This is a genomic window from Candidatus Marsarchaeota archaeon (assembly GCA_023485295.1).
GTDB lineage: Archaea > Micrarchaeota > Micrarchaeia > Micrarchaeales > Micrarchaeaceae > Micrarchaeum_A.
Genome location: JAMCZQ010000005.1, coordinates 1 through 57,278 on the forward strand (window position 1 = coordinate 1; position 57,278 = coordinate 57,278).

The window sequence follows — 57,278 nt, forward strand, 5'->3', positions numbered from 1 at the left end:
ACGCACGGCCATATGGGCCATATAGTTTTCAAGGACAAGCTGCAGCTCCTGGCTCCTGCCTACTGCGAACAGAGGTATCAAAACTTTGCCACCGTTGGATATAGTCGATTTTATTATGTCCATCAGGTTCTTTTCGGCATCATGCCTGTTGGCAGTTATGTCGTTCGGCCCGCCATACGTGCTTTCTATGAAAAGTGAGTCTATCCTTGGATATTTTGTAGCTGCGGGATCGAACAGCCTCGTAAAGCCGTATTTCATGTCGCCCGTATGCACTATGTTGTACATGCCTTCCCCTACATGCAGATGCACTGTAGAGCTACCAAGTATGTGCCCGGCATTGTGGTATGTAAGCTTTATCTCGTCAGTAATGTTCGTTACCTCGTTGTAATCCCTTGTTATCATGTGCGTGAGCATTTTTCTGATGTCCTTCTCGCCATAGAGCGGGGTTCCGCCACTGCGCTGCACAAGCTTCGCGTAGTCGTTCAGCAGCAGCGCTGCAAGGTCGCGCGTGGGCGGGGTGCAGTAGACTGGCCCATCGTAGCCGTATTTGAATAGATACGGCACAAAGCCTATATGGTCCATATGGCCGTGCGTTACTATAACTGCGTCTAGTTCGTTTATTGAAAAGTTTGCACTGTCAAGGTATGGAAACGCCTTGTTGCCTTCGGAATTCGCATTTGCATCAAGCCCTTTGACCCCTGGTTCAGGGCTTATGCCGCAGTCTATCATTATTTTGGAATGCGGGGTCTCAAGCAGCAGGCAACTCCTTCCGACCTCGCGGAAGCCTCCGAGCGCAGTAGCCTTGAACCATTCGCTTTTTGCTATTACCTTGTTTATGTTTTTGCCTATGCCGCTCAGGAACTTCTTCCTGAAATCGCTCTCGTTAAAAAGCAGCTGCCTGACGCCCTTGATCGTTTCGCTGTCCATTGTCGGCATGCGCAGCACTTTTGGCACCCAGCCCGTCTGCACTGCTATCTCCTTAAGGGTAGCTCCGCCCTTGCCTATAACCAGGCCTGGCTTCAGGGCTTCTATATAAACTTCGGCGAAATCAGGCACAAATTTTATGCTTGCGACAGAAGCCTCCTTCGGTATTATGCTTTCTACTACCTCTTTTGCCTTGTCTGGCTGCATCAGTGCACTGCTCTCGCTGCGCACTATCAGCTTTTTCTTTATTACAGAGGCTATATTGCGCACTACGTCCTCGTCCGAATAGACTGCCTTTATGCTTTTGACAGTTATCACTATGTCGGGGCCTTCGAATTCGGTCTTTACTAATCCTGCGCCTTTTGGCAAAAGAGAGTCTATCTTTTTTGAAAGCTCTTCAATCCTTTCCTTGTCATTGTCTTTTTCTGTTTTTTTGTCTTCCAAAGCATCACTTCTGAAAATGAGGTGGCATTGCTGGTTAAAGCATAATTGATTACTTTTGTGAAAGCACCTTCTCTAGGTCCTTTCCAGTATATTCTGTGTAGCCTGCGCCTTTTGTTATAGATGCAACTGTTATCGTGTTGCCTGTAGCTGAATCCCTTTTCATTGCAATGTTCAGGGCTTTTGCAGCCATCTTTATGCCTTCTTTAACGCTCATGTTCTGCTTGTACGCATCCTCCAGGTAGCCCAGTGCAGTAAGCGAGCCGCTGCCCGTAGAGGTGAACTTGCTCTCCTCAGAATAACCGCCTGCAGCGTCAAGATTGTATATATAATTCTTGTCTTCGTCAACCCCGCCAACTATGAGCTGTATGTAAAACGGCATCATTTTGTTCTCCTGGAGTATTATGGAGAGCAGTGTGGCCGCAGATTTAGGGGACATCGGCTTGTGCTCGTTCATCTTGTATATCTCGTTCTGAATCTTAAGTATGCGTATCAGCTCCTGTGCGTCTCCCACAAGGCCGGCTATCGTCATGCCAAGATTAGAGTCTATCGGCCATACCTTCCTGGCTTCAGTGCTGGCAATGAACGTATCCATTGTGGCTCTCGAATCCGCGCCTATGACAACGCCGTCGCTGCAAACAATGCCGACTGTAGTCGTGCCTTTCATATATCTCTTAAATTGCTTTTCATCCATATGTTCACCTTGCATGAGTAAGCGCAATTTATATTTTATTTACCAGGTCTTATACTGGTTGCTTCAGCGATAATCTACATATTGCTGCAGCGAATAACGCACAGCACAGAGCTTAGATGGCAAACTGGAATACCCACTACCATTACTTATCTAATAATGCAGGCCGGCTTTCTGCGCCGCGCCCATATAAGTACTGGCCATTTACTTATTCCAATGTTAATTATAAAAGGCTTACTGTAAATAAAATTTATGCCTCTATAACGCTTCCGTTGCCAACGAATTGCTGCTTTGCATCTGACAGCTCTGCATATCCGAATGTCCTGTGCAGCTTAGTTATCTTTACCTTATATATGTTTCCGATCCTTGTCTTAGCGTGATTTATAAAAATTACAAAGTTGCCTATGTGGCTTATGCCTTCGCCGCGTGCTCCCTTCGCTTCGACCCTTAGGTCAACCTCCATACCCTCTTCTATCTCGTTCGCCATGTCCATTCTACCACCCTATATCTTTGCTTGGCAGGAATATTTCACACGCATCTCTGCATGCCCCTACCAATCATCCATATACAATTTTACAATAGCATTTATAAGCTTATTCTGCAGTTTCTTTTACAGCGCTGTTTATTTGGGGAACGACGAACGCTAGACAAAGATTTATAAGCTATTTTGGCATGCGGCGCATGAGCCGATACAATGCCACGGCGGAAACAGCTGTGAGCAGCAGCATGATCACAAACGATATATTCCTGTACTTGTTTATGCTGGAAAGCTGGGACTGTGCGCTTGCATACGACAGGTTGAGCAGATTCTCAGCCAGGCCAGGGTCCTCGTTTGCAATCGACTTTGCCTTGCTCAAGTCTGAATACGCCTGCTTGAGGTTGGGGTAAAATATGAGGTAGCTGCTTTTGTTTACCTCGTTCAGAAGCGATTCGGTCTTGTTTATTGATGCATTTATGCTTGCCTGGCTCACCGTAGCAAGGTATGCATTGCTTTGGGGCTTTTGGTACATGGACAGCAGCGCTATGGAGGCGAATATGACGATCGCCATGGCCAGAAGCGCTGCACCATATCTGGGCGTGATTACGGTCATAGATTTACATCTATGTTCAGTTGCTCCTTGAGTTCCCTGTACCTGTTCCTTATCGTCACTTCAGTTACTCCTGCGACATCCGCTACCTCTTTTTGCGTACGCCTCTCGCCTGCCAGTGCGCCTGCTATGTATACCGCAGCAGCGCTCACGCCTGTCGGGCTCCTGCCCGACACAAGGCCTTTCTTCATTGCCTCGTGCAGCAGCTGGACGGCCTTTTCCTGAGCTTCGCCGCTGAGCTTCAATGCGTTCACGTACCTAGGCACGTAGCTTATTGGATCAGTCAGTGGTATCTTCAGGCCGAGCTCGTGCGATATCGCCCTGTAGGCCCTGCCTATCTCCTTCTTCGGAAGTCCAGATATGCTTGCAATCTCGTCAAGAGTCCTTGGCATGCCTGCCTTTCTGCAAGCAGCGTATATTACAGCCTGCACCACAGTCTCAATCGGCCTGCCGCGTATGAGGTTGTTCTGCACGCACTTCCTGTAAAGCAGCGCTGCGTTTTCCCTTATGTTTTCTGGAAGACCGAGATAGCTTGACACTCTATTGAGCTCCGGCAGCGCTATAAGGTAATTCCTTTCGCTGGAGCTTGCTATGCTTGCCCTTTTATGCCACTTCCTCATCCTGTACAGTTGGGCCTGGCGCTTTGAGGGTATGCGCACGCCTCTTATGTCCTTGTTGTAAAGATCAATCTCCGTGACTAGGCCTTTGTTGGGCCTTGTATATTTCATGGGCGCTCCTGTCCTTGCCCTTGAATTTCTCTGGTCTGAGTCGAACGCTCTCCATTCTGGGCCAGTGTCCGTTATATTTTCTTCTATAACCAGGCCGCAGTTGTTGCACACAAGCTCGCCGCGCTCGCTGTCGTATATCAAGTCTGTGCTTCCGCAGCTTGGGCATACCTTGTTAACTTCTGTCACTGCAGAAGTGAAACCCTGGGAAGGCTGCTGAGCCGATGCCGGGACAATTTCGTTCTTCGGCCTGCCGCGCTTCTTTTCTTCCTTGCCGGTATCAATGTTTACCTTATTATTCGTAACGGTCAGTTTGCGTATAGCTGGAGCCTTACTTCCGGAATTCTTTGACTTTTTGACATTTTTCTTTGTTGCCATCATATCATCCTTTTAAGCATGGACGTTTTCTGCGACGTCAGAGTAAATATTTTTTCCGCTTCATACAAATAAGCTTTTAAATCTTTCTAAAAACAGGCACTTATATAATGTAGCAATATATATTTAAATATTTCTGTTGCCGCATGGCAGCCCTGGATGGCAGGCTGCCTGCAAAGGCATTCCGATATTAGGCGCACAGCGTGCAAAACTATTTAAAACTTTAATAATGAAAGTGTATTAGGTGATCGGATGCGCGTTTCGGAAATATACAACCTCGACATATACAGCGACAATGGGCAATACCTTGGCGAAGTGAAGGATGCAATAGTGGACCTTGAAAAGGGAGAGGTCAGCCGTGTTCTTATGGAGGAATGGAAGAATGCAGGGGAAGAGGAAGTGAAAAGGATGATACAGCAAAAAAGCATACTCTTCAAGAACATAAAGAACATAAGCGACGTAGTGCTAGTCTCCTCATCGGGAAGCGCGCAGAAATCGCAGGTAGCCTCTTCAAGCACTGAGCTTTCTGATCTTGCTGGCAGGTAAAGGTCTTTTTTCCTTTCAGCCCTGTGATCTTTTTCTTTTCAGTTTTTGAATTGCTTTTATTTATTACTTCATGACTTGTAGCTAATGCAGCGGTCAGCAGGTGGCGTGCCTCCTTATCAGTTATGGCAGCTGCCTCAAGCATCTATACTGCACGACGATTTGCCCATTTTTGGCAGTTATTCGACAAAATTAGTCGGAACCACACAGTTTATTTTGTGATGATGCTACAAATCCCGCTTGTTTGCGAATTTTGCCACTATCTGCTTCACGAGATTGACAACTTTGTCTTCATTTTCCTCTTTCGTGGTGCCCGGCCTTACTGGATTGTATGAGTGGTCTGCATTGGGCACTACGTGTATGGTGTAGTTGGCAAATATTGGGGGCGCATCCTTTACGTTCCACAGCGGATCTGAGTCTCCGACTATAAACTCCACTGGCAGAGACAGCCCTTCAAGGTGGGTGTGTGGAAATTCATGCCTTATGTCGCTTGGTCTGTTCATTTCATGCATAGGGTAACCCATAGATATGACACCCTTCACGCCGAGATCCTTTCTGCCAGCAAAAAGCGTGCCTATGTAGCCGCCCTGGGATTTTCCTACTATCACGATATTTTTTGACCCCATATACCTTATGCATGCTTCAAGCTCCTGCTTGCTTCTATTGAAGTCCATTTTCTGCTCGTCCGTTCCTCCAAAAAAAGAAAAATTAAACCTTAAAACAGAGTATTCGCCGCTTAACGCATCGAACAGCTTCTGGATAAGGCTATAGTGCATATCGACATTGCTCCCATGAGCCAATATTATGTTGAGTTTAGAGCCTTTTCTTATAGCAGCATCGATTTCTATGCTTTTTCCACCGGCATTTATTCGGCCTTCCATTCAAATCACCAAGACAGCTAAACTATTTTTATGCATCATTATGGCATATGGCTGTCGCAGCATTCATTTCAGTACCTGCGGCAGTTTTATCCCGCGCTGGCCCTTGTAGAAGCCTGCATAAGCATTGCCGGTCTTGTTCTGCAGCTTGACGAATATGATGTGTGCGAACCTTTGCTTTGGCCTAAGCCTTATTGCATAGGGTGCATTGTTTATGACTTCTAGTGTTATGGTTCCCTTGAACCCTGCGTCTATGATTGTTGGCGGCATGGACAGGCCGTGCCTTGCCCATGTGCTTCTCAGCTCGACAAACCCGGCTACGTCATCCGGGACCTCCATGTATTCGGAAGTGGTTAGCAGAACCTGCTCCTTTGATGCTATCACCATCTCCTTGACGTTTTTCTTTATGTTGAAGCATTTTTTTATATCTTCATCGTTCGACATAGGGTCCATGACGAAACCGCTGCCCATGTCCTTGTGATACGCTATTTCGGCAGCCAGGCGCATGTCTATTCCGTTCTCGCGCACCATGTCGTTGTAAAAAGGCTTTATGATAAGCCTCTTCATTTTTATCATGCCGTTTATGTCATAGTCTGAAAGTATCAAGCCAACACCATGAAATCTTTTTTAAAAAGACATATATAATTATTCTTGTTTAAATAAATCGCTTGTTGCATAAGCTCGGGCTCCCATCGTCTAGCCCGGCCAAGGACGTGGGGCTTTCAACCCTAAAACACGGGTTCAAATCCCGTTGGGAGCACTTATTTATAATTTCCAGGAGTTAAATATAAGGAATGGAATACGCATACAGCAAGGATAGGATAAAATATATAGGCAAAAAGCTGACCGTGCTTGACAAGTTGGTGATTGACTTTTTATCGTACATTAATTCTGACTATGTCATAGTAAGCGGTTACATTGCTATACTTTTCGGCATGGATAGGCATACCGAAGATATAGATATTTTTATAAAACCTATGAACTTAAAGGATTTCTCCAGTTTATTCAATAAAATAGCTTATTCGAAAAAGTATTATTGCATAAACGCCAAGGACGCTAAGGACGCGTATGAAATCCTTAATGAAAAAAGCTCAATACGATTCGCAGAGAAGGATACCTTTGATCCGAATTTTGAAATAAAATTCCCCCAAAACGAGCTTAACTGGTACGCTTTAAACAACAGCATGGTTGTCGATATGGGAAAGAGCAGAATAAGGATAAGCCCGATAGAACTGCAGCTAGCATACAAACTTTACTTAGGAAGCGACAAGGATTATGAGGATGCAGCGCATTTATACACGATATTCAGGGAAAACATAAACAAGAAGGAATTAAAAAACTTCATAAAAAAGTTAGATATAAAAACAAGAGTAGTCAAAAGGGTATTAGGTAATGATATATGAAAAAGAGCAGTCTGCTTATAGAGTTGGCAAAAGAAAAAAAGCGCAATGCAGACGACAACCTCAAGTTCGTAAAGCTTCGTGCAGAATGGATAAAACGGAAAAGCAACAAGGACTGGAGCAAGCGCCAGAAATCCATAATCGACAGTTTATATAACTCTAACAGGAAGCTGAAGCTCAAAAAAGCAAAGGCGTAGCGCTCGCCCCAATACGGTAAAGCCAGCTCAAATCTTATTGGGAGCACTGACTTCTTTTGTGAAGATATAATGCTATCAAAGAGGCAAACGAAAAGGCAGTTGCGCATAATAGGGTCGACTGGCGGCACTTTGGAGGAATTCAGAAAGCTCGTAGCAAATTCGGGCTCCCTGAAAATAAAAATCTGGAAGACAGTAAGGCTTGAAGAGATCAAGGCAGCATTGGAAAGCCCCGAAGCGCCAGAGAGGGAGGGCCGCATACTTGTAAAAGTATAAGATTGGATAGATATAAACTCCATAAAACTGCGTGCTATCTTGCTGATTGTTGGGTTATTTACGCGCATTGTTTTTGCGCCTGTGCAAGCATTTTAGACTTTTGGCTACATATCATAATGCAATTCTGTGCATTTATCGGTGCGGGCTAATGAAAGTGTATATAGAGACTTATGGATGCACCCTAAACCAGGCGGATAGCGGAATAATTTCAAGCGCTATGTCAAGCAATGGGGTAGAGCTGTGCAATGAGGAAAGCGATGCGGATGTTGTGCTGCTCAATACATGCACTGTGAAAGGCGCAACGCAGAACAGGATCGTATACAGGCTTAAGGAGCTCGAAAGGTCAGGCAAGCGCATGATAGTGACTGGGTGCATGGCAGGGGCTAATTCTGACATCATAGAGCGCTATGCACCGAGCGCCAGCATAGCCACCATACACAATGTGGAAAGCATGCCTAGGATTGCTCATGAGGCGTTCAGCGGCAACCGCATCCTTGCGCTTGGCACAGGCCCTGACAGCAGGCTTGACTTCTATGCGCATGACGGCTCTGTGATAGCGAAGGTACCTCTCAGCGATGGCTGCCTTAGCTCGTGCTCTTTCTGCGAAACGAAATTTGCCAGGGGCAGCCTGCACAGCTTTGATGAAGACATGATTCTGCAAGCAGTGGCCTACAGTGTCAGGAATGGCGCAAGGGAGGTAGACCTTACTGCACAGGACACAGGAGCGTATGGCATAGACAGGGGCACGAACATAGCAAGGCTTGCAGAAAGGCTAGGCTCAATTGACGGCAGCTTCAAGGCAAGGATAGGCATGCTGAATCCTGAGCATCTGCACAGGTACATGGACGAGCTTATAGATGCGTTAAAATCGGAAAAGCTCTATAAATTCCTGCATCTTCCTCTGCAGTCAGGCAGTGACAGCGTGCTGAAGGCCATGCGAAGAGGCTATACCGTTGACGCGTTTATGGGATATGTAAAAGAACTGCGCAAAAAAATCAATGGCATAACAATAGAAACAGACATTATAGTTGGCTACCCTACAGAAACAGAGGACGATTTTGATATGACGGTAAGCGCGCTGAAGGACTTCAGGCCATACGTGACAAACATATCCAAATTTACCAAGCGCCCGCATGCATCCGCCTCACAGATGAAGCAGCTTGCTCCTGAAACAATAAACGAACGCAGCGCAGAATTGTCAAGGCTTGTCAGGAGCATGCAGGCCGAAGATAGGAATGCCTCAATAGGCGAGATTGCTGATGTATTGCTCACAGAGAAAGGGCCAAGCTCGCTGAACGGAAGGGACGGCAGCTACAGGCAGGTTGTAATGCAAAACGGCAATGCCGGCGCCAAGAATAAAATCGGCGATACCGTAGCAGTGCAGATATACGCTGCGACTTCAAACGCATTATACGGAAGAATAGAGGAATGATGCATTGTATAGCAATAAGATAAGCGATTATTTCAAAGCCAACGCGATAGGGCTAGGTGACATAGTGCGCATAGAGCGCGACGGCATAAGCGAGGAGGGCGAGCTCATGCCAAGCACGGAAGCCAACAGTAGCGATGTGGTGATAATAAAGTTGAAAAGCGGATACAACATAGGCGTAGAATTTGAAGGGTCAAAGATCTCGCTCGTGCGCAAGGGCAACAGCAGCATCAGTTTTCCAACTGCAGATGTGAAAGAAGAGAAAGGATTGCCGAAAGTGCGGCTTATATACACAGGCGGCACAATAGGCAGCAAGCTTGATTACAGGACCGGAGGCGTGTACATGCTGCTAAAGCCGGAGGAGCTGCTTTATGAAGTGCCTGAGCTTGCCGGCGTTGCAGATATAGAAGTGAAGCCGCTTTACAGCATTTCCAGCGAGGACATGTCGTATCATGAATGGAAAGGAATAGCAGAGGAGGTCGCCAAGGCCTATAACGAAAATGCGCACGGAGCCGTAGTAACGATAGGCACAGATACGATGCACTACGCGGCTGCCGCACTCTCGTTCATGCTAAAAGACATAGGAATGCCTGTGGTGCTCACAGGAGCGCAGAGAAGCAGCGACAGGGGCTCAAGCGATGCGTTCATGAACCTGTATTGCTCCGCAGTGCTTGCGGCTAAATCGGACATTGCAGGAGTAGGCATCTGCATGCACAAAAGTTCATCGGATGACGAATGCGGTTTCATGCTTGGCACAAGGGCCAGAAAGATGCATACTTCAAGGAGGGACGCGTTTAGGCCGGTAAACAGCAGTTATATGGCTGAGGTTGCTTCAGACGGCAGCATAAGGTACGGAAAAATGCAATACAAAAAAGTGCAGAAGGGAAGAAGGAGCTTCAAGCCAATGACAAATTTTGAGCCAAAGGTTGCGCTGCTCAAAGCTTACCCGAATTCAGACCCTGAAATAATAGACCATTATGTGGAGAAGAAGTACAAGGGCATAATAATAGAAGGCACCGGCTTAGGGCATACTCCCGTATCCACGCAGCATCAGGGCCTTTCTTGGCTGCCGAATATAAAGAATGCAATAGACAGCGGGCTCATAGTCGGCATGACTTCGCAGTGCCTGTATGGCAGGGTGAACCCAAACGTCTACAGGAACCTTAGGCTGCTGAGCGGTGCCGGCGTGCTCTACTGCGAAGACATGCTTCCTGAAGTGGCGTATGTTAAATTGGGTTGGCTGCTTGGAAATTACCCTGAAAATGATGCACGGCAAATGCTTACCAAGAACATAGCAGGCGAAATAAGCGACCGCAGCAGGTATGGAGAATTTTTATTATGATGGGCTGATATGATGGCAGATCTTGGCAGGTATAAGCGCTTGGGCTTCATGTGCGGGCTTGAGATACACCAGAGGCTTGCCACAGAAAGCAAGCTGTTCTGCTCATGCAGCGCCAGCCTCAGCGAAGGTGTGCCTGAAGGAACGGTTACAAGAAGGCAGCGCGCAGTGGCCGGAGAGCTTGGCGTTGTGGACAGGTCTGCAAAATTCGAGGAGAAAAGAAGCAGGCTCTTTGAATACGAGCTGCACGAGGGCCATGCCTGCCTTGTAGACATAGACGAAGAGCCGCCACACAGCCTGAACGAAGAAGCGCTAGGGATTGTATTGGCCCTGGCAAAATCACTGCATATGAATGTTGGCGCGGAGCTCGAGCCCATGCGCAAGGAAGTCGTGGACGGAAGCAACCCGAGCGCATTCCAAAGGAGCATTCTTATAGGATTGAACGGCAGCATGGAAGTTGGCGGGCACGAGATACTTATACCTTCGATGTTCCTAGAAGAAGAATCAGCAGGCATAATATCTTCAAGCAGCGAATCGATAAGGTATGACACCTCAAGGATAGGCATACCTTTGGTCGAGATAGACACATTCCCATATATAAGCAGCCCTGAAGAGGCAAGAGATGTTGCACTGCAGATAGGAACGCTGCTCAGGCTCACTGGAAAAGTGCAAAGGGGCATAGGCTCCATAAGGCAGGATGTCAATGTTTCGATAAAAGGCGGCGCAAGGGTCGAAATAAAGGGGCTTCAGGAGCTAAGCGACATGGACAAGTTCATAGAAAACGAAGTGGCAAGGCAGGAAAAACTTTTGGAGATAATCAAGCTGCTGAAGAGCAGAAACGCATCAGTAGGCCAGGCGCATGACCTAACTCACGTGTTTTCCGGCAGCCATGCAAAGATTATAAGCGCTGCGCTCGGCTCCGGCGGTGCAGTCCTTGGATTCAAGCTTGGGGGCTTTTCAGGGGTGCTTGGCATGGAGGTTAACCCAGGAAAGAGGCTGGGAACTGAAATAAGCGATTACGCAAAGATGGGCGGCGTCAAAGGCCTTATACACAGCGATGAGGACCTTGCCAAGTATGGCATTACTCAATCAGAGATCGGCGCTGTAAGAAAGGCGCTTGGAATGAAACAGGAGGATGCATTCATAATCATAGCGGACAGGCGCAGGAATGCAGCGATGGCCATAGAATTTGCAATAGAGCGTGCCAAGATGGCGGTAGAGATGGTGCCTGAAGAAACCCGCGCAGCATATGACAAGGAGCACTTTACCACCAGGTTTATGAGGCCGCTCCCTGGAGGTTCCAGGATGTATCCTGAGACCGATGCAAAGCCTATCCTCATCGCGAAGCAGAGCTTGGAAGAAGCTGCAAGAAACGCAGTTGATGTTGAAAAAGAGCAGGCGCTTCTTGAAGCCGAGCTAAATGACAAGGCTCTTGCAAAGCAAATGATGCTATCGCCAAGGCTCCAGCTATACAGACGCATTGGCAGCATAAAGGGAATAGACAAGCGCTTTGTTGCAAATGTACTGCTGCAGCGCTTTACTGAAATGCGCAGGGACGGGATCAATGCAGAGGCATTGCCTGAAGAAAGGCTTATGGAAATATTCAAGGCCTATTCAGACAAAAGGATTACGAAGCAGGCCCTTGATGAGCTGATAAGGCTTGCATTAAAGCGCAATGAAAGCATAGCCGAGATCATCAGGGAAAACGGGTTGGAAAGGATAAGCGGCGAAAGGCTTAGGAAGCTGCTGAAAAGCGAAGGTGCCGAAAGCTGCAAGAGGAATGAATTGGCTGCGTTTATGGGCAAATTCATGTCAAAATACAGGCTGAATGTCGATGGCGCGGAATTAAACGAGGAGCTGGGAAAGATTATTGGTTCCGCAAGTTAAGCATCAGATGAATTTTGAAGCATTCTTTTTTATTATAACGTCGTCTTCCAGCCTTACGCCTCCGAATCCGTAAATGTAGATTCCAGGCTCATCGCTAACCACCATGTTCTCAAGCATGGTCTTCTTTGTAGTTGTAGGACCGATCCCGTCATGAACATCTATGCCTATCTGGTGCCCCAGTGAATGCGTGAATCTGCCCTTGTAGATGCCGCCAGCCGCTGTGTTTATGAATTCCGCAACTGCATTGTGCGCTGTGCTTCCATCCGCGCCTGCCTTGAGGTTTTCCAAGCCAATCTCCTGGGCTTTCTGCACTGTTTCGTATATGCGCACCATGCGCTTGTATTTTTCAGAGCTTTTATCCGGCTTGAATATAAATGTTCGCGTTATGTCGGCACAGTAGTTCTCGTATTTTGCCCCTACGTCCATCAATAGGAATTCGTTTGGCTTAAGCCTGGAGTTGTCAGGCATGTGGTGCGGCAGCGCAGTGTTTGCACCGAAAGACACAATGCTGTCGAAGGCAGTCTTGTCAGAGCCGTTCGAAGAAAGTATAAACTCGAACCTTGCTTTCAGCTCCTTTTCGGACATTCCTGCCTTGAAGTACTCGGCAGTTTCTTCTATAGACCTTTTTGTTATCCGAACGGCATTCCTGATTTTTCCAAGCTCGCTTTCGTCTTTTATTTCTCTTGCGCCCGCAAGGCTTTTTGACGCATCGACGAATCTTGCGCCAGGAGCATACTTCTTCAGGAATTTCAGGTAGTTGCATGGAAGGAATTCCATGTCAAGGCCTGCTGTTTCCCTGCCTATATGGCCATGTATCTTGGACCTTAGTTCGTGCACGCTCCCGGCTTTTTCAACCTCAAGCCATTTTGGCGCCTGCTTCTTTGCAATGTCATACTCCAAGTCGCTGGTTATGAGCGTTGCTCCTGAAGTGTCGGCAATAATCATTGACTGCTCGAATATGCCCTGGGTAAATCCGCTTAAGTACAAGAAATTGCTGTCCATAGAGTCTGTATTTATTATGAGGAGCTTTTCAAAATTGGCATTTTTGAATATGCGGCCAAGCCTGTAACGCAGATTAGTATCAGGCATTTTTACACCACGTATAATTGGCAAGGCAGCCTTTTAAGTGCTTGCGTGATGCACAAGAAAAGGATAAATATATGCAGCGCCAAAGCATTATTGCGTGGTTTTGAGTGGACAGAAAGCAGATGCTTGAAGAGATAAAAAAGGCTGAGATACCGGTGAAGCGCTCAGCCATAGCCTATGCCCACATGCGCGACCCAGCGCTGCTCAGATATTATTACAAAGTAAAAATGCTCCCTATAATAAACAGCAGCGAACTTTCTGGCAGCTCCCCAACAGATATTTTTATAGGCAGGTTCGGCTATCCGAAGGTTTTTATAGGGCCGATGGTGCCGCCGGAGTTCGGCGATACGTCCTTAATAGGCATGCCGGAGCGTTGGCGACCAATGGGCATAGAAAAGATAGTAGAGATGCGTTCAAAGCTCGTCAGGGGAATGCACGTTGCAAATGTCAAGGATGTTGAAAAACGCGGCATAAGCTCGTTCGTGCAGGAATTGGCAATGGCAGAAAGGCCGGCAGATACGGAGTTGCGCTTCAAAGGCAAGCCATTCATAAAGGTGGAGTTTAATGACGAGGTGCAGCCATTCGGGCCCAGCGCCAAGGTTGAGGACTTTGCGCTATACAATTCCAAGGCCAACAGGAAGATAGAGCGCTTGTTTTTTGACTGGGATGCCAAAGCCTCTACTGCAATCACAGAACTTTACGATAAAGGGCTGGAGGTTTCTTCAATACAGAAGGCTTTTTCAGCTGGCCTGTTCGGTCTGCGAAATTCTAGAAGATTCGTTCCTACCAGGTGGAGCATTACTGCGGTTGACGATACAATATCCAAATCCATGCGTGAACGCATAAAAAGCTACGATACTGTTGATGCCATATATGCCTTTTACAACGTAGCACTTGACAACAGGTGGCTCATATTCTTCATTCCTGGCTCGTGGACCTATGAGTCGATCGAAGCATGGTACCCTAAAACGGTATGGAATGCCGATGGCAAGAATATATCTATATACTCGTCATATGAGGGATACCATGGAAGAAAGACTTATGCAGAGATAGGGGGCTGCTATTATTCTGGCAGGCTTGCAACAACCGAAAAGCTTGAAGCCTTGAAGAAGCAGGCAATGGTGCTTATACTCAGGGAGGTGCATGACGGCTACATAATGCCTGTAGGCGTATGGAACGTCAGGGAGCACGTGCGGGAAACCTTGGAAAAGGAGCCGACAATACTCCATAGCGTCTCAGAAATGCTGGATTACGTAAAGCTGAAGCTCGATATAGGTGCAAACGAGTGGATAAGGAACAGTAGGATGCTTGCGGAGCTGCTATCCCAGCGAAGGATTTCAGATTTCATAAGGTGAATTCTGCAGTCATTTCATATCTCATTGTTTTCCAGAAGATCTTTGAATCTCTTTATGGCATTGTGGTCATCAAGGATTGCTTCGATGTTCACTATGTCTTTTTCCGCGTAATTGTACAATTTGACAAGCTTGTCCCCAGTGATATCCCAGGCAGACAGCTGTTCTAGCATGTCAAGCGCGTACCGCTTGCTTATTGACCGTTCCTTTATTTCCGATACTATTTCCTTTGCCTCAAGGCTTTTGCCAATGACTTCGCGTTCTATCCTTGTTTCCTCTGCGTCCATATTCGATGTAATGCTTTTCCCTGCATTTATATTGCTTGGTTTGGTTTTGTATACCATTTTATGCACCAATAACATTACGCTTTGCTGTCGCTCCTTAGAAGAGTTATTATTTGAACATAGTTAGCAGGCTGACTGCCCTCTTCTAATATGTCATCGACTTCTAAACCGTGGCTGAAGTAATACTTGCTCTTTCCTACAAGGCCGTTGCTATATACTTCAGAGATAAGCACACTTAGCGGCTTGCAGGAATTTGGCTTAGCAGAGCCGTCAGCGTCCCTGCCATAAACCGCAAAAGCTACGCTTACATGCTTCTGCTTGCTTGACGCATCAGTGATTTGCTTATTTTCGGTTATCCCTGTTATCTTATTGTTGTCTACGGCAATGGTATATTTCGATATAAGCATAGGGCTGAATTTTGCACTGTAGGAATGCAGTTCTACATATCCATCAACATCGATTGACACTTGCACGCTTCTTTTGTAGAATAAGCCAGTGCTGTCTTTCAGCACTATGTCTTTTTCGCGCTTGATAGTCTCTGTACGATACTCAAATTCAGGGTCATTCATCTGCTCTCTTAGGAATGGCAGCACAATTTCTGTCACGTATTCCTTTTTTATGCCGAGGTCCTTTAGTGAAACCAGCTTTCTTCCCGAATCGCTCTTTATAGTAACATCTTTTTCATAATCAACCAATGTAACACCTGCATGTTGCCCTATCTTGCTATCGATTATAGGCCGACACAATGATGATATTATATCGCAATATAATATTTAAGTTTATTGCGGTTTACGAAAGCACTGCCATTGTTGCACTCTCGCTTCTGTAGGCTGCCTTTGCATTTGTTTGCGCTATGCCGGTTCCTTGGACCTTAACATTTGTTTGTTCGGCAGCTTGTCTGAAAGCATCTGTTCGTACTTCAAATATGCGCGCTCACGTCTTATGTGTGAATATGCAGGGTCCTTTGACTGAGCAGAATTGTATAGCACTTCAACGACATTCTGGACGCTTTGCCTAAGATGCACTACGCTTTTTTCAGCTATCTCGGTCAAATCAAATTTGTCTGTATTAGAAAACAATGCGATGAACGTTCCCCTTGCCCTTTTTTCTGTGAACACCAGCGGATTTATGCTTGTGGCGATCGTAAAGGCTATGTCTGCAACCTTTATCCCAGTCCCATCTGACATCCTTACCTCAAGGCCAGAGTTAATCACGTCTTTTGTAAGCTTTATGGGCCCAACGCCTGTTACCTCTGTAAATATATCAGTGTCTGGTAATGATTTGTCCCTGTACACAAAAAATGGCGAATAGTACGTTGTATATATGCTGCTGATCGAATCGCTATTTGAAAGTACGGCATCCTTGTCTATCATGTGCTCCTTCCTCATGCAGCTGAATACCCTGAGTGCATCCTCATGGAGCATTAGCAGGTCTATGTCTATGGAAGGCATCATGTATTGCGAAAGGGCGTATGGGACGAGCACCTTTTTGCCTGAGCCGCCATCTAGGAGCATATGCACCCCTTTTGCTGCTGAAATAGCTGACTTTGTAAGCTCAAGCTCGTGGCGATGTAGCGGGTGTTCTATGCTTGTCCTGCCGTCAGCATCTATCCTCGATGCAGTTTTGTCCATCATATCTGGAGCGTGCTTTATTTGCAATCTTTTTAATGCTTTCCTACAGTTTAAAAGAAAAATTTATAAATGAAAGTTAAGAATAATGAATGGCGCGTAGCGCATGGACTTCGGAAGTGTGATGCATTGATACCTGTTTTTGATTATGATCGCTTTTTGATGGGCTTCTCTCTCGGAGTCCATATAATACTCGCAGTTATAGGGATTGCACTGCCCGTAATAATAGTTGCTGCAGAGGTTATCGGCTTAAAAAGGAAGGACCAATATTATACCAGGCTGGCAAAAAAGCTCACCATAATGCTGATAATATTCTTTGCAATAGGCACGGCATCCGGCACGCTTGTTGCCCTGGAGCTTTTGCTCCTTTGGCCGAAGTTTATGGTCCTTGTGAGCAGTGTTGCAATACTTACATTATATATTGAGGTCTTTGCCTTTTTCCTTGAAGCCATATTTCTTGGCATTTATGCATATTCGTGGAACAAGTTCAAGAACGGCTACATGCATGCACTGACTGGATGCTTTGTTGCATTGGGTGCTGTGCTCTCGGCAGTATTCATAACCATGCTTAACGCATTTATGAACACCCCTAAAGGGTTCAACATACAGGAATATATCAAAACTGGGATTATAGCGGATGTACATCCTCTTGCTGCGCTTGCCACGCCATCAACACTGATAGAGGTGGCACATGTAGTCTCTACGTCATATTTCGCAGGAGGCATGATCTTCGTGCTATATTTCGCATACCGCATGCTAAGGAGCTCTGGCGATGAGAGGCTACACTACAAGAAGGGCCTTAACGTCGCATTCAGCCTCGTCATAATAGCCACTTTCTTTTCTGTGATAACCGGAATACTTTCTATATCTGGCTTGTATGCCTTCCAGCCTGAGAAATATGCAGCGCTAGAGCTTGATCTTGTGCCACAGACCCATGCTCCGGAATTGCTCGGCGGATTTTACTTGAACGGTCGCATAATAGACGCGATAAGCGTGCCAAACCTGCAGAGCATTCTAGCAACAGGCTCCGCAAACGGCGCTGTCCCTGGGCTTTCCGAATTTCCAGCAAGCACTTGGCCGCCGCTGATCGTGCATTTTATGTTCGATACCATTGTTGGGCTCGGATTCGGTTTTGGGCTGTTCATTATCATCATACTGCTTTTGGCTATACTGAAGAAAAAGCCATTTGAGCACAGGATAGTTCTGGTGCTCCTGATCATAGCCGCAGTGGTTGGCATATTTCTGCTAGAGCTAGGATGGGCTACTGCAGAGATAGGCAGGCAGCCATGGATAATTTATAACGTAATGCTTGTGTCGCAAGCTGCAAATACGTCGCCATCTGTGATACCGATAGCCATATTCTTCATAATATTTTACATTGCAGTGCTTCCATTTACTGTCATGGTTATAAAAAGGGTATTTAAAAACAGGCCGATAGCCAATATGTGATTCAATGAGCGTAATGTTTTCCGTGAATTATTTCATATTTTCAATTTTCTTCCTTTTGTTCGGGTTGGAAGCAGGGATCGCGATAACCCTGCTGCTCGAATATGAAAAATACAAGGAAAGGCTGAAGCGTTTCATAATGCCGCTGTGGGAGATAACCGGGACATTTGCAGTTTTCTACATAGTGAATTTCGAGGCTACTTTCCCTAAGCTACTGCTTCTAGTGGGGAGCATTTTCATTGCACCTGTGCTCGTAGCTGCAATTTTCTTTATACTGAGAAACGCATTTCTGTCCTATAGCGAGTATATGGGGGAAAACAGGCTTGAGCACCTCTTCCTTCGCATATATTCTGTATCGACGATAATTGTTGCATTTCTTGTGATATCAGTATTAGATTCCGGAATAAGCGGCATTGGTATAAGCATGGCAACCTATTCGCTGAGCATGCTCCATGTGCTATTCAATTCATTCAATATACTGATGTTTGTTGGCATAGCACTTATTGCGATTTTTATAGCAGCAGTATTCTTTGAAATTATGGAGTACAAATGGCTTTCTTTCCTGGCCCCGATCTTTGGCATCATTGCAATCTTTATTGCGGTGTATTCAAAGCTGCATTTTGTGTATTCAAATGCTGTAGGATTTGGCTTGCCGTATCTTGTGGCGCTTATCGTGCTTCTTGCAGCTGTGCTAGTGTGCTATTGGAAGCACATTGCCATGGCTAAGTATGCTGCGATTGCGTGGTTCCTGCTGGCAGTGAACTTTTTCGGCTTCATGCAGCAGCCTTACCTGTTCGGCGGCGCCATAAGCACCTCTGAATATCTTGCGGCAGGGCCAGTCGCATTCTATGTAAATATGGTAACTGCAATAGGCGGCGCACTGCTTGTGGCTTCGCTTGGGTATTTTATATATATCAGTTATATTAAAAAGAGTCAAACGCCATAATCAAATGATTTGAATGCATGGAGTTCAGCTCATAGTGCTTGTTTCAACAATTATCATAGCCCTGCTTAGCGCCATATTGGCGATGTTCCTTTCTTATAATTATGCCGTAGTGCGCAAACGCAGCTATTTGTTCTGGGCCACAGGCATGTGGCTATTCACTTTTGGTGTTGTGCTTGAAATCGTATTTGCTTTTGGTGTCGAAAACCTTGCCTTAAATGATATTTACCTTTTTGTGGTTGCGGTGCTCGTAGAAGCACTAGCGCTTGGATCAGTCTATCTTTACAAAAACGCAAAGATAAAGCTTGCGTATTTCTCGTATTCGATAATAATGGCAATACTGAATGCGGTGGTGCTTGCCTACAGCGATGTGGGAAACATAATAAGCAATTATGTGGTTTATAGCCCGCTGCCGCTTGGAGTTGTAGTAGCGTCTTCGCTGGCAACGTTCCCTGCTGCGGCAGTGCTTATAGCTTCTGCAGCGCTCGGATTCGCGCATGGGCACAGCAGAAAAATGCTAAGCATTATTGCAGGTACGGTTGTGGTAAGCATAGCCGGGACACTTTACATAGCCGCATATCCAGAATTTCTTTATTATGCAGAATTTATAGGAATAGTATTGCTCTGGCTCGGGTTTTTCGACTTTAATAGCATCGGCATCGGGCGAAAGCGCAAGGTTAGGAGATGAACGCAGCCAAATATGAATCTTGATTTTTATGCCAAACCATATTATCGCAATTCCGAATAGCAGCGGATTGGCTGCATTCATAGGCAAAAAGGGTTCGGAGAATAGCATAACCTTTTATAACAGGAGTGTTGACGGCAATATCGTTACTGTGCTTGCGCCGACTTCAGTTGCAGACAAGTTCTACGCTTTGTCAGAGATACTTACAATATCCGACGCAATAGTGCTGTCAACAGAAAACTTGGAAAAGCTTTTTGGCGAATTGGTCATAGCAGCAAAGCTCCTGGGTAAAAAGGTTTTACTTACGCCTGAAAATGCCGACTCTGAAATAATCTCCAATGCAAAGCTTGAGAATTCATCAGTATGCGAAAAGGAAGCGCTCCTTGACGCGATTCTTGCCCTAAAGCCCAGAGGCGGCGAAAATGGCAGCTGCAGGGTTGATATAGACAAGGCTTTTGATGTGAAAGGCATAGGCGCTGTAGCATTGGGCTTTGTCATGGACGGCATTATAAATGTGCATGATGAGCTCTGGCACAGCTCCGGGCGAAAGGTATTGGTAAGATCGCTGCAAAGCCAGGATATAGACGTGAAATCCGCGGCGCCCGGCACAAGAATAGGCATAGGCCTGAAAAATATCGAATCTGATGTTATTGAAAAGGGCAGCATACTGCATGCAGTGCAGCACGTGCAGCACAAAAGGCTTAAGATACGCGCAACGCTTACTGAAATAAACAAGGAGCATATAGAAACCGGGAAGTTTTACGGCTTTGGCTCGAACTTTTCATATGCGATGGCAAAGATTGAGGAGGTGAATGGCGACACTATAACGCTTGCACTAGAAAAACCGCTGTCTATTTTTGTGGGTGATGGCTGCTTGCTCGTCAGAGAAGCATTGCCAAGAATATTCGCTGCTGGCAAAGTCACCGAACTGCTTTAGACAATCTTTATAGATTTTTCAAGCCATTAGCAGTAAAATGGACAACGTAATAAAAAGGCTTGCTGAAAACAATTTTGTGCTTCCTAACTTCAAAAAAAGCAACTTCCAGATAATGGATGATATTGCAAACGGCAGGACTTCAAAGCTTATTGGTGACAAGCGCAATAAGATACTGATGCTTGTTGACGGATTTGGCCTTAACATGCTTGACAGGCTACAGTCGAAAAACAAGGGTGCAAAGGACACTATTGCAAAGGCATCGTTGGACAGCATCACTACTTTATTCCCGTCAGCAACGCTGTGCGTGCTAAGCTCGTTATTCAGTGGCATGCTGCCTTCGGAGCACGGAGTGATAGGGGATATACTGACTGTAAAAGGATTTGGGCTGGTAAATATAATGAATTTGTCCAGGTTATTCGAGGACAAAGACAATAAGATAGAGGGCTTGGGCAACGACATGATTTACCCTAAAAATTACAACATTCAGAGACTCAAAGCTTCAAACGCAATAGGAATATTTCCAGAAAGCATAAAGAAGTTCTCAAGCGGCAAGCAGATCCTAAACGATTTGCCAAGCATCGAATACCAGAACATTGAAAATCTGCAGGCAGTAATGGAAAAAGTTGTCAAAAGCGGCAAGTATGGCAACATACTTGTGTATTATGGACATCTTGATTATACCGAGCACATGCATGGCTTTTTGTCCGAAGAGAGCATTGTCGAAGCATCCAAGGTTGTAAAGCTCCTGGAGGGGCTTCGAACTACAGTGCAGAATAGCGATTATAACTTGGTGGTAACTGCAGACCATGGACACATTGTTGTAAAAGACCAGGAGTTCAAGGCATTTGGCAGCACCAGCAAACTGGCAAGGCAACTTGAGCTTCCGCCGTGGGGCAACCCCAGGACCCTATTTCTTAAATCAAAGGATGGCAAAGATGAGAGCTTGGAAAGGGCCTTTGAAGAGGAGTTTGGCGAATATGGGGAAATCTTCCGGTCTGAAGACATGCTCAAGGCTGGGATATTCGGGCCTGTTAAACCCACAATGGACAAAATGGAGAATTTTGGCTCGCACGTAGTGGTGAGCAAAGGCAGCTACTCAATAAATTATACCTCTGGAGGCTTGTATGAACCGTGGTTTGACAGGTTTAAGGGCCAGGTAGGTACGCATGGCGGAATGACAGCCGAGGAGATGCAGGTTCCATTGATAGTATTTTAGCTGCAGGAAAGCAGCTTATAAAGCTGAAAATGGGCCCGTGGAGAATCGAACTCCATGTCTTCTCCGTGTCAGGGAGACGTCTTACCAATCGACTACGGGCCCCTCAGATATTTCCGTTGAAAATATTATAAACCTTATTTTATGACTAGTTTCATGCCATCTTCCGCAGCGTAGGTTTCCTTAAATATCGCCCTTGCATCTTTTAACAGTTCTTTGGTATTCTTATAGCGCGTGCTGAAATGCGTTAGCACAAGCTTTTTTACTCCTGCGGCTTTTGCAACGCGGGCTGCTTCGGCGCTGGTGGAGTGCTTTCTGTCTTTGGCCATAGCTGCGAGCGCGGCAGAATATGTTGCTTCGTGCACAAGTATGTCGGCAGCTTTTGCAGCTGCAATGGCGCTTTTGCACGGCCTCGTATCAGCAGCATACACGAATTTTGGGCCCCTTTTTATCATTGACACTTCGGAAAGCTTTATGTTCCTGCCCTTAAGATTTATTTGCTTATCCTTCTGCAGCGTCTGGAACATTGTGCCCTTTATGCCCAGCCTCTTGCACTTTTCCTTGTCAAAGTGCAGGCGGTCCGATTCGGCGAATACGTAGCCATAGCATTCTACTGAATGGTTTAGCCTGAATGCACGCACCTCAAAATCCTTTCCCTTCAGTATTCGGCCAGAAACGACAGGCACCAGTTTGACCTCGAAAGATATGATTGCGCTGTCAAATTTAAGGAGACTTTCTACGCTATTCTTTGAGTTTTTCGGGTAATAGACCCTTATCTCGTCAAGCCTTTTGTATAACGACATGGTCCTTAAGAGACCGGCCAAGCCTAGGATGTGGTCTGCATGCGCATGTGTTATGAATACGTCTGTTACATGCATCAGGTTTACTCCGTATTCCTGCATTTGCCTTTGCGTGCCTTCCCCGCAATCAAACAGGAAAACATTGCCTTCATGCTCAAGCGCTATTGCTGAAAGCCCGCGCTCTTTGGTGGGCGCAGACCCTGAAGTACCCAATACTGTTATTTCAAGCACAGACTCAGTCCGAATTAAATATTAACGCGACAGCATTATATCTCTATGCTTATGCTCTTTTCCTTGAGGTCAACCTTGCTTATCTTTATACTAGGAAACATCTCCTGCAACTCTTCTTTTGTAAATCTTTTCATTTCGGAAGCCTTGCGCACCAGCTGGTTTATGAGCTGCATGTTGTTGAATATCGCCTCTGCAATCCTTTTATGGGCTCCCATGTCTGCCTCGGCCTTTTCTATTATCTCCTGCTGCTTTCTTATGCTTGCCTTTAGCTCAAGGCTTTTCCTGCTTTCCTGCACTCTTGCTGGCCCAGCGGCAGCTGAATAAAACGCGTTGAGCATTGCGGATACCGTGTCAAAGTCGTTCCTTTCAAGCAATTCGTATTTCTTGATGTCGCATATTGCGTAGTCTGCTGCTTTGCCGGCATCTGCATAGATCCTGGGCTTGGGCGATTCCATGAAATGCGTGAGTGCGTTGAGCCTTTCCGCAATCTTATGAAGCTGTTCCTTCTGCATCTCGCCTGCCTTTTGCCCTGTGGCATATTTGCATTCCATGATGCTGTTTTCCGCATAAAGGCTTCCGATATTTAGGCTGGACCCTAAAAGCTTTGCAATGCCAGTGCCCGGGCTTGACCCAGCAAGGGCCTCGAGTTTGCTTTCAAGCCTTTTTATGTCATAGATGTCTTCGATTGTTATCGGCTTGTTTTTTGGCGGGGCGTATTGCTGGCCGTGCGCTATGTTTCTGTCGGAATATTCCCGCCTTTCGTAGGCAAGCAGTATGTTCATCTTATCATCGGCAAGTATCACATTGCCGTTGTTGAACATCTCTATTATCAGATTTGCCTTTACAGGGCCTTTGTGCATCTCTATGCTGACTATCCTGTCGTAGTTGTAGAGCTTTATCGCGTCTATCTGCGAGTTCATTATGCGCTTTCGCAGAGCAACGGCAAAATTTGTTGGAGACTCAACAAGCTCTATCTGGTCTGTAATACCGAGCACTTTTCCAGGTATTATTAATATGTTGGCCTGGTCAGCGCCCGATTTGCCAAGCCTGATCCTGAACCTCATGCCCGGAAGCTCGTATACCTTCTCTATGTAATATGATGAAAATTTTTCAAGTTCATGCACTGCTGCATACAGCTCTATCGTTGATATTTCGCGCATTCATATCGCGTTATTTCTTTTTGAGCTTCAGCCTTCCCTGCTCCTTTGCCACAGAGGAAAAAAGCTTTGCCCTCTTATATGCGTCTTCGGCGTTTTCAAAGGCTGTGCCTATCTGCGCCGCATCTGCGCCGCTCGCGTATACTGCCTTCAGCTGGGTAGAATTCGTTATGCCTCCTGCTACCACATATGGCACGCTTATGGATTTGCTGACCTCGCGTATTATCTCCTTGGGCACAGGCCCGGAATGCTGCAGCCTAGGATTCGAGCCGGTATCTGTTATTATGATGCGGTTGCCAAGATATTCCCCTGCAAGGGCCAGCGATGACGCGATCTTCGGCTTTTCCCTTGGCACCATGTTCACATCGCCGACCCAGCCGACAGTGCCGCCCGGAGAGACCACTATATAGCCGACTGGCAATGGCTCTACCGAAAGCTGCTTTATTATTGGCGCAGAGAGCATTTGCGCCTGCGTTATCCAGTATGGGTTCCTTGCATTCAGCAGCGACATGAAGTAAATCGCGTTTGCGTATCTTGTTATAGTGGCGATATTGCCAGGAAACAGGACCAGCGGAACGCTTATCGACTCCATTGTGGACTTTGCCACATAGTCAAGAAGTTCACCCTGCGCGCCGATGCTGCCCCCTATTATAACTATGTCGGCGCCAGCCTCAGCTACTGCCTTCGCAGTCTTGACGGCCATGTCTGGGGTCTTGTAGTCCACAGGGTCAATCACTGAAAAGAGCATAGCACCTTTTGTGCTTATCGTCTCTTTTATGTATTCTTCAACCTTCCCATTTTTGTATGCCATGCATATACCTTTGATATTTGTCAAAATAAAAATCAGCGCATCACTCTGCCTTCTTAGACAGCAGGTACAAGTCTATGAGCATCTTGCCCTCGCTTGCCATGCTCTTGGACGGGTTAAAGCCCAGCTCCTTTTGGGCCTTCGCTATGGAAACGCGCCTGTTGCTGGAAAGGAACTCCAGCTCGTCATAATTTATGTTGGCTATCTTGCTGGTGAGCTTCGCTAGTATGTGAGGAATGCTCCTTTTCGGCGGATTGACCTTGAGCTGCTTTGCGGCAAACTCAAAAAGCTCTTTTATGGTGTATGCTTTGCCGTCTGTTATGTTGTATGTCTTGTTGAAGCTGACAGGATTCGATGCGCACATGAGCATTGCATTTACCGCATCTGCCTGATGTATAAGGGTTATGTGGTTGGTTCCGCCGCGTATGTATATTGCCTTTTCCTCCTCTATCAGCTTGAATATCTTGAAGAAAGATGCATTGTAATTCTCCCCATAAAACGTGCCGAACCTCAGTATCGTGTATTTTATAGAGGGATTGGCATCGGCAAATGATTTTATCACCTGCTCGGCCATTAGCTTGCTCTCTGCATACGGGCTTGCAGGGCTTGTCTTCGAAGATTCGGTTAACTGCTCTTCGCCCCTGCTCTGGCCGTATACCGACATGCTGCTCGCATATATTATGTGGAGCTGCTTCCTGGAGCCTTTGTTGGCACTTTCGTATGCATTAAGCAGGTTTTCGGTGCCCACTACGTTAGTGTTTATTAGCTCGTCGTAAGTGTTCTTGTAGTTGTAAACGGCGCTTGCAATGTGGAATATGTTGTCGACGCCGGCACATGCCTCTGCGAGCGTTTTCAAATCGTTTTCGTTATTTCCGGTAAGGTCGGCTGCGTAGACTTTCACCTTTGGTGGTAGGGCCTTCCATTCGCTAGATTTTGAGGGGTGGGTGCGTATAAGTGCACGAACCTCGTGCCCCATCTTTACAAGCTCCTCTATCAGAGCACGGCCTATGCCCGATGTAGAACCTGTTACAAGATCTATAGTTGCTGATGTACTGTTAGCTGGCATGTAAAGCACCTTTGCTTTCGCCCTCCAGAAGTGCAGATGCTATCTCCCTAATTCGCCCTTCGGTAAGCCTATTTATGGCGTAAGGCACCCAATCCTTGCCATAAGCTACATAAACGCTAAGGTTGGGCTTTGACTTTAACATCATGCCGAACCTCTTTTTGTTATAGCCTAATGGCACCTCAAGCCTTAAATGCCTTTTGTAGGTGCTTTCGTAGTTCAGCATCCCCATCAGGAATTTTTCATCATGGCTCAGCACTGTAGGCTCTATGCCTTCCTTGATCATGCTTTTTATGTAGCGGTAGTAATCCATATCCTTGTAATGCATGTGGTGTTCATCAAGCTTTTTGTGGGCTGCCTGCGCATCGTAATGCGCTAATGGCTGCATTGTTGTGAATTTTATGGCTTTATACAGCAGCAAGCGCTTTGAAGACGAGCCGTTCCAGTAGCCCATGGTATAGTTTAGCGGAAGCTCTATGCCTATTGGCAGGTCCTGGACGGCCTTATAGGCATCGGTAATTGCGCTCTGCGGTATCTGCTCTTCGCTTTCTATCCAAACCTTCCTTGATTCCCTGGCAGCAGCTGCGCCTATCTCCTGAAGGGCGGATACTGCCACAGATTTCCCGATAAGGTAGCCCAGCTGCGTAAGCCTGACTGATATATCGGCATCCAGATTTTGCCTGGTTACATTGCGTATAAGCTCAAAATAGGAATTTATATTGTAGCGCACTTTCGTCGTTGTAAGGGCATTTTCGCTTAGAAACGTTACTGTGCTCCCGACGCTCCTTTCATTAAGCAGCTTTATTGCCCTGAGCACAGATGCAGTAGTACTGCCTGCGATGTGCTTTTTTATGAGCTTGAATACGAGCCTTTTTATTATGCTGTGGTTTTCGTTTACCAATCAATCACTTTGGGTCTGCATCCTCCAACTCCGATACTGCAGGGCCGTGTCATGCGTATTTACTTTGTATATAACATTTTTATACTTATTTTGTCAAGCAGACTTTAAACACTTTGCATGGGCTAAACGCGCATAGCAGCATGGAAAACCTATGCATGCTTATGATGCACATGGTTTTCAAAGCCATGGTCTGGTGCACATCGAAAAGATTATATTTATAGGGGGCGCATAATAAACTGGTTTTTATGGATGGATTAAAACTTTCCTCTATAAATGAACTTTTGTCAAAGCTGCATAATGCGATAACACAATTCGTTTTGGATGTGAAGGATCTTGCTGATTCTAACGAAAGAGTGAGCCTTGCAGAGATAAAGGAGATAAGGGACAGGATAAGGGAAAGGCTGAACTCAGGCGAGGGTGACAGCGTGGAAAACGCGAAGCTGCTGAAGCTGCTCAACCTTTTCATTGAGGACAAAACATTCATAGAGCTCACCAGGGAGGATGCAGAGGAGTGGCTGAAGTTCATGGAAGCGATAGAAGCCAATGTGGCCAAAGGCGATGCAAGGCTCAGCCAGAAGGAGAAGGAAGAGCTAAAGGAGATCCATCAGCTCACTGGAGAGATAAAGGCATTGATAAGGAAATAGCATCAAAACAAAAAATAGGCTTTGGCAAAACTGCCAAAGACCTTGGCACTGTTGTGCTGCTGCCTATACCGCTTCAGCTGGTTTCGGCGAAGAAGAACGGCTTTATCTTGTTCATTGTCTGCACCCAGTCCTCAAGCTCGGCCTTGGTGCCGTTGTAGCCTGCGGTGTATGCAGAGGTCATGTTCTTTACGTCGTCCTTGTCCAGCACTTCTGCGGAGCTTATTCTCTTCTTGAATGGCTCAGCACCAGAAGGTGCCATCTCAGATGCCCAAATGCTGCTCATTGCCTGGAAGCGCAGAGCCATTAGGCGCCTGCTTGTCTCCTCCTCCTTGGACTTGTCGCTAACATCCAATGAATTCACTTCTGCAAGCAGCTTTGTGTAGTCATTCGTATCCATGTAGCTCTTTTTGCTCTCAAGCAGCACCTTGTCTATGGATTTTACCACGACATTGGCAGACGCTACGTCAGTCTCGTTTTTGCGCAGCTCCTTCAGCGCGTCTGTGAGCGTATTCTGCTCCTGCTGCGTCAGGTATTGCGATATGGGCTTTGCAAGAAGGTTTGCCTCCTGCATGAGCGTTGTGTATGTGAACGACTCGGAAAGCTGCACCTTTGCGCTTACTTCTGCAGGCTCGACATGGTACATCGACGGGTATAGGCCCTTCATTATGTCTGTCGATGCCTTTTCAACTGCAGCATTCATATCCAGCACCTTGTTGCCATGCTTCATGCCGCGGCTGCTGAGCGTATTTCCAATCGATAGCAGGGCTTCGTTGACCTTTGCCAGATAGCCTGCACGCGCCATGAATTCCTGGAATTTTGTAAGATCGCTGTTCTTCTCCATGTCATTTATGTCGGCATTGCTCTTTATGAGCTCGTTGAATTTTTCTATGTGCCTTGCCTTGTTCTTTTTGCCGCGTTTGACCTCAAGGTCGTTGAAGTCTTCGGCAAATTCGTTGAATTTGCTGAACTCTGAAAGCTGTGCCTTGACCTCTTTCCTAAGCTCCCTTAGCTGCCTGAGCATGTATCTCTTGCCGGAGTGCTGGGAGAATTTGCCAGTGTCGTAATTATCGATGAATTTCTTGAGGTTGTCCATGTAATTGACGCCTTCAAGGCCATGTTCCAAAAGGTCAACAGACCTTGTGTTTATCTTGTCGTACTCGCGCATTTTCAGATTAAGCGTTGCAAGTATGACATTAGGTTCCTTGTTCAGCTCCTTACTTTCCTTTTTGTCGTTCTCGAAGCTCTGTTCTATGGAATCAATGTGCTTCGAAAGCTTGTCCAGTACTGCGCTGCTTGCAGTTTTGAATTCTGCAAAATTCGGCACAGACGATGCGCCGCTCGGCTTGTAAAGGTTCAATGATTTCATGTCGTAGGACTGCAATTGCGCGACAGCATCTTTTGACGTCTTCTCTATGCCTGCGAATCTAGATACTGTATTTTCAAGCGCTCCAAGCTCCACAACGGATTTTTGCATCTCGGCAAGGGCAGCCGCCTTTATGTCCTCGATCTTAGTGCTTGTTTTGAATATCGATGCATATGGCGAGTTGTTTGCGCTCAGCTGCCACTGGATATTGAGCGCCAGGTCCCTGCTCAAGTCCTCGTATGACTTGGTAGGGTTCTGCTTGCCAAGCTGGTAGTTTAGCAGCACAGCGCGCTGGCCTGACTCGTAGCTGCTTATGCTGTTCTGCGTAAGTGTGAGCTCCTTCTCCTTTTCCGTAACGTCCCTGTGCTTGTCTGAAAGGGCCTTGTTCTGCATTAGGGAAGACACTTTCTGCTCCTGTGCGAGCTCCTTCTGCTTCTCCGCAAGCGCGTCTTCATATTTCTTTATGTTCTTTTTGCTCGGCCTCTTGCTTGCTTTCAGGCTGTTTAGAGCGTCCTGCAGGTCTGTCACTATGCGCTTGAGCTTCTCCTCTTCCGGGTTTGGCTTTGCCATGTCCTGCTTCAGCTGGTCTTCCTCCTTTTTGAGAACATCGAGTTCCTTCTCAAGCTTTGCTGCCTTTTTCTTTAAGTCTTCATATTTGCTTTCCTCAATCTTTGCCTCTTCCACCTTTCCAGAAGCCTTGACTGAATAAAGATATATTGCGCCAAGCTCTGCCAGCTTGTTCTTTTCCCCAACCACTTCCTCCAATTTTTCTATCTTGTCAGCGTACTGCTGTGCCTTCACATTTTCGTCCTTCTGGACGTATCTCTCAGATACTGATTGCACGGATTCAAGATTTGATACGGTGTTTGATACAGTATTTGATACCTTTTTTTGTGTACTCATTGCATCACTTAAAAACCATTTTTACCAATAATTTTTTAGGCTTGTTATAATATTTAAACATTTACTACAGCCACGCACAGTGGCCAAGCCCACATTCAGAAGCGCTGCATTGATGCGGACCCGTACCTGCAGAGCTTCAATGCTGGGCATTCGGAGCAGGCAGGCCTGGTTTTGCAATACCTCTTGCCAAGCTCCACGAACTGCGCATGGAAATCCTTGTAAAGAACCAGATCGGGCTTTATAGAGCGCTCGAAAAGACCCTTGAGCTGCTCGTAGCTTGCATCTTCGCTGAAGCCGTAGACCCTGCTCATTACCCTTTTCGTATACGCGTCTACAACGAACGACAGCTTTTCTGCCGAATAAAGCATTATTGAGTCTGCAGTCTCTGGGCCTATGCCTTTTATTGAGAGAAGTACTCTCCTCAGCTCAGCGCCGTCAAGCCTAAATAGGGTTTCTAGCGAGCCGTAATTGCCAATGATGAACCTGCATATGCCGATCAGCCTTTTTGACTTCTGCCTGTAGTAGCCAGCAGGCTTTACCAAGCTTTCAAGCTCCTCTGGGCTCGCTTCTGATATGGCACTGATGCTCAGCAGATTGTGCGCCTTTATGTTTGCTATTGCCCTTTCGACGTTGCGCCATGATGTCTGCTGCGTCAGGATTGCTCCTATTAATACTTCGTCTTTTGTTTCGCCTGGCCACCAGTTGAGGAACCCGAACCGCGAATAAAGCGCCTTATAAAGGCGCATTAGATCGGCTTTGCCTGGGCTGTCAGGGTGTGCGGATTTTAAAGCTTCACTTCCCCGTTTTTTATTCGCGCTATGATTACGCGCGGGTCCTCGTTCTCGCACTTTACCCCCATGCTTTTGCATGTGCCAAGCACCTGATTTACCCTCTCTGCCATGCTCCTGCCATAAAGCTTTGCCTCCTTGGATTTTGCGATCTTCTTGACCTGCTCAAGGGATATGTTGCCTACGACTTCGTCCTTTGTCTTGGCACCTGCAGCGGCGCCAAGCTCCTTCAGTATCAGCGCGCTTGTCTGCGGCATGCCCACTTCAACCTTGTAGGATTTAGTGGCAGGATCTACTACGACCTTGACAGGCACTTTTATGCCTGAAAAGCCCGAAGTCGCCTTGTTGATTTCAGCAACTATGGCGTTTATGTTTACGCCCAGTGGCCCGAGGGCCGGGCCAAAGGGAGGCCCGCCTGTTGCCTTGCCGCCTTCTATAAGTCCGTTTATTATTACTTCGCTCATTTGCTCATTCCTCCTTTTCCTTAGCCTTTTGTATTATCTTAGCAGTATTTATCTTTGTTGTTATCGGTATAGGCACTACCACATCCATTAGCTCCACTGTCATGTCGTTCTTCGCCTCGTCGATCTTTAGCACCTTTGCCTTGTAGCCCTTGAACGGGCCAGTGTTGAACTCCACTATGTCGTTCTTGGCTATTTCCTGGGCCTTGCTGGGCGCGTTTATAAGCTTGGCTACCTCCTCGCTTGCAAGCGGCTTAGGCAGTATGCCTTTTATGTTGTGCTCCTTGCTCACAAACTCGCGGCATGCCACTTCGTCCTTTGCCTCTATTATGATGTAGCCGCGCATTCCTTCAAGCACTATTATCGAATAGACAGGTATGTCGGATTTTGTGGCTTTGTTCTGCAGCATGTTTGCAACTATGCGCTCCTGGCCTGATGTCACCTTTACTACGAAATACACATTTACCACTTTTGCAAACTTTTTATTGGTTTATTTAAACATGAAAGCTTTAATAGCAGAATACTTAAAATATTCTGCTGAAAGGGTTGCATATGCATTACGCCGCGGTTTTGAAGAAGGATGCCCAGCGCACAAAGACGTTGCTCCTCAGGAACAATCTTCTCGCAAAGGGCTATCTTGTCCAGCATAGCGCGCGCTATGTATATTTTCCTATTGATATTGCGAAGGCAAAGAATAAAAAGCTTACAGCAGGGCTGAAAATTGCTGACATGGAGTTCAGCAACCCGCAAAAGCGCAGTCATCCAAGCTACAAGGACGCGCTCAAGGGCCTTCTTGGCGACGGCTACGAAGGCTTTATGCTGGGCTACGACGCCATGGGCAACATAGCAGTTATAGAGCTTGACGGGCATGCAGAATCAAAGCGCAAGCAGATAGCGCAGGCGATAATGGATGGGAGCAAAAGGATAAGCACTGTGCTTGCGAAGGCCGGCCCAGTTTCAGGGCCGTATAGGGTCAGGAAGTTCAGGTATATAGCAGGGAAGCGCAGCTTCATTGCAAAATACTCGGAGAACGGATGCAGTTTCCTGTTTGACGTCAGGCGCGTGTTCTTCTCTCCGAGGCTGTCGTTCGAGCGGTCCAGGCTAGCTAAGCTTGTAAGCGGGCACGAGAATGTAATTGTGCCATTTGCAGGCGTTGGGCCGTTCGCCATAGAAATAGCGAAGGCGCATCAGGGCTGCAAGGTAGTGGCAATAGAGCTCAATCCTGCAGCATACAGCTATCTGCTTAAGAATATAAAGCTAAACAGCACTGGCAACGTAGTTCCAGTGCTCGGGGATTTCGCGGAACAGGCCAAGAACTATATGGGCTTCGCAGACAGGGTAGTGATGCCTATGCCAATGGCTTCCAGCGATTTCATAAATGCAGCAGCAGAGGTGGCAAAGAAAAAGGCAGTAATACACATGTACGCATTCTGCAAGCTCAAGGAATCAGGCACTTTCGCTGCAGGCGTGCTGAAGAGGTTTGAAGCCGCAGGCAGAAAGGCAAGGCTCATCGGCATGCGCACTGTCAGGCCGTACTCCAGGGACGACATAGAGGTAGTGCTTGACATAGGAATAGGCTGAATGCATTTCATGCAGCAGGCTCTCCGGATTTCTTTATTTTCAGCAGCTCGATTATCCTGTAGTACGTTGGCGGATGCGTTGAAAAAAGGGAGCTCAGCATTCCAAGCAGCCCGTTCCTGCTTGCTGCAGCGCTTGAGGAAAGCGCAGAGAAATCAGCTTCAGGCAGCAGCTCTTTTACCTGGCTCATGTGCGACCTGAGCGCCTTAGCATCGTTGTCTATGGTAAAGAAATCAATAATGTAGAATGCCCGTGCAGAGGTCGAGCTCCTCGAAGCGTTCTGCACTGCAAGGTTTGCTATGTTGAGCTTGTACAGCGCAGATGCCAGGTACTCTGGCTTTTTGTACATGCTGGCAGCATATCCGTCAGCATAGAGCTCGCGCTGCTTTGAAAGCGGCAGCGTCAGCAGGCCAGATATAAAGTAGACTATGAAGGCCAATATTCCGAAAACAAACAGGTATGAATTGCCCCTCCTGGGCTCGCCGTTAGTTTCGGTCCAGAGTATGTCCTGCGTGAGCCCCCATGCAAGCAGCGGGATGAATGACACAAGGGTCATAGCTATAAAATCGCTGTGGCGTATGTGGCCCATTTCATGCCAGACTGCAGCATACAGCTCCTCCTTGCTAAGGATTGGCAGAAGGCTTTCGTGGAATGCGATCGTCGCTCCGCGCTTTGTGCGGCCAAATGTGAATATGTTGGGCTCTTGGGCCGGGGCTATGGCTATCCTTGGCTTTGGTATGCCTGCCTTCCTTGAAAGGACTTCGATTGCTTCCTGCAGCTGAGGATACTCGTCCGGGCCTATGTAGCGCAGCTTCGAATACGAAAAAAGGAGCTTTGGCGAAATGTAAATGTCCAAGGCCACGAAAAATGCGATTACGGCAAGCGCATAGTACGAGCGCACGCCCAGAACGTATAATATCGCATAGAGTATCGCTATGCCTATGGCAAATGTGAGCAGCAGCACAAAAAGCATGTTTATGCGCAGGTTGGATAGTTCGCTCATCAAAACACTTTGCGTTTGGCACTGACAGTTAAGCCTTTGTAGCACAATATTTATATAAGAGATTGTATTTAATATTCTTGACCAGTATTGCATCTTGGCGACGCACTGATGGAGATAATAAAGCGCGAGGAATCCCTCGAATCTTACGGGGAGGACACCATAGACCTACAGGAACTGGTTAGCAATGCCACGTGGCAGGAGCTTCTAACAAAGTTGGTTGAGACGAAGAAGCTGGACCCGTGGAACATAGACATAGCAGCAATAGTCGATTCGTACATAAGCGCAGTGCAAAAAATGAAGCTGCTGGACCTTTTCGTCCCTGCAAACGTTGTGTTCGCGGCTTCAGTGCTTCTTAGGATAAAAAGCGAGAGCATAAAAATAATTGAGGATGAGCCTGAAGAAGACGGTGTGTTGGAGGCGTTCAGGCGGCAGGCCCCTGCGGTCGAGGAGCTTGTCCCTAAGCTTAGGCACCAGCCAAATGCGGTAGTAACCCTTCAGGAGCTTATAAGCGCGCTTGACGAGGCAATGGCATTTGAGGCCAAGCGCATGGAGAGGATTGCCGCTTCGGCGCCCGCGCCGCTGCAGCTCAACATAGACACAGAGGACATTGATGACAAGATTGACAGCGTGTTGGGGCTTGTGAAGCGCAGCATTGACCCTGCGGGAATGACAACTTTCGATGCAATAGCTGGCGCTTTCTACAGCTCCGACAGCATACTTGTGGACCTGTTTGTGCCGCTTCTGTACCTATACCACAGGGGCGCGCTGCAGATGTTCCAGGAAGAATTCTTCAAGGAGATATTCATAAAGGTGTGAAGCTTGGCTCCAGAAGGCGGCAGAGATGAATACAAAAAGCTCATAGAAGCTGCGCTGTTCGCTGCAGGCAGGGCCATGAGCGTTGAGGAGATAGCAGAGGCCACAGGCATAGCCTCAAGCGGCTACATAGTAAGCGCGCTTGACGAGCTTGCAAAGGATTACGCTGCACGCGGCAGCACAGCCATAATGCTTTCCAGCATTGGCGGTAAATACATGCTTGCGCTTAAGGAGCCGTACGCCAGCAAGGTAAAGGGCCTTGCCGGAGCGCCAGATATATCCAGGCCTGCACTGCGCATACTTGCATACATCAGCAAGAACGAGCCAATAATGCAAAGCGCGCTGGTCGGCCTGTTCGGTCCCTCTGTGTACGAGCATATGAAAGAATTGCTGGACAAGGATTTTGTAAAGGCGGAGAGGTCAGGCAGGTCAAAAAGGATAAGCACCACGCTAAAATTCAAGGAGTATTTCGGCGTATAGCGCTGCTAGTACCGCGGGCTGAGCTCTTCTACGCCGTTCCTTTTGTTTATGAACCTCGAAGCTACGAAAAAGAACGACGAAAGCCTGTTCATGTACGGGAACAGGCTGTCATTGCCTACGTTCATAGTTTCGGAAAGCCTTACTATTGAGCGCTCCGCGCGCCTGGCCAGCGTACGGGCTTCTTCTGCAATTGCGCTTTCTATGCAGCCGCCGGGGAGCACGAAACTCCTGAGCTCCGGAAACTCCTTCGACAGCCTTTCTGTGGCGTTTTCCAGATATTTGACGTCTTCTGCCGAGATTGATGCCTTTGGCTTGAAGTTTTGGCTGCTTATGGATGCGAGTTCTGCGCCTACGGAAAACAGCCTGTTCTCGACTTCAAGCAGCATGTCTTCCAGCTGAGGGGCACTGCCAAGGCCGTATTTGGCTGGATCCTGCCTTATTGCAGCAAGAAGATGCGAAACCTTGGCATTGAGCTCATCGACGTCGCCTATGGCTTCGAAGATTGGCGCGCCCTTCTTTAGCCTTACCGAGCCTATGCCAGTTTCTTTCTTGTCGCCTGTGCCGCTATAATACCTGTTCATGTTCAGTCACTGTTTAGCCTTTTTCGCCTTACGCCTGCGCTCTTAAGCATGTCAAGCGTTTTCGAAAGCAGCATATTTGATATAAGCTCTGGCGCAGCCGATGCGTCTATGCGCTCGATTTCAGGACCGGAAAAGCCTTTGTACGCCTTGGCTGCAGCTTCAAGTGCCCTGCGGTTCTCCAGAACTTCTGGCGTATGCCTGCTTTTCGAAAGCCTTTCCAAAGCTTCCCTTGGACTTATCTCCAGCATGAATGTCTTGTCCGGCCTGGGGAATATTGAGTTTAAGGTCTCCAAATAGCGTTTGTCTATCCCCTCGATGGAGCCGTAGGCTATTGTCGAATAATAATACCTGTCCAGTATGACGACCTTGCGCGCTATGCTGCCTGAAAGCGCAGCAATGTCTTCGTTCCTGTCAGCAACAAAAAGCAACTGCATTGTAAGCAGGTTCAGCTTTATGCTGCCTGAAAGTGCATTCCTAAGAAAGATCCCGACAGGGCCGTCAGTTGGCTCCCTAGCGCCAATAGCTTCATATCCAAGGCTGTGCAGGCGTTTGGCAAGCAGCGCTGCCTGCGTGCTCTTGCCAGCGCCATCAATGCCCTCTATTACAATAAGCACCATCGAATAACCCTTTCGAATAACGCTTTGCCGCAGTGCCTTAAATATGTTGTGCTCAGTTCAGCTCCAGCTCCGGTATGTATGTTGATTCCGAGCTCGTATAGTTTCCGACTTTGAACACTACGCCATACCTCTGGTTGGTCGGCGTGGCAGGTATATAATATGTCCCCATATCCTGCAGCGTTGATGGGCTCGCCGATGGGTTTGAGGTCTGGTTTATGAAGACTGTGCCGTTGTTTTCTGCTATGAGCTCGCCATTTACTGTTGGTGACCACCCATTTTCAAGGTAAAGCGTTAAGTCGCCGCCGCTCCATACGCAAGCTTCAGTGATTGTGACATTTGAAAGACCGGTCTCAGTATCCTGCAGCGTTATCGTGTTGCATGCTGGCGGAGAGGATCCGCCACCTACAGGGACTACCCTCTCGTCCGGCCCTACTGTTTCATTAAGTATGCCTATGGCAGAGCCGCAGCCTCCTCCGCCATCTCCGGAATGAACGGTAAGATTGTACAGGTCTGCAGGCCCGGTAAAATTGGTTATCCATCCTGGGCCGCACCAGTTGTCTGACCCTAAGCTAACATAATCTATTTTGTTCGCCTCGTTTTGCACAACAATGTAAACCCAGCCAGAATCGCCTGCCTGAGCCCATACCTGCAAAGCTCCTCCGCTCCAATAGCACCAGCCGCTTATTCCTGCCGCAAAATACGGATTTACGATTTTTACTCCGTCGCACAGGCCAAGGTATGCGACATTCTTGGGTATTATGAGATAATTTATCTTTATTGTTGACTTTGCGCCAAGGTATGATGCCGTAATGTTGATATCGGCGCTCTTGTTGAGCGATACGTAGTTGATTGCCTGGCCGTTGGCACTTGTTGTTGTATATTGGTATTGCAGTGAATCCGGAGGAGTTGCAGGAGTGCCGTTGAGGAATGCTGCTGTGAAATTCACTGTAGCGCCTTCCTGCGGATAGCCCAAAAGCGTTACGGTCGCAGTGAGCTGGTCAGGTACGTTGGTTGCGGGAGCGTTGTATGTTGCTGCAGTGAGTTTTATGGAATAGTTTGATGCGGTGGCAGGCTCTGCCCTTGCCGTGTATAAGCCTTTGTAGGTTTCCCTTGGCACACTGGCACAGGATGATGGCGATGAGGAATTGGCAGCAAAGCCGCAATATGATGCGTTGAGGTATAGGTCTCCGCTGAAGTACTGCCCAAGCGATGAGGTTACATTACTGAGATGGAGCACACAGATTATGGAACCGCCGGGAAGCACGAAGCTTGGCCTGCACGTTGCTGCGGAGGCATTCCTTCCGTTTATGCTCGCGAAGAATGTTGGGTTAAGTATTGGGTATGGGCGCGAGTTCGTCATTATCACGCCTATCGAGGTAAGATGTGTTGTTGCATTAGTTCCAAGGACCATGTCGTCGCACGTTACCCCGGTAAGAAAGCTGCATGACGATGGCACAATTGCATGCGGCACTGCGATATAAAGATAAAGGAATGATATAGCTATCGCAATTATGAGTATGGTCCATCCGTATGTCACTATGTACTCTGTAGCAGATTGCGCTATTTTATTATTCATCAACCCTACCTGATCCCAGCCGCTAATTTAACATTCTATGATTATATATAAAAAAGTTGCGTTAGGCCATGAATACGAAAAGCCAGTCAAATGTGCGTTTTCAGCCTGCAGTGACGTTAGCCTCTGCGAATGCGCCAGACCTTCCCACCACGCGCAACGAATATGTCTGGTTTTCAAGAGGTATTATCAGCATTCCGCTCCTGCCAAGGCTTATGTTGCTGCTGTATGATAGCGTTATTGCGTTGCCTGCACCGAGCACATATCCTGGCGTCGATACAGGAACCACTGGCACTTCGTTGAATGGAAGCTCCAATGAGCCTGAAGACGTTATTAGGAAGTTCAGCATATTATGGTAGTGGCCATTGAAGTAGCCTGAGCCTGCAACATAATCCCTGTATGTGCCGTTGGTAAAGTTGAATGTATGCAGCGCCTTTATTACTGAAACGTTTATCATGCTGCCGAGGTTTGCACGCAGGCTGTTGAATGCGCTGGCATTGAGCTTGGTGCCGAACCTGCTGTTGAACTGCGATATGTTAGCCATGCTGCTCACGTTGAAGCCATGGCTTGAAAGCTTGCTTATAAATGAGGATATGTTGAAATTGCTGCCATTGTAGCTTGCGTTAAGCTGCGACAGCGTATTGCTGATGTTGTAGCTGCTTGCAATGTGGCCCAGCGCGCCGACTATCGCCTGGCTGCCGAAACCCTGCATCGAAATCCTTGACTGTGGCATTACATGTATGTGCGAGTGCAGCGATGCATTGTATGGCGTCGATATGCGCATCAGGCCGAAAAGCAGTAGCTGGTTTAGGGTTGCGCTAGCATTTCCATCGTTCTTTACGGTAACTGACAGGCTTGTCCTGTTGCCTGAAACATTGAGGCTTGCTGACGTTATCTCTATTTTTGGGCTTATGAACCTCAATCTGTTGGAAGCCGCAGGATTTATCCTGGCCCTGGCGCCAACATGCACGCTTGTGCTATTTACCGTGGAATTTCCAAGTGCCACGGCCCTCACCGAAGGCACCAGTACAAATATTGTTGAATTTGAAGTATATATCTCTACAACCGTTGGCGACAGATCTATGAGCGCCGCGCCGCTTGTGCCATTGAAATTGCTTATGCCTATGTGCAGCGTGCTTGACGGCACCGTTACGTTGTATGTCGTGCCGTTTATGTCGATTGTGGCAGAGGTTATGTTGAGCGTTATGTAGTCGAATTTCTGCTTCGGATTGACATGCGCAACGCCTATGGTCTGCGTAAGGTTGACAAGGGAAAGAAGGTTTATTGTTCCTGTGACGTTGACGTCCACAAAGCCTGTGGTGTTGGTGGCATTATACTCATGTATCTTTGCGCCGGAGAACGTTACGTTGAGGTATTCGGTGCCCTGTGGCACTTGTGCAGGGTCTGTAAGCATCAGCGCAACAGTGCCTGCAGGCGCAGGGGCCGAAACAGTCGACACTGTCGTAACTGCCGTCGTTGTCGTGGGCTTGTAGCTTATCACGCTTACAGCCACGTATATGAGCGCAAGAATCACTATTATAGCAACTATGTATGCAACCGCTTTGCCAGCCATCCAATCACATAGATAGTTTGCACAAAAAAAGCTTTAATACGTTGCGGTATGCTTTGTGATGTGGACTCCGCGGGATTTTCAGGGCCTTGACTGCAAAGCCTTTTTGAACCCGCAACCTCCTGCCTGCCAGACAGGCGCGCTACCGTTGCGCCAGAAGCCCACTAAAGCGTCATACAGGAGAAATCCAGATTATGTTTCCGCCCCTTAGCAGTATGGTGCCTAACTTCGCCTTGAGCTCGCCGTCGTCAAGCTCCTCGGCAGCCTCAAGCACTATGTTCATATGTGCATCAAAAGAGGTGACCTTGCCCCTTATGCTTATACCGTTCTTCATCTTTATCAGTACCTGCTGGCCTATTGACTTATTGAGCAGGTCGAATGGCCTTTCCTGTGTCATAACAATACACCAAAAATAACATTATTAGATTTGCATTAAAGCTTAAAACACTATAGGTATGGCTATTCCACAGGCTTGATTTTCTTGAGGTCGTCCTTGCGCACTGCAAGCTTGATCCTGCCTGTGCCCACGGCTACTTGCTTGCCTATTAGTATGTTCTCCGCCACGCCCTTGAGCATGTCCCTCTCCGAGAACACGCTGGCATTCACAAAATGCTTTATCGTCTCCTCGTACGCGGCCCTGGCAAAAACCGATGCCTTGTCTCCTGCTATGCCATGCCTGCCTATGCTCCTTATCGCGCCAGTATACGTCATAGTGTCTGCCACTAGGCTTATGTGCCTGAAGCCTACCGAAAAGCCCTCGTCGGCTATTGTCTTGTAGAGCTCAGATGCGATCAGGTTCCTTGTAGCCTCGATGCCGTAAACCTTCTGCACTTCGAATATGTCGTTGCAGTATACGCGCTTCTTGTCGACACCCTCTATCTCCATGACCCTTTCCATGTTGCTGCCGCTCGTGGCTATGTAGAATGTGCCGTCATTGTCCTGCTGCACCACAGCTTTTGCAACTCCCGGAAGGCCCAGGGCAGCCATTTCACGGATGTGCACGAACGAGGTTCGTATGCCCTTTATGTCCTTCTTGCTCTTGTGCTTTATCGTAACAGTATTGCCATCTGCCGAAAGCTCCAGCCCTTCGAATTTCTTGGTTATCTTGCTCTCTATGGCCTTCATCGTGGTGCCATTCCCGGAAAGCTTCTCTCTGCTGAAATTAAGCTTGAGCGTGCCGGCTTTCAGGTTCTCCTCATAGCTTTCAAGAAGCGATTTGAGCTTTACCTCCTCTATCCTGTCCCTTATCTCACGCACCTTCTCATAGTCCTTGGATATGGATTTTTCCACATGTATGCGCATGGCAGGCAGTTTGACCCTGCGCCTGGCGTCTATTATCTCTATTATCCTTGGCAGTCCGGTTGTAGTGACAACCGAAGACACGCCTGCGTTGTGGAACGACCTCAGCACCATCTGCGTCGATGGCTCGCCAAGGGACTGCGCTGCTACAACGCCGACAGGCTCGCCGTATGAGACCATTGCCTGGCTTCTGCGCTTTTCGTCTTTTTGCATTTGGCACACCTATAATCATTTGAGGGTTGACACGAGCTCCATTGTTGGGTCCTTGCCGTCGCCGCCGTATATCGTCTGTATCAGCGCGCCGCTCGCATCCTTCACGCTGAGGTTCGTATCTGTGTAGAAATCCTGCAGGGCGTTTATGAACCTGCGCTGCAGGTAGCCGCTCACTGCAGTTACGAGTGCCTTTGTCATGGTGGAATCCCTGGAGCCCATTGCATGGAGGTACATCTGCGTAGGCTCTAGGCCGTCCTGGAATCCGTTCGTCACGAAGCCCTTCAGCTCGGGATTCTTGCTGTTTTTCCTGAAATACGGAAGCACGCGTCCTGAATAGCCCCTTGATACGCGCTTGCCCCTGACCTGCTGCTGGCCGAGAAGCAGCTTTATCATGAGCATGTTGAGCACGCTGCCCCTGGCGCCTATCGTGGCAAGCAGGTATGCGTTATTGCTTTCGTCGGTAGTGCTTGAGATGAGCTTTGCGGCTTTGGACCTTGCCTCTTCCAGCTGCGCCAGCAGCAGCATCTCGAAGGTCTCCCTCTTCGTATAGCCCGGAAGCGACTCAAGCTTGCCTTGCTTGTAGTTTTCCGCCAGCTCGCGCGCCTTCTGCTCTACCTCTTTGATAATTTTGCCGCGCTCTGCAGTCTGCACATCTGTATTATAATAGTCTTTTATCCCTACTGTGAGCCCGCGCATGTATGCGGCCCTAAGCGCGAGGTTTGCGGCTTTGAGTATGAACTGCTCAAGGAAGTCTGGGCCGTACTCCACGAAAAGCTTGGCAAGCAGCACAGCCCCTGATTCAACTAGCTTGCTGTCTATTATGCCTTCGCGTAGCTCGCCGTTCTTTATCACGACCTTGTTGTTCTTGCCGGAGTATTCAAGGTCGAAATCCTTTGGCAGGAGCATTGAGAACAGCTTCTTGCCTGAGTACATTCCGTTCTTTTCAGGCTCAGGCAGCTCGTAGATGCCTATGTTAGAAAGCATTATCATTGCCTCTGCCTTGTCGAACATTGCGCCGTCCTTGGTCAGGAAGTACATGCCGGCTATCTCGTCTTCGGTTATTGAGGCTATCGGCTTGCCGTCCTTCGCGCTTAGCAGTATCTCCTTTGGCTGCATCAGGTAGCGCGCCTCTGCCTGCGACTCTATGGTCTGCGGCACGTGCAGGTTCATTTCATCGCCGTCGAAATCTGCATTGTACGGCAGCGTTATGGAAACGTTCATTCGCATGGTCTTCCCTGGAAGCACCTTTACGCGGTGCGCCATTATCGACACCCTGTGCAGCGTAGGCTGCCTGTTGAACAGCACTATGTCGTTGTTCACCAGCTGCCTTTCCAGCACCATTCCAGGCTCCAAGGCAGCGAGCAGCTCGGCCCTGTTCAGGTCTGTTACGCGCTTCCTCATTCCGTCCTTTGCAATGACGTTTATAACTGTCGGGTACGTGGTTGAGCCCAGGTAGCCCTTCGCCGCTTCCATGTTCCATTTCGTGACGTAGAACGGCACTGTCATGTTCTCGGCTATGCGCATTGGTATGCCCACCTGGTTTATCGTGAGGCTTGAATCCACAGATATTACGGTCCTGGCCGAAAAGTTGACTCGCTTTCCCGACAGGTTGTAGCGCATGCGCCCCTCCTTGCCCTTAAGCCTTTGCGCAAGGGTCTTCAAAGGCCTTGTGCTCCTGTGCCTTGATACCGGAACGCCAGGCGTTTCGTTGTTGAAATATGTTGTGACGTGGTACTGCAAAAGCTCCCAAAGGTCGTCTATTATTATCTGCGGCGCGCCTGCGTCTATGTCCTGCTCCAGCCTCTGGTTTATTCGCATCACTTCGACGAGCTTGTGGGTCAGGTCGTCCTCGCTCCTCTCTCCAGATTCCAATGTTATGGACGGCCTTACATTCACAGGTGGGACCAGCAGCAGTGTGAGTATAAACCATTCCGGCCTTGTGGCAGTGCCGTCTATGCCGAGAAGGGAAAGGTCGTCGTTGCTTATCTTGCTGAGCCAGTCCCTTATCTCGTCGGGCTTCATCTTGTTGCCGTTCAGGAAAAAGAACGTAGGCCTTTCAAACTTGAGCTTCTGCTGCACTGTTCCGCAGTACGGGCACTTCTTGACCGACTTGAGCTTCTTTGTGAGCAGCGCAAGACTGCTGGTATCTGATGCGGCAGAAGACTCGTCTTCCATCTCATCGGTTATTATGAAGCTCTTTATTGCAGGCCTGAGCTCTGCTATCTGCTCCTCGCTCAGCAGTATCCTGTGGCAGCTCTCGCATGTCGACTGCAGCAATAGGTATATGGATTTGGCGAACTCCGGGTGTATTACCGGCCTGACGAGCTCTATGTGGCCGAAATGCCCAACGCAGCTCTTTGCCCTGCCTCCGCAGGTCTTGCATTTGAGGCCAGGGTCTATAACCCCAAGCCTCTGGTCTATAAGGCCTCCGTCTATCGGATAGCCGTCCTCATTGTAGGTATCAGGGACTATGAGCTTTGCAACGCTCATGCGTTTTATCTCTTCGGGGCTTATCGCAGTAAACCTTATATGATCTATTATTTCAGCCTGTACCATTAATACACCTCAATCGCTCTTCAGTCTTATCCTTGCAAGTATGTGCATGGACTTCAGCTCGTCGAGCAGCAGCTTGAATGCATAGCTTATCTCCACTTCCTCGAGCCTGTTGCCGCCGCATGTGGGGCACACTGCAACATTCTTTATGTAGTCGTAGTAGCCTATGTCGCCGCAGTCCCTGCATATCCACACCGGCGCCTTGTCGCTTTGGTCCAGCATCCTTTCCTTTATCAGCAGGCTTGCGCCGTGGCCTACCAGTGCGTCGCGCTCCATCTCTCCGAATTTCAGGCCGCCCTTCCTGGGCTTGCCCTCTGTGGGCTGCCTTGTAAGTATCTGCACGGGGCCCCTGCTCCTGACCTGTATCTTAAGGCTGACCATATGCCACAGCCTGTGATAGTATACTACGCCGTTGAACAGCTGCGCAGCGAACTTCTTGCCTGTCCTTCCATCGTAAAAGTTCTCGTTTCCGAATTTTTCAAAGCCGTAGCTGCTGAGTATGTCGGCATATTCGTCTATGCGCTCCTTCCCGTGCATCGAGAACGGCGTGCCGTCCATTGTGCTGCCCTTTAGCGATGCTGCCTTTGCGCCGAGCATCTCCAGTATGTGGCCGTAAGTCATCCTGTTCGGCAGGCCTATTGGATTGAGCAGCAGGTCAGGCACTATGCCCTCCTTGGTATACGGCATGTCCTCCTGCGGGACTATGAGCGCAGTCACGCCTTTCTGCGACTGCCTGCTTGCAAACTTGTCGCCTATTTCAGGCACCTTTATGCCCCTTATCCTTACCTTTATTATGCGCGTCGCGCCGGTTGTCTCGCTGAACATCACGCTGTCTATGACACCTTGCTCTCCGGAGCGCAACGTGACGGAATTGTCCCTGCTTTTCTCCTCGCCCACTCCGAAGCTTGTCTGCTCCTCCAAGAACCTGGGAGGCGAAACCTTGCCTATTATGACCTCGCCCTCGTTTATCTCCTGCTCGGCTTCTGCTATGCCGTCCTCCCCGAGCTTTGAATAAGCATGCTCGCCTTTGTAGCCCTCTATGGTTGCACTCGGCAGCTTGAAATAGTCCTGCTGGCCGCCGGGGTACCTTCGCTCCTCGTCCATGTATGACCTGTAGAAAACGCTCCTGCCAAGGCCGCGGTCAACCGCAGCTTTGTTAAGCACTACTGCATCTTTCATGTTGTAGCCGTAGTATGTTGAAAGCGCGACTACGAAATTCTGGCCATTGGCGTGCCTCTTCATGTCTAGAGTCCTGTATGTGATGCTGTCTATTATGGGCTTCTGCGGATAGTACAGCAGGAACGCCCTCGCGTCGTAGCGGTTGTTGAAATTTGTAGCATAAAGCCCCTGCGCCTGCTTCATGAAGTTCCACGCTATGGGGTGCCTTCCCATGCTGTTGAATTCAGGGAAAACGCTGTTGTTTACCGTGAGCCCGAAGAGCGATGCAGGATCTATTTCCAGGTGCGTAGTCTTTGAGTCTATACTCTTCTCGTCTATCGCAGCGTATATGTTTTCCTCCTCTTCCGCATCCAGGTATTCTATGATGCCGCGCCTTACTAGGTAGTTGAAGTCTATCTCGCCGCTCTTGAGCTTCTCTACAAGGTCTGGAGTCAGCTTGCTTGAGCCGTTCTCGACTATGATGTATGGCTTTCTCACCCTGCCGCGGTCAGCGTTTAAGTGGACTTCGTTGATGCTCTTGCGGTACGATACGTTTATCTCGCCTGACAGAAGGCCGCGCCTCCTGTTCGCCCTTATCTCCTCTGCGAATGCATTGCCGTCTGCCACAACTCCGAGTTCCCTGCCGTCTAAATATACCCTGCATTTCTTTTCTTCTGCCAATCTGATCACCATTTTACAGGAGCTTCAGCTCCTTTATCTTCTTTTCAATCATGCTTTGCTCGGCCCCGACTGTCACCTTTGCCATCAGCGCCAGGTATCTAGTCAGCCCGACTTCAGTGCCTTCAGGGCTTTCGCTCGGGCATATCTTGCCAACGTGCGTGCCGTGCACGTCCCTTGCCTTTAGGTGGGGGTGCTTCTTGGCTAGCGGCGACTTTATCCTTCGCAGGTGCGCGACAGAGCTCATGTAATTGATCCTGTCAAGAACCTGCGACACGCCGGTCTGGCCTGCAGGCCACGAGCCTGTGCTCATCGAGTACAGGATCTTTTCAGTAAGCGTGTCAGGGTTTATGTTGGTCTTGACCGTCAGGCGCCTGCCCCTGGCCATGGTCCTCTCCACATGGTACTTTATGTCCTTTACAAATGCCTTGAACGCTGTGTTGAAGAGCTCGTCCATAAGGTCTCCGGCAAGCTTTACGCGCTTGTTCGCGTAGTGGTCCTTGTCGTCAGCCTTCACCTTGCCTTCCGCAACTAGCGACGTGCGCTCGGCCATCCTTACAAGGTACTCTGCTTTCTTTAGCCTTGCTGACGGGTCTGTGCCCAGGTGGGGCAATATGTAAGTATCAAGCTGCGTCTCTGCCCTCTTCTCCTGGTACACCATCGCCTGGTTTGGCGCGGTCATCCTGCCAAGCTCTATCATTGCCTCCTTTGGCTGCATCTCGATTATGCCCTTTGACAGCTCCATGTTCAGCATAAGGTCGTTCTTTACCTCTTGATCGTCTACAAGAGAGAGTATCTCTTTGGAGCTTATGCCCAGGGCGCGCAGTATCATCATCAGGCTGAGGCCCTTGTTGAGCGTAGGAAACAGTATCGTATATATGCCGTAATCGTCGCGCGTTATGCTGCATCTTGCCCTGAAGTTGACGGTGGTTGAGAAAACCTTCACCACTATGCCTGATTTCTCGCTTGTCGTTATCATGCGGTTAGGGGCAAGGTCCTCTATGCCAACAAGCACGCGCTCCGTGCCCTTTATTATAAAATAGCCTCCAGGATCGTCAGGGTCCTCGCCTTCCTTTATGAGCTGCTCGGCGCTCATGTTCCTTGTATAGCAAAGGTTGCTCTTGACCATGACAGGCAGCTCGCCAACATATGCCTCGCCTATTGCGTCCGCCTTCTCTATGCCGCTTATCACAGGCACGTACGTTAGGTACATAGGCGCCGCATAGGTCAGGTTCCTTGCCACTGCTTCATTTGGCATTATGCGCTTCGTGGAGCTGTCAGATTCTATGATGATTGGCTGCTCAAGCCTCATCTGGCCGAGCTTTATGGCGAAATCTGAAACCTCTGGCTCTATGAGGCTCTGGCTCTCTATGATCTTGTTTATGCCTACAGATATGAACCTGTTGTAGCTGTCTATCTGCTGCTGCGATATAGAAGTAGATTTTAGATACGATTCCATGACCTCGTGCGTTTCGCTCATTCAATCACTCAAAGATAAGCCGATGGCTTACCGGTCCGAATTAGCCCTTTATCACATAGCGGTAATAGATGTATTTTCCGCTCACAGGATCGTCCCTGTGTATAGCTATAAGCGATCCTGGCTTCGCTCCAAGCTCCTTTATGCCTGGGTCGCTCTCGAATATTTTAGGGAATTTTTCAAGCGGCGTGTTCAGCTTCTTCGCTATTTCTTTTGCTTCGTTCTCACTAAGAAGTTCATGTTTTACCAATAAACTTTCTCCAAAAACCAATGGCTCACCAGCGAGCAGTATCCTACCTCTAGCTACGGGCAGTTATATATTTACAAGCAAAGTAATAAATAAGTTTTGATTTAAGCCAGGCACCGCATTACATGAGCGCATGCAAAAATGTTGCACATGCCTGTTTTTCCTTTCAGCAGCATTTGAATATGCATTTTTGCTTTTTACCAATTTATACAACAAAATGCAGAAACATATTTAAACACATCAGTCCCATTTTCCTTTGAAATATAAATATTTAGGTGATAACGATGGGAGGCGGCGGAGGCCAGTAAAAAGTTAAAGTCTTGAAATTTGTCATTGCTACTCTTTCTTGTTGGTAATTATTTTGTATTGGTAGGTTTCTTCCGGAGGTATTCTTCTGAAGCCAAGGGTCCCTACCAGAACATCTGTTATGATTTCTATATCCGGTTCCGATTTCTCGTGTATTGCGTCTTTAAGCTCTTCTGTATACTCTTCAGAAGTTTCTGCATAAATTGGCTTTATGAACAAAAATCCATACGGCGCCCCTATATCGCCAAATAATGCATACCTGTTCGTCGGCGTCTTTGGGTTGTCTATCATATGCGCGAAGAATTCGTTCCTGTGTGCATTGAAGCTTTCTATGTCTGTTTGCGGTAGCTTTATTAAAGCAGTGAACCTTGCAGGCAGCTTGTCCATTCTTATAGTTATCCTGTATATCAATTTCTTCTCAAGGAGCCTGTAATACGTGTAATCTGAAGAGCCTTTGCTGAGGCCCAATTCATTGTCCATTCCGGAGAATTCTTTCCTTCCGTCGATGCTTAATGCCTTTAGCACATCGTATTCCCTTTGCAGTATTTGCTCCGGAGCTCTTCTCGGATGCTCTCTTGTCCTGCGCCATATCCTCTCTTTGAGCAAATCAAAAAATTCCATCCTCATTGGGGTGTAGCCGTACGCATAGGTTATGTAGCTGACCTGCCACAGAGACCTGTTCTGGGAGAACGCCTTTTCTGATCGTATACGGTAGAGGGTATCCTCAAGCGCCTGCGTGTTCTCTGCAAGCAGGTACATGAATAGGTGGTATTTGCCTTTGAGAAGCGCGGCGAACTGTATTCTGGACTCCTTTTCAAGTATCTCCTTCATCTTTTGCTCTTCCGGAACCTTGCCTTTGAAGAATCTTACGAATACCACATACCTGAAAAATCCAAAAGGCCTGGGGCCGAATTCAGGTATGTATGTTATGCCATACATGGCCTCAAGATTCCCGAGGCGCTTTTTTGCTATGGCATTTGTCGTGCCTGAATAGTCTGCAATTTCCGTTATGCTTGCCCTTCCGTTTGCACTGATTGCCTCCAGTATTTTGAGGTCCACGTCTTCAGGGTACAGCATCCTTTCCAAAAGGTTGTTCTTATGCGAGCTTGATTCCCTGGCAATGCGCTCTTCCAGTGTTTTAGCATTCGTTTCTAGCTTTTTATGCCTTGCAGGTATGAATGTGCCATCGGCGCTTATTTTCCCGAGGTAGAGGTTTACCGTCTTCCTTTTTCCATCCATTGTTTCGGACTTAGCCTCGTAGACGTAGAAGCTGCCATTTATCAGGGCTATGCTGACGCTGTATTTGTGCTCTTTCCTGAGCTTTTCTAAAGCTTCCTTAACGCTTTCTGGCAGTTGCCGCATCATTCCACTTTTATAATTAATATTTAATAGAAATCATTAAATTAGTTTTTAATAATTTTTATTTTTTTAATCTTTTTCCTAATACTAAAAAAGTTATTTTGATTTTTAAAAAGCATATAAATTAAATTTTAATTGCAATTATCAGATGATTGCTCTTTATTTATAACATTAATTTGCCAAATCTATTTATAAAAGCTTGTCCATAATATTAACTAAGGATGTTTGCCCGGGGATAAAAATGCAAGAAAGCAATTTTGCTTTATGTGCTCTGTTTCTTAACACCCCATCCACCCTTACCCCGGCATCGTCCAGCACATTCTATTAAATACTGTAAATATACAAATAGAGATGAGAATGCATGTTTGGATTTGGAAAGAAAAGCGAAAAAGCGGGCAATGACAATAGGCCCATAAAAGTAATTAGGATATCTGAAAACAGCTGGCAGATCGTTTATGCTGATGAATGATTTGGTGGGCAAATGAATAAATACTACATGAATGCTGGGACAGGCGCTGCGAAGCAGCGCACAATGCAGCATGTGAAAGACATAGACAAGTTCTTCGTGGCGAAAAGGAACGGCAAAACCTATCACAATTTCTTTCTAATAAAGCCAAAGCAGGGAATGGACGTGAATGCGCTCGCGAACGACATTGCGTCGCTTCCGGATGTCTTGGAAGTATATGCAACAGAAGGGCCCATAGGCTTCATGGTAAAGGCATGCTTTGACAGCGATAAGAAGCCAGAGGAAGTTGCAGACTACATAGAGAAAAACGTGTCAAAGGATTACGGCACTTTAGTGAGTTACATAAACTTCAAACAATGCCAAAAATGAAGCTTGCTATGACACAATCATTTCGCATTTCTTACACCCTTCATATGCTTTTCCTTTAGTAGAAAACCAACTGGCACAGTCTGCCTGTCCGATTCGGTTAAGCCTAGCTTAATAGCGAGGGATTCTATTTCGCGTTGTGCGCGTGACACATTGCCCTTTCCTGAAACTATACGTTCTATCTCTATGAACGGTCCCAGCTCATGGTATTCATCGATTACTATGTTGAAGACCCCGTATTTGTATTTGCGCCGTGTGCGTTTAATGTATTCCAGGTACTTGAGCGGGATTATCCCAATATGTTTAAATATTTGCATAAGCGCGAATGGGTCATCTATAGATACTTCATATTCTTTAGTGGTCATCACACGCTGGCTCTTATTGCCCGAGGGCTTGTAAGTCAGCATGCCACCGGATTTGTTGGACTCTGTTCTTATACGTAGGGCTTCTATGGATTTCCAAAAATCCCTCCGATCCATGCTAAAATTATGGTCTTCTATTACAACCGCACCGATGTTTTTAGCGCCGAAATCCTTCAATTTTTTTAGTAATGCATGTTCGTCAGCAACCCTAAACCTTGCTTCTACTTCTATGTTGTTGCTCATATAGTTACCTCTTAAATATTAAATAGCACCTTGATTTGTTAGACCTTAGCATTATTAAGATGTTGAGCGTCTTCCAATGCCCGACATGACCGTCCTTGTTCTTCATGATATGAGTTTGACACGTATAGATTTAAAGAGGCAATATAGCAGACTACGGAATTAAGAATAATAGATTGAATCGGATAAATTTATTGAAAATAGAAATAGGTTAATAGGCGTAATAGAAAAAACTTTTATTAAAAAGTGATTTGTATAGTAATAGAAAAATCTGTTGGCGCGATAGTTGTTAATCCGGCTGGCCTCTATTTATTATTAAATAGAGCCGATAAAAATGGCGATTTCTGGGAGTTCCCAAAAGGGCACCAATTAGAAAATGAAAATGACATAGAAACACTTAAGCGCGAACTTAAAGAGGAAGCAGGTATTGAAAAATTCGAGTTTATAGAAAATTTTGTAGGAAAAAACGAATATGTTAGCAGTTCAACTGGAAATACACGCATAATACTCTTATACCTTATAAAAGTGCCAAACGATAAGGTAATTATCAGCCAGGAGCATAAAGAGTATGTCTGGGCAGCATTTGACGATGCATTGACCAAGCTCAATCATGACAAATGGAGAGAAATCCTAACCAGTGCCAAGAAGCGTTTGATGGGCTAAACCATTTAAGTAGAAAATAGGAGATTTTGAACTTCTATCGCGAGCGCCCAAGGCTCGCAGTCTGCCAGGTTAGCGTAACTTTCCGTGTTAAATATTCGCAGTGTTATGGATTTGCGTTGCGACTGCTTTATGCCTTTTGCTCATTGCTTACCAGAGATTAGCATTCTCGTATTGCTGCTTAGGCCGTTCGAGCTTGCTAAGAGGCTTGAATGCTTTGGCAAATCTAGGATGGCTCACCACAGGCACGATGCCACGCACCCTGGCAGGAGAATGCGGATCCGTGTACGCACGCATTTCCAAGCTCTCCTTTGTGGATATGTCCTTCCATATCTGTGCATATGCTATGAAGAAGCGCTGCTCTTCTGTGAATCCATCGACCTTTTCGTTGAGGTCGCAATTGGCTTTCAACGCGTCGTATGCTATGCTTATGCCACCCAAATCTGCTATATTCTCCCCCATCGTCAACTCGCCGTTGACCTTTATGCCAGGGAGTATGCTTATAGAGCCGTAGAGCTTCGCTATCTTCGAAGCCTTGGCGGCAAAGCGGCGCATGTCTTCAGCAGACCATTGGTTGCCCATGTTCCCGCGCTTGTCGAACAGCCTGCCCTGGTCGTCGAACCCGTGTGTCATTTCATGCCCCAGTATTGCACCTATGCCTCCAAAATTAATTGCGGCATCGGCTTTTGCATCGAAAAACGGTTGCTGCAATATGCCTGCAGTCACGACTATCTCATTCCTTGAAAAGTCATTGTACGCGTCTGGCTCAGTTACAGACATCAGCCATTCTTCACTGTCAACTTTTTTGCCTATGCGCTTCAGCTGCCTCTCCAGCTCGAAAGCGTAAGCTTTCATGGCATTGCCCACGAGGTCGCGCCTGTCAAAATGCAAGCTTGAATAATCCCTAAAACGCTTCGGGTAGCCTACCTTCGCCTTCATTGCATCAAGCTTTTCGATCGCAGCCTTCTTCGTGCGGCTGCTCATCCATGCATTGTTGGCGAGCCTCGCCCTGAAAGCCTTCTTTATCGAATCTACAAGCTCCTCTGCCCTTTTCTTGGCGCCCTCCGAAAAGTTTTTCTTCACGTAAATGCTGCCTATCACCTCGTTGAGCATTTCGCTTGTGCGGTATATACCGCGTTTCCACCTTGGCTCATTCTTCTTCTGGCCAGCGAGCACGGTGCCGTAGAACCTGAAATGCTCTGCCTGCGCCGCCTTATGGAGCAGCGGCGCATATGCGTTGATGACGCTCCATCTTAAATATGCCTTAAGCTTCTCCATGCTTGTATTATATATGAGCGCGTCGAGCGCTATCAAGTAATCTGGATTATCTACTATTGCATAGCCAATGCCTTTTACGCCGAGATTATCGAGGAAGCCCATAAAGTTCATGCGCGGATATTTTTTAGCCATTTCAGCTGCACTTTCTTTGTTATAGCTCTTCGCTTCATCACGCTCCTCGGCACTGCTTTTGCTCGCCCTGGCGAGCCTTGTCTCTATATCCATCACCACGCCTGCTGTGCCTTCCGCTCCTCTTTCTTCAGTGCCATAAAGGCGGAGCATTGCGGCGATGTGCTTCCTGTATTCGAACCTTGCCTTTGCGAACCTCTTTTCCAGGTAATAGCTCCGCTCAGGCAGGTTTATTCCTGCTTCCTGTATGTAAAGCGCGTATACGTCGCTTTTCTTCTTGTCGCAATCTGAAAAGACGTTCAAGAATACAGGGATGCCGAGCGTGTAAAGCTTCGCGAGGGTAGCAGGCAGCTCATTCTTGCTTTGCAGAGCATCTATCTTTTCCATAATGGGCTTTATTGGCGTGAACTTCCGCTTCTCAAGCTCATCCACGTTCATATAAGAAGCGTAGAAATCTCCGACGACACGTTCTGCGCTGCTGCGAACTGACTTCGCCGCACAGTATTCGGCGATGTGCCTGAGCTTCAGCATGTTTATGTCCCACAGCAAGGAGAAGGAATTTACCGATGTTTTGTCCTTAGGCAGCCTGTGTGACTTTATCCAGTTGCCGCAGGCATACATGTAAAAATCATCGAACGGGTCGGCAGATTCATTCATGTTGCTTGTGCTGAAACTTATGCTTCGTTTTCGCATGCTATTAATCATAGAATCGCCATTCAATCGCATTTCATGCTTTTATATTTTTTGAGCGGCACAAGCATGAATGCCTGCACAAAATGCGTATAAATAATTTCATTAAGAAGGCATGCTGCCTTTTTGCGGTTGCATAATATTTCGATTCAAAGTATTAAATTTATTTCTCAGGCCTTTCCAATGCTAAAGCTATGTTAAAAAGTAACATTTGAAGCTCCTATATATAACTCCAATAAACAGAATGGGGAGTAGGAGATTTGGACTCCTATCGCGAGCGCCCAAGGCTCGCAGTCTGCCAGGTTAGCGTAACTCCCCTTTTGCAGTAGTTATTTGTCATGCTTTTTTATATATGTTTTGTGCTACGGCTTAATCTTTGTCCATGCTTGCCTTCATCGAGCGCCAGGCTTATCGCTTCCTCAGGGCTAACGGCACCCAGCAGTTTTACCTTTTTGCCATCGTCGATGTACCCATTTATCCTGCTGTCGTACCAGCGGTCAAATCCCTTCATTATTATGCATTTTTTTCCGAGCCTGTACGCTATGCACAGTTCGGCAAGCGTTCCTGCTCCTCCCGGAATGAATATTATAGCGTCGCATCCATGCATGCCTCCGAATATGAAGCTGCCGACGTCTATATCTGTGAGTATTTCTACGTCAACATACTTGTTGGAGGCTCCCCTTTCCCTTCCAGGGACTCCTACAGTAATGCCACCTGAGGCTTTCGCACCCTTCGAAGCATATTCCATCACTCCTCCTGTGCCTCCAGTGAAGACCACTGCGCCCCTACTTGCAATAATAGAGCCAAGAGTTTCAGCAGTAGCGAGAACGTATCTCCGCTTCAGCTTGTCTTTTGGTAGCTCTCCGCTGTCTGGACCCATTATACCTATCTGCATATTTTTTCCCATTTATATCACTTGCAAACGCATTCCTATCCCATACATTTTATGAAGCCTGCCGGATCCTTATATAGGAGCCCAAGATGGCCTATTTCTACCGACTGTATAAAATCCATTATAGTAGAACGAGAGCCCTCGTCTACATACTTCATTAAGTAAGAAGCGTTGCCCTCGTCCCTGCATTTCAGGAGTATGAATCGCAGCGATAGGATTGCAGGCCTGCCAGAAACCCCTTTTACTGTTTGGGAGGCATAAGCAGTGGTTATGCCGTTTATTGTGCTTCCTTCTTTTGCTCTCCACCTGTCCCCAGGCCTTATGTCCATGCTAAGGACCAATGACATGGAATCAAAGCGATTTTTACGGCCTATCCAATCCATGCACGCGTTTAAGGTCATGCCACTGGCTATAACATCGTCAAGTAATGTGATGGTGCCGTCTGTTTCTGGCAGTAGCGATGCATTTTTGGTACGTTCCTGCATCACCACGCTTATAGATGGACGTTTTCCCATGCGGTATTCGTAAACGCGTTTCGGCTCCACATATGCATAATCGGTTTCGAATCCCTCTTTGCGCAGCAGACAGTATGTAAGTGCACCTCCTGTTCCTACAAGAACGAAATTTTGATTGCCGTTAGCTTGTTTTGGCACATCCTTTGCGAGCTTTGAACCATCTAAAATTTCCACAGGACCGCGGAGCATGCCAGCGAGTTTTGCCACGTCGCTGTCTTTTACCCCGAACTGGGTCGCATCGTCCAAAATAAACAGGTTTCCTGTTTTTGTATCGCTATTCGTGAACTAATCTACCCATTATATCACCCATAAGAAAAGTAATTAACACGCTTAGCATATCCGTACTGGCACAGTTTTGCACCGCATGCGCAAGCCACGGGAATTGCAGTAAAAATTGAAATAGCTAAGCCGCAAAAATACTTGAGGAAGCAAAAAGAGTTTATGCAAAGCTTATACAAGCCCCATGGATCAGGTGCAAATGCTAAAGATGTTACGCATGGAATGGTTTGCCAAAGGTTTCCAAAAACCCTTCGGCATTCTGGTGTTGGAACGGCATCACTTCACCCTTTTATTAAGTTGACGCTGCCGGAATTATATAAACCTTTTGTACAGAATTGCTTATTTTGCCCAGGGTTCGGCTTACCAGAGATTCACGTTGTCATGCCTTGTAGTTATCGTTCTTTTTTTGCTTAGGCCTTCGAATTCCTTTTTAAATGACTCGTGGGTTATTGCAGGAATCAGCCCCCTGAATTTTTTCGGCGAATGCGGATCTACAAGTAAGAGCCTCTTTGCCTCCTCTTTCGTTGTCTTGCCCTTGTGTATCTGTGCCCATGCTATGAAGAATCTTTGCTCCTGGGTGAAGCCGTCTATAAGCTTGTCCTTGTACTTGCTGGTCTTAAGCGCTTTCCGAAGCGCATCAAAGGCTATGTTTATGCCGCCGAGGTCGGCTATGTTCTCCCCAAGCGTGAGCTTGCCATTTACCTTCATGCCTGGCATAGCTTCAAGCGAACCGTAAAGCTCGGCAATCCTCTCGGCACGAGCTTCGAACCTGCTCCTATCTGACTTCTGCCACCACTCCTTCAGGTTGCCATTCTTGTCATAGAGACTGCCCTGGTCGTCGAAGCCATGAGTCATCTCGTGCCCTATGACCCCGCCTATGCTTGCATAATTAACTGCATCGTCTTTGTCGGCATCAAAGAAAGGAGGCTGGAGTATGCCAGCAGGAAATACGATTTCGTTTAACGTGGAACTGTAGTACGCGTTAACCTTTGGAGTGGTCATGCTCCATTCGTCCCTGTCAACATGCTTGCCTATCCTAGACATGTCACGGTCAATGTCTAACGCATTGATCTTTTGGAAGTTCCCGACAAGGTCATCATCTTTTAAGTAGAGCTTTGAATAATCCCTGAATTTCTTTGGATATCCTATCTTTTGGTTTATAGAAGCAAGCTTTTCCAATGCCCTTTTCTTTGTCTGCTTCGACATCCAGTCGACTTTTTTGATTCGTTCTGCAAAGGATTCCCTTATGTTGGAAACTAGCTCTTCGGCCCTTCTTTTTGTCTTTGCATCGAAGTTTTGCTTTACGTATAGCGCCCCGAGCGCTTCTCCTATCAGGCCGTCTACAAAGAATATCCCGCGATGCCACCTTTGCCATAGGGATTTTTGACCGGATACTTTCTTTCCGTAAAAATTGAAGCTTTCATAATAAACTGCATTGTGCAAAAACACAGGATATGAGTCAAGCACGCGCCATGTGAGATACGCTTTAATACTATTAAGATCCAGGCTTGCAAGCATCTTATCTAACTTGTCAAAGAATTCCGGCTGGCCTATTATGACGTAGCTCAAGCCCTTTGCTCCAAGTGCATTGTAGTATTCCATCAATCCCAGCTTCTTGTACCTTGAGCTTATTTGTTTTGCTGTCATTTTGTTGTAATTCTTTCTGTCGTCCCTGAGCTCTACGTTGGTCCGTTGTGCCTTTGACAATTCGGTCTCGATTTCCATTACAACTTTTGCATTGGCAATCGCATAAGATGGCTTGGAGCCGTATAGCACGAACATGTTTCTTATGTGCTTGACGTATTCCTTGCGCAGCTCTGCGAACTTTGGGCTTAGGTAGTAGTCCCTGTTGGGCAAAGGCATGATCCCCTGCCTGGAGTAAAGAGCGTATATTTCACTGTTTTTTTTGTCGGATGTCACGTATGAGCCGAAGAAGGCATTTAAGCCGATATGGGCCAGCTCGCCAAGCAACGAAGGTATTTCCGCTTTGTTACCTATATCCCTTATCTTTTTCATTATAGGCATTATGGGCTTGAATTTAAGTTTTTCGACAAGCTCCTCGTTCATGTATGAAGCATAGAAATTGCCAACAAGGCGCTCTATATGGCTATCTGGCTTGCCATTGGCACATTTCTCCGCTATGCTCTTCAGTATGAGCAAGTTGGCGTCATTGAGTTCATCAAAAGAGTTTATTCTTATCTTTCCTTTTGGCATTTTATGCGTTTTCAGCCAGGTGCCGCATGCGTAGGAGTAGAAGTCGTCGAACGGGTCTACAGACCTGTCCATGTTTTTTACAGAGAAACCTATCCTGCTAAGTATCGATTTGCTCTGCATTACCATGGGATCGGCATTGCTTGCTTTTGCAGCTTTAAGCCCTTCCGCAGCCTTCTTTTTTTGCATCTTCGGTGCCCTCTGGCTTTTTAAGGCGGTTTTTCTCCCCGGCCATCTCCCTCATCGCTATGGAATATGCAATGCCCCTCTCTTCCTTCTTGGGCTCTGACTGCTTTGGCTCTTTGCGCTTTAAAATTGACATAATCGTTTTTATTTCTAAACTAATTTAGCAGTTTCGCAAAAATGTGCAGATTTTCATTCGGCGTTGTCGCTTTTTGCAGCACAAAACACATAGTTAAATATTTTTAGTTGAAAATAAAAAGCGCTAATACTTTGAGGTGTTATTATGCCTAGCCTTGATCTTCCTTGGACTGAAAAGTACAGGCCGAAGGGGCTCGACGAAGTCATAGGCCAGAAGGTCATAGTGGACAGGCTGAAATCATTTGTCAAAAGCAAGAATTTCCCGAATATGATATTCGCAGGCAGCGCAGGCATAGGCAAGACCACATGCGCAATAGCGATGGCAAACGACCTGTATGGGGGAGAGCTAAACGGGGCGTTCAAGGAGCTGAACGCTTCTGACGCAAGAGGAATAGACGTCATACGCGGCGAGGTCAAGAATTTCGCAAGGGTTGTCTCAATAGCGCAGGTTCCAGTAAAGATAATATTCCTTGACGAAGCT

The 57,278-nt window shown here is 47.3% G+C and carries 56 protein-coding genes, 4 tRNA genes and 1 pseudogene (1 of these 61 running past the window's edge); 21 read left to right on the forward strand and 40 right to left on the reverse strand.

All coding sequences use genetic code 11. The features are described from left to right. From M1125_02335 to M1125_02355, 5 genes are all read right to left on the reverse strand, one after another. The coding region (locus M1125_02335; protein MCL5404655.1) for an MBL fold metallo-hydrolase at positions 1–1,368 on the reverse strand (1,368 nt) is incomplete at its 3' end. 49 nt (positions 1,369–1,417) lie between these two features. Beyond that, positions 1,418–2,059, reverse strand: coding sequence for an archaeal proteasome endopeptidase complex subunit beta (gene psmB / locus M1125_02340; GenBank protein ID MCL5404656.1), 642 nt, complete (start codon positions 2,057–2,059; stop codon positions 1,418–1,420). 247 nt (positions 2,060–2,306) lie between these two features. Continuing rightward, entirely contained in the window at positions 2,307–2,549 is a 243-nt protein-coding gene (locus M1125_02345) for a TRAM domain-containing protein (protein ID MCL5404657.1), read from the reverse strand. Positions 2,550–2,718: 169 nt separating this feature from the next. Then, positions 2,719–3,147, reverse strand: a complete 429-nt coding sequence (locus tag M1125_02350) for a hypothetical protein (protein MCL5404658.1) — start codon at positions 3,145–3,147, stop codon at positions 2,719–2,721. Continuing rightward, positions 3,144–4,247: a transcription initiation factor IIB gene (locus tag M1125_02355; protein MCL5404659.1), complete on the reverse strand. Its 1,104-nt coding sequence runs from the start codon at positions 4,245–4,247 to the stop codon at positions 3,144–3,146. Before M1125_02355 ends, M1125_02350 begins: the two co-directional genes overlap by 4 nt. Positions 4,248–4,496: 249 nt before the next feature. On the opposite strand from M1125_02355, the gene M1125_02360 reads away from it, so the two are divergent. Continuing rightward, on the forward strand, positions 4,497–4,790 hold the full coding sequence (locus M1125_02360; protein ID MCL5404660.1) for a PRC-barrel domain-containing protein: 294 nt from the start codon (positions 4,497–4,499) through the stop codon (positions 4,788–4,790). 224 nt (positions 4,791–5,014) lie between these two features. On the opposite strand, the gene M1125_02365 is transcribed toward M1125_02360, so the two are convergent. Then, positions 5,015–5,668, reverse strand: coding sequence for an alpha/beta fold hydrolase (locus tag M1125_02365; protein MCL5404661.1), 654 nt, complete (start codon positions 5,666–5,668; stop codon positions 5,015–5,017). Positions 5,669–5,731: 63 nt separating this feature from the next. After that, a complete protein-coding gene (dcd, locus tag M1125_02370) occupies positions 5,732–6,271 on the reverse strand; it encodes a dCTP deaminase (protein MCL5404662.1) in 540 nt (179 codons plus the stop codon). 79 nt (positions 6,272–6,350) lie between these two features. On the opposite strand from dcd, the gene M1125_02375 reads away from it, so the two are divergent. The 7 genes from M1125_02375 to gatE all read left to right on the forward strand — a co-directional run bounded on the left by M1125_02375 (position 6,351) and on the right by gatE (position 12,190). Further along, positions 6,351–6,425: transfer RNA gene (locus M1125_02375), tRNA-Glu, on the forward strand. A gap of 34 nt (positions 6,426–6,459) precedes the next feature. Further along, on the forward strand, positions 6,460–7,068 hold the full coding sequence (locus tag M1125_02380) for a hypothetical protein (protein ID MCL5404663.1): 609 nt from the start codon (positions 6,460–6,462) through the stop codon (positions 7,066–7,068). After that, the gene (locus M1125_02385; GenBank protein MCL5404664.1) at positions 7,065–7,262 is read left to right on the forward strand and encodes a hypothetical protein; all 198 of its coding nucleotides are present in this window, start codon (positions 7,065–7,067) and stop codon (positions 7,260–7,262) included. The genes M1125_02380 and M1125_02385 overlap by 4 nt, the downstream gene beginning before the upstream one ends. Positions 7,263–7,331: 69 nt before the next feature. Further along, positions 7,332–7,535, forward strand: coding sequence for a hypothetical protein (locus tag M1125_02390; GenBank protein ID MCL5404665.1), 204 nt, complete (start codon positions 7,332–7,334; stop codon positions 7,533–7,535). Positions 7,536–7,683: 148 nt separating this feature from the next. Then, positions 7,684–8,967 carry a tRNA (N(6)-L-threonylcarbamoyladenosine(37)-C(2))-methylthiotransferase gene (locus M1125_02395; GenBank protein ID MCL5404666.1) on the forward strand — a complete coding sequence of 428 codons (1,284 nt, stop codon included), beginning with the start codon at positions 7,684–7,686 and terminating at the stop codon, positions 8,965–8,967. A gap of 4 nt (positions 8,968–8,971) precedes the next feature. Next, the gene (gatD, locus tag M1125_02400) at positions 8,972–10,306 is read left to right on the forward strand and encodes a Glu-tRNA(Gln) amidotransferase subunit GatD (protein ID MCL5404667.1); all 1,335 of its coding nucleotides are present in this window, start codon (positions 8,972–8,974) and stop codon (positions 10,304–10,306) included. Positions 10,307–10,318: 12 nt separating this feature from the next. Next, a complete protein-coding gene (gene gatE, locus M1125_02405; protein MCL5404668.1) occupies positions 10,319–12,190 on the forward strand; it encodes a Glu-tRNA(Gln) amidotransferase subunit GatE in 1,872 nt (623 codons plus the stop codon). Between the two features lie 3 nt (positions 12,191–12,193). On the opposite strand, the gene M1125_02410 is transcribed toward gatE, so the two are convergent. Beyond that, positions 12,194–13,279, reverse strand: a complete 1,086-nt coding sequence (locus tag M1125_02410; GenBank protein ID MCL5404669.1) for a Xaa-Pro peptidase family protein — start codon at positions 13,277–13,279, stop codon at positions 12,194–12,196. Between the two features lie 104 nt (positions 13,280–13,383). Here M1125_02410 and M1125_02415 point away from each other — a divergent pair, with 104 nt between their 5' ends. Next, positions 13,384–14,631 carry an Nre family DNA repair protein gene (locus tag M1125_02415; protein MCL5404670.1) on the forward strand — a complete coding sequence of 416 codons (1,248 nt, stop codon included), beginning with the start codon at positions 13,384–13,386 and terminating at the stop codon, positions 14,629–14,631. 14 nt (positions 14,632–14,645) lie between these two features. On the opposite strand, the gene M1125_02420 is transcribed toward M1125_02415, so the two are convergent. The 3 genes from M1125_02420 to M1125_02430 form a co-directional block, all read right to left on the reverse strand. After that, on the reverse strand, positions 14,646–14,972 hold the full coding sequence (locus tag M1125_02420) for a hypothetical protein (GenBank protein ID MCL5404671.1): 327 nt from the start codon (positions 14,970–14,972) through the stop codon (positions 14,646–14,648). Between the two features lie 17 nt (positions 14,973–14,989). Next, positions 14,990–15,607 carry a hypothetical protein gene (locus M1125_02425; GenBank protein MCL5404672.1) on the reverse strand — a complete coding sequence of 206 codons (618 nt, stop codon included), beginning with the start codon at positions 15,605–15,607 and terminating at the stop codon, positions 14,990–14,992. A 156-nt stretch (positions 15,608–15,763) separates the two neighbouring features. Further along, complete coding sequence (locus M1125_02430; protein ID MCL5404673.1) at positions 15,764–16,546, reverse strand: hypothetical protein; 783 nt, start codon at positions 16,544–16,546, stop codon at positions 15,764–15,766. A 66-nt stretch (positions 16,547–16,612) separates the two neighbouring features. Between M1125_02430 and M1125_02435 the strand changes: the two genes are divergently transcribed. From M1125_02435 to M1125_02455, 5 genes are read left to right on the forward strand one after another with little or no spacing between them, the layout of a single operon-like run. Then, positions 16,613–17,989, forward strand: a complete 1,377-nt coding sequence (locus tag M1125_02435) for a cytochrome ubiquinol oxidase subunit I (GenBank protein ID MCL5404674.1) — start codon at positions 16,613–16,615, stop codon at positions 17,987–17,989. Positions 17,990–17,993: 4 nt separating this feature from the next. Further along, complete coding sequence (locus M1125_02440) at positions 17,994–18,932, forward strand: cytochrome d ubiquinol oxidase subunit II (GenBank protein ID MCL5404675.1); 939 nt, start codon at positions 17,994–17,996, stop codon at positions 18,930–18,932. Between the two features lie 13 nt (positions 18,933–18,945). Further along, entirely contained in the window at positions 18,946–19,617 is a 672-nt protein-coding gene (locus tag M1125_02445) for a hypothetical protein (protein ID MCL5404676.1), read from the forward strand. Between the two features lie 28 nt (positions 19,618–19,645). Next, positions 19,646–20,551 (forward strand): hypothetical protein, encoded by a 906-nt coding sequence (locus M1125_02450; protein ID MCL5404677.1) that lies wholly within the window; start codon positions 19,646–19,648, stop codon positions 20,549–20,551. Between the two features lie 37 nt (positions 20,552–20,588). Next, positions 20,589–21,767, forward strand: coding sequence for an alkaline phosphatase family protein (locus M1125_02455; protein MCL5404678.1), 1,179 nt, complete (start codon positions 20,589–20,591; stop codon positions 21,765–21,767). A gap of 30 nt (positions 21,768–21,797) precedes the next feature. Here the strand turns inward: M1125_02455 and M1125_02460 are convergent. The 6 genes from M1125_02460 to M1125_02485 form a co-directional block, all read right to left on the reverse strand. Next, positions 21,798–21,869: transfer RNA gene (locus M1125_02460), tRNA-Val, on the reverse strand. Between the two features lie 32 nt (positions 21,870–21,901). Continuing rightward, positions 21,902–22,795, reverse strand: coding sequence for a ribonuclease Z (gene rnz / locus M1125_02465; GenBank protein ID MCL5404679.1), 894 nt, complete (start codon positions 22,793–22,795; stop codon positions 21,902–21,904). A 35-nt stretch (positions 22,796–22,830) separates the two neighbouring features. Continuing rightward, positions 22,831–23,955 (reverse strand): NFACT family protein, encoded by a 1,125-nt coding sequence (locus M1125_02470; GenBank protein ID MCL5404680.1) that lies wholly within the window; start codon positions 23,953–23,955, stop codon positions 22,831–22,833. Between the two features lie 10 nt (positions 23,956–23,965). Further along, positions 23,966–24,763 (reverse strand): geranylgeranylglyceryl/heptaprenylglyceryl phosphate synthase, encoded by a 798-nt coding sequence (locus M1125_02475; GenBank protein ID MCL5404681.1) that lies wholly within the window; start codon positions 24,761–24,763, stop codon positions 23,966–23,968. 40 nt (positions 24,764–24,803) lie between these two features. After that, positions 24,804–25,826 (reverse strand): NAD(P)-dependent oxidoreductase, encoded by a 1,023-nt coding sequence (locus M1125_02480; protein MCL5404682.1) that lies wholly within the window; start codon positions 25,824–25,826, stop codon positions 24,804–24,806. Further along, a complete protein-coding gene (locus tag M1125_02485; protein MCL5404683.1) occupies positions 25,816–26,724 on the reverse strand; it encodes a hypothetical protein in 909 nt (302 codons plus the stop codon). Before M1125_02485 ends, M1125_02480 begins: the two co-directional genes overlap by 11 nt. Positions 26,725–26,969: 245 nt before the next feature. Between M1125_02485 and M1125_02490 the strand changes: the two genes are divergently transcribed. Then, positions 26,970–27,368, forward strand: coding sequence for a hypothetical protein (locus M1125_02490; protein ID MCL5404684.1), 399 nt, complete (start codon positions 26,970–26,972; stop codon positions 27,366–27,368). Positions 27,369–27,441: 73 nt separating this feature from the next. Here the strand turns inward: M1125_02490 and M1125_02495 are convergent, their stop codons facing one another. The 4 genes from M1125_02495 to M1125_02510 all read right to left on the reverse strand — a co-directional run bounded on the left by M1125_02495 (position 27,442) and on the right by M1125_02510 (position 31,352). After that, entirely contained in the window at positions 27,442–29,634 is a 2,193-nt protein-coding gene (locus M1125_02495) for a hypothetical protein (protein ID MCL5404685.1), read from the reverse strand. A gap of 95 nt (positions 29,635–29,729) precedes the next feature. Further along, entirely contained in the window at positions 29,730–30,380 is a 651-nt protein-coding gene (locus tag M1125_02500) for an endonuclease III domain-containing protein (GenBank protein ID MCL5404686.1), read from the reverse strand. A 38-nt stretch (positions 30,381–30,418) separates the two neighbouring features. After that, positions 30,419–30,886, reverse strand: a complete 468-nt coding sequence (locus M1125_02505; protein ID MCL5404687.1) for a 50S ribosomal protein L11 — start codon at positions 30,884–30,886, stop codon at positions 30,419–30,421. 4 nt (positions 30,887–30,890) lie between these two features. Then, positions 30,891–31,352 (reverse strand): transcription elongation factor Spt5, encoded by a 462-nt coding sequence (locus M1125_02510; protein MCL5404688.1) that lies wholly within the window; start codon positions 31,350–31,352, stop codon positions 30,891–30,893. Positions 31,353–31,435: 83 nt separating this feature from the next. On the opposite strand from M1125_02510, the gene M1125_02515 reads away from it, so the two are divergent. Next, positions 31,436–32,464, forward strand: a complete 1,029-nt coding sequence (locus tag M1125_02515; GenBank protein ID MCL5404689.1) for a class I SAM-dependent methyltransferase family protein — start codon at positions 31,436–31,438, stop codon at positions 32,462–32,464. A gap of 7 nt (positions 32,465–32,471) precedes the next feature. Here M1125_02515 and M1125_02520 read toward each other — a convergent pair whose 3' ends face one another. Continuing rightward, positions 32,472–33,464 (reverse strand): M48 family metalloprotease, encoded by a 993-nt coding sequence (locus M1125_02520; GenBank protein ID MCL5404690.1) that lies wholly within the window; start codon positions 33,462–33,464, stop codon positions 32,472–32,474. 108 nt (positions 33,465–33,572) lie between these two features. Between M1125_02520 and M1125_02525 the strand changes: the two genes are divergently transcribed. Next, positions 33,573–34,280, forward strand: coding sequence for a segregation/condensation protein A (locus M1125_02525; GenBank protein ID MCL5404691.1), 708 nt, complete (start codon positions 33,573–33,575; stop codon positions 34,278–34,280). 3 nt (positions 34,281–34,283) lie between these two features. Further along, positions 34,284–34,757 (forward strand): SMC-Scp complex subunit ScpB, encoded by a 474-nt coding sequence (locus tag M1125_02530; protein ID MCL5404692.1) that lies wholly within the window; start codon positions 34,284–34,286, stop codon positions 34,755–34,757. Positions 34,758–34,762: 5 nt separating this feature from the next. On the opposite strand, the gene M1125_02535 is transcribed toward M1125_02530, so the two are convergent. The 11 genes and pseudogenes from M1125_02535 to M1125_02585 form a co-directional block, all read right to left on the reverse strand. Next, on the reverse strand, positions 34,763–35,338 hold the full coding sequence (locus M1125_02535) for a cob(I)yrinic acid a,c-diamide adenosyltransferase (protein ID MCL5404693.1): 576 nt from the start codon (positions 35,336–35,338) through the stop codon (positions 34,763–34,765). Between the two features lie 2 nt (positions 35,339–35,340). Further along, positions 35,341–35,955: a dTMP kinase gene (tmk, locus tag M1125_02540; protein MCL5404694.1), complete on the reverse strand. Its 615-nt coding sequence runs from the start codon at positions 35,953–35,955 to the stop codon at positions 35,341–35,343. 52 nt (positions 35,956–36,007) lie between these two features. Continuing rightward, positions 36,008–37,531 (reverse strand): hypothetical protein, encoded by a 1,524-nt coding sequence (locus tag M1125_02545; protein MCL5404695.1) that lies wholly within the window; start codon positions 37,529–37,531, stop codon positions 36,008–36,010. Between the two features lie 100 nt (positions 37,532–37,631). Beyond that, positions 37,632–39,101, reverse strand: a complete 1,470-nt coding sequence (locus M1125_02550; protein ID MCL5404696.1) for a DUF4382 domain-containing protein — start codon at positions 39,099–39,101, stop codon at positions 37,632–37,634. 61 nt (positions 39,102–39,162) lie between these two features. Then, a tRNA-Ala gene (locus M1125_02555) sits at positions 39,163–39,261 on the reverse strand. Between the two features lie 9 nt (positions 39,262–39,270). Beyond that, positions 39,271–39,495, reverse strand: a complete 225-nt coding sequence (locus M1125_02560; protein ID MCL5404697.1) for an LSm family protein — start codon at positions 39,493–39,495, stop codon at positions 39,271–39,273. A 62-nt stretch (positions 39,496–39,557) separates the two neighbouring features. Continuing rightward, a pseudogene (locus tag M1125_02565) lies at positions 39,558–43,100 on the reverse strand (DNA-directed RNA polymerase subunit A'). Between the two features lie 75 nt (positions 43,101–43,175). Next, entirely contained in the window at positions 43,176–45,002 is a 1,827-nt protein-coding gene (gene rpoB, locus M1125_02570; protein MCL5404698.1) for a DNA-directed RNA polymerase subunit B, read from the reverse strand. 13 nt (positions 45,003–45,015) lie between these two features. Continuing rightward, positions 45,016–46,479, reverse strand: a complete 1,464-nt coding sequence (locus tag M1125_02575) for a DNA-directed RNA polymerase subunit B'' (GenBank protein ID MCL5404699.1) — start codon at positions 46,477–46,479, stop codon at positions 45,016–45,018. Positions 46,480–46,519: 40 nt separating this feature from the next. Continuing rightward, positions 46,520–46,747, reverse strand: coding sequence for a DNA-directed RNA polymerase subunit H (locus M1125_02580; protein ID MCL5404700.1), 228 nt, complete (start codon positions 46,745–46,747; stop codon positions 46,520–46,522). A 312-nt stretch (positions 46,748–47,059) separates the two neighbouring features. Next, positions 47,060–48,394 carry a hypothetical protein gene (locus tag M1125_02585; GenBank protein ID MCL5404701.1) on the reverse strand — a complete coding sequence of 445 codons (1,335 nt, stop codon included), beginning with the start codon at positions 48,392–48,394 and terminating at the stop codon, positions 47,060–47,062. 475 nt (positions 48,395–48,869) lie between these two features. Between M1125_02585 and M1125_02590 the strand changes: the two genes are divergently transcribed. Further along, positions 48,870–49,223 (forward strand): Lrp/AsnC ligand binding domain-containing protein, encoded by a 354-nt coding sequence (locus tag M1125_02590; protein MCL5404702.1) that lies wholly within the window; start codon positions 48,870–48,872, stop codon positions 49,221–49,223. 17 nt (positions 49,224–49,240) lie between these two features. Here M1125_02590 and cyaB read toward each other — a convergent pair whose 3' ends face one another. After that, positions 49,241–49,825, reverse strand: coding sequence for a class IV adenylate cyclase (gene cyaB / locus M1125_02595; protein ID MCL5404703.1), 585 nt, complete (start codon positions 49,823–49,825; stop codon positions 49,241–49,243). Between the two features lie 243 nt (positions 49,826–50,068). Here cyaB and M1125_02600 point away from each other — a divergent pair, with 243 nt between their 5' ends. Further along, positions 50,069–50,485, forward strand: a complete 417-nt coding sequence (locus tag M1125_02600) for an NUDIX domain-containing protein (GenBank protein MCL5404704.1) — start codon at positions 50,069–50,071, stop codon at positions 50,483–50,485. Between the two features lie 147 nt (positions 50,486–50,632). Here M1125_02600 and M1125_02605 read toward each other — a convergent pair whose 3' ends face one another. The 6 genes from M1125_02605 to M1125_02630 all read right to left on the reverse strand — a co-directional run bounded on the left by M1125_02605 (position 50,633) and on the right by M1125_02630 (position 56,798). Further along, positions 50,633–52,594 carry a M13 family metallopeptidase gene (locus tag M1125_02605; GenBank protein MCL5404705.1) on the reverse strand — a complete coding sequence of 654 codons (1,962 nt, stop codon included), beginning with the start codon at positions 52,592–52,594 and terminating at the stop codon, positions 50,633–50,635. 230 nt (positions 52,595–52,824) lie between these two features. Further along, positions 52,825–52,897, reverse strand: a tRNA-Pro gene (locus tag M1125_02610). A 28-nt stretch (positions 52,898–52,925) separates the two neighbouring features. Then, the gene (locus M1125_02615; protein ID MCL5404706.1) at positions 52,926–53,486 is read right to left on the reverse strand and encodes a TIGR00725 family protein; all 561 of its coding nucleotides are present in this window, start codon (positions 53,484–53,486) and stop codon (positions 52,926–52,928) included. A gap of 23 nt (positions 53,487–53,509) precedes the next feature. Next, positions 53,510–54,232, reverse strand: coding sequence for a hypothetical protein (locus M1125_02620; protein MCL5404707.1), 723 nt, complete (start codon positions 54,230–54,232; stop codon positions 53,510–53,512). Positions 54,233–54,625: 393 nt separating this feature from the next. Then, positions 54,626–56,605 (reverse strand): M13 family metallopeptidase, encoded by a 1,980-nt coding sequence (locus M1125_02625; GenBank protein MCL5404708.1) that lies wholly within the window; start codon positions 56,603–56,605, stop codon positions 54,626–54,628. Between the two features lie 28 nt (positions 56,606–56,633). Continuing rightward, positions 56,634–56,798 (reverse strand): hypothetical protein, encoded by a 165-nt coding sequence (locus tag M1125_02630; GenBank protein ID MCL5404709.1) that lies wholly within the window; start codon positions 56,796–56,798, stop codon positions 56,634–56,636. Positions 56,799–56,942: 144 nt separating this feature from the next. Here M1125_02630 and M1125_02635 point away from each other — a divergent pair, with 144 nt between their 5' ends. After that, a protein-coding gene (locus M1125_02635) for a replication factor C small subunit (protein ID MCL5404710.1) crosses the window boundary here: on the forward strand, positions 56,943–57,278 show its 5' portion. Its footprint extends 630 nt past the window's final position; 336 of the gene's 966 nt are visible here — the first part of the coding sequence; its start codon is at positions 56,943–56,945; its stop codon lies off the right edge, out of view.

What these genes read in the sequence shown, in the direction of transcription:
- psmB (MCL5404656.1), bottom strand. Translation starts at nt 2,059, where the DNA reads ATGGATGAAAAGCAATTTAAGAGATATATGAAAGGCACGACTACAGTC.
- M1125_02345 (MCL5404657.1), bottom strand. Translation starts at nt 2,549, where the DNA reads ATGGACATGGCGAACGAGATAGAAGAGGGTATGGAGGTTGACCTAAGG.
- M1125_02350 (MCL5404658.1), bottom strand. Translation starts at nt 3,147, where the DNA reads ATGACCGTAATCACGCCCAGATATGGTGCAGCGCTTCTGGCCATGGCG.
- M1125_02355 (MCL5404659.1), bottom strand. Translation starts at nt 4,247, where the DNA reads ATGGCAACAAAGAAAAATGTCAAAAAGTCAAAGAATTCCGGAAGTAAG.
- M1125_02360 (MCL5404660.1), top strand. Translation starts at nt 4,497, where the DNA reads ATGCGCGTTTCGGAAATATACAACCTCGACATATACAGCGACAATGGG.
- M1125_02365 (MCL5404661.1), bottom strand. Translation starts at nt 5,668, where the DNA reads ATGGAAGGCCGAATAAATGCCGGTGGAAAAAGCATAGAAATCGATGCT.
- M1125_02380 (MCL5404663.1), top strand. Translation starts at nt 6,460, where the DNA reads ATGGAATACGCATACAGCAAGGATAGGATAAAATATATAGGCAAAAAG.
- M1125_02385 (MCL5404664.1), top strand. Translation starts at nt 7,065, where the DNA reads ATGAAAAAGAGCAGTCTGCTTATAGAGTTGGCAAAAGAAAAAAAGCGC.
- M1125_02390 (MCL5404665.1), top strand. Translation starts at nt 7,332, where the DNA reads ATGCTATCAAAGAGGCAAACGAAAAGGCAGTTGCGCATAATAGGGTCG.
- M1125_02395 (MCL5404666.1), top strand. Translation starts at nt 7,684, where the DNA reads ATGAAAGTGTATATAGAGACTTATGGATGCACCCTAAACCAGGCGGAT.
- gatE (MCL5404668.1), top strand. Translation starts at nt 10,319, where the DNA reads ATGGCAGATCTTGGCAGGTATAAGCGCTTGGGCTTCATGTGCGGGCTT.
- M1125_02410 (MCL5404669.1), bottom strand. Translation starts at nt 13,279, where the DNA reads ATGCCTGATACTAATCTGCGTTACAGGCTTGGCCGCATATTCAAAAAT.
- M1125_02420 (MCL5404671.1), bottom strand. Translation starts at nt 14,972, where the DNA reads ATGGTATACAAAACCAAACCAAGCAATATAAATGCAGGGAAAAGCATT.
- M1125_02430 (MCL5404673.1), bottom strand. Translation starts at nt 16,546, where the DNA reads ATGATGGACAAAACTGCATCGAGGATAGATGCTGACGGCAGGACAAGC.
- M1125_02435 (MCL5404674.1), top strand. Translation starts at nt 16,613, where the DNA reads ATGAAAGTTAAGAATAATGAATGGCGCGTAGCGCATGGACTTCGGAAG.
- M1125_02440 (MCL5404675.1), top strand. Translation starts at nt 17,994, where the DNA reads ATGAGCGTAATGTTTTCCGTGAATTATTTCATATTTTCAATTTTCTTC.
- M1125_02445 (MCL5404676.1), top strand. Translation starts at nt 18,946, where the DNA reads ATGCATGGAGTTCAGCTCATAGTGCTTGTTTCAACAATTATCATAGCC.
- M1125_02450 (MCL5404677.1), top strand. Translation starts at nt 19,646, where the DNA reads ATGCCAAACCATATTATCGCAATTCCGAATAGCAGCGGATTGGCTGCA.
- M1125_02455 (MCL5404678.1), top strand. Translation starts at nt 20,589, where the DNA reads ATGGACAACGTAATAAAAAGGCTTGCTGAAAACAATTTTGTGCTTCCT.
- M1125_02470 (MCL5404680.1), bottom strand. Translation starts at nt 23,955, where the DNA reads ATGCGCGAAATATCAACGATAGAGCTGTATGCAGCAGTGCATGAACTT.
- M1125_02475 (MCL5404681.1), bottom strand. Translation starts at nt 24,763, where the DNA reads ATGGCATACAAAAATGGGAAGGTTGAAGAATACATAAAAGAGACGATA.
- M1125_02480 (MCL5404682.1), bottom strand. Translation starts at nt 25,826, where the DNA reads ATGCCAGCTAACAGTACATCAGCAACTATAGATCTTGTAACAGGTTCT.
- M1125_02490 (MCL5404684.1), top strand. Translation starts at nt 26,970, where the DNA reads ATGGATGGATTAAAACTTTCCTCTATAAATGAACTTTTGTCAAAGCTG.
- M1125_02495 (MCL5404685.1), bottom strand. Translation starts at nt 29,634, where the DNA reads ATGAGTACACAAAAAAAGGTATCAAATACTGTATCAAACACCGTATCA.
- M1125_02500 (MCL5404686.1), bottom strand. Translation starts at nt 30,380, where the DNA reads ATGCGCCTTTATAAGGCGCTTTATTCGCGGTTCGGGTTCCTCAACTGG.
- M1125_02505 (MCL5404687.1), bottom strand. Translation starts at nt 30,886, where the DNA reads ATGAGCGAAGTAATAATAAACGGACTTATAGAAGGCGGCAAGGCAACA.
- M1125_02515 (MCL5404689.1), top strand. Translation starts at nt 31,436, where the DNA reads ATGCATTACGCCGCGGTTTTGAAGAAGGATGCCCAGCGCACAAAGACG.
- M1125_02520 (MCL5404690.1), bottom strand. Translation starts at nt 33,464, where the DNA reads ATGAGCGAACTATCCAACCTGCGCATAAACATGCTTTTTGTGCTGCTG.
- M1125_02525 (MCL5404691.1), top strand. Translation starts at nt 33,573, where the DNA reads ATGGAGATAATAAAGCGCGAGGAATCCCTCGAATCTTACGGGGAGGAC.
- M1125_02535 (MCL5404693.1), bottom strand. Translation starts at nt 35,338, where the DNA reads ATGAACAGGTATTATAGCGGCACAGGCGACAAGAAAGAAACTGGCATA.
- tmk (MCL5404694.1), bottom strand. Translation starts at nt 35,955, where the DNA reads ATGGTGCTTATTGTAATAGAGGGCATTGATGGCGCTGGCAAGAGCACG.
- M1125_02545 (MCL5404695.1), bottom strand. Translation starts at nt 37,531, where the DNA reads ATGAATAATAAAATAGCGCAATCTGCTACAGAGTACATAGTGACATAC.
- M1125_02550 (MCL5404696.1), bottom strand. Translation starts at nt 39,101, where the DNA reads ATGGCTGGCAAAGCGGTTGCATACATAGTTGCTATAATAGTGATTCTT.
- M1125_02560 (MCL5404697.1), bottom strand. Translation starts at nt 39,495, where the DNA reads ATGACACAGGAAAGGCCATTCGACCTGCTCAATAAGTCAATAGGCCAG.
- M1125_02575 (MCL5404699.1), bottom strand. Translation starts at nt 46,479, where the DNA reads ATGAGCGAAACGCACGAGGTCATGGAATCGTATCTAAAATCTACTTCT.
- M1125_02585 (MCL5404701.1), bottom strand. Translation starts at nt 48,394, where the DNA reads ATGATGCGGCAACTGCCAGAAAGCGTTAAGGAAGCTTTAGAAAAGCTC.
- M1125_02590 (MCL5404702.1), top strand. Translation starts at nt 48,870, where the DNA reads ATGAATAAATACTACATGAATGCTGGGACAGGCGCTGCGAAGCAGCGC.
- cyaB (MCL5404703.1), bottom strand. Translation starts at nt 49,825, where the DNA reads ATGAGCAACAACATAGAAGTAGAAGCAAGGTTTAGGGTTGCTGACGAA.
- M1125_02605 (MCL5404705.1), bottom strand. Translation starts at nt 52,594, where the DNA reads ATGATTAATAGCATGCGAAAACGAAGCATAAGTTTCAGCACAAGCAAC.
- M1125_02615 (MCL5404706.1), bottom strand. Translation starts at nt 53,486, where the DNA reads ATGGGAAAAAATATGCAGATAGGTATAATGGGTCCAGACAGCGGAGAG.
- M1125_02625 (MCL5404708.1), bottom strand. Translation starts at nt 56,605, where the DNA reads ATGGTAATGCAGAGCAAATCGATACTTAGCAGGATAGGTTTCTCTGTA.
- M1125_02630 (MCL5404709.1), bottom strand. Translation starts at nt 56,798, where the DNA reads ATGTCAATTTTAAAGCGCAAAGAGCCAAAGCAGTCAGAGCCCAAGAAG.